Below are 40,635 nucleotides of genomic sequence, written 5' to 3' on the forward strand. Positions count from 1 at the left end.
TGCATTAAGTCAGTTACTTAATGAGACTTGGTGGAATGAGTTGGATTATTTGGTTATTGATATGCCGCCAGGAACAGGCGATATTCAACTTACTCTTTCGCAACAAATTCCAGTTACAGGTGCAGTTGTAGTGACTACGCCACAAGATATCGCATTGCTTGATGCGATTAAAGGGATTTCGATGTTCCAAAAAGTGTCTGTACCAGTGTTGGGAATTATTGAAAATATGAGCGTGCATATTTGCCAAAACTGCGGACATCACGAAGATATTTTCGGTACAGGCGGGGCAGAAAAAATAGCGAAACGCTATGGTACACAAGTGTTAGGACAAATGCCGTTGCATATTCGTTTGCGTCAAGATTTAGATGCTGGAATGCCAACTGTTGAAGCTGATCCAACTCACGAAATTAGCCAAGCTTATATTGAGCTAGCAGGTAAAGTAGCGGCTGAATTATATTGGCAAGGTCAGGTTATTCCGTCTGAAATTATGATTCGTGAAGTGAAATAAGAAAAGATAGTTGAATGTTAGGGCAAATAATTATTTGCCCTAATGCTGTTTTATTTATATTCCTTATGATATTTCTTTCTCATCTCATCAAGCTGTTCAATCATTTCTTTTGCTTCGGCTAAATTGCCTGCTTTGGCTTTTTCGTTGGCTTGATTTACCACATCAATCACTTCTTGCACGCCTGCTTGGTAGCCTTTGAAGCGTTCTTGATCATCTCCTACACTTTTTGGCATTGTATTTTGAGCATCTTTTGAATATTCGATAAATTGCTCGGCAGCAGCTTGGAATTCCTCACTGGTTTGAGATTGGTTAAGAGCGTTAAGTTGTTTTTTCATTTGAATCATCTCTTTCATCACGCCTGCTGAAAGTGCATTCGCAGAAAATGCCAATAATCCCACCGCTAGAGAAGTTTTTAATAGCGTTTGAAGCTTCATTTAAAATCCTTTATTCAAGATAAGTAAAAAGAAATGCCATTTTAATAGAACAATCGCTTGCTACAAAGGGGTATTTCTTAGAAAATAATTGTTCTATGCCTTTCATTCTGAGAGGCACTGACTTGTAATCAGAAGAGAGTAATCATGACTTTAAAATACGCAAAACCTGAATTGTTATCGCCTGCGGGCACGTTAAAAAATATGCGATACGCTTTCGCTTATGGTGCAGATGCCGTTTATGCAGGGCAGCCTCGTTATAGTTTACGTGTGCGTAACAACGAATTTAACCACGCAAACCTTGAAATTGCGATTAAGGAAGCACACGAGCTTGGCAAAAAATTCTATGTGGTAGTGAATATTGCGCCGCATAACTCTAAGCTCAAAACCTTCATTAAAGATTTGCAAGTGGTTGTAGATATGAAACCTGATGCATTGATTATGTCAGACCCTGGCTTGATTATGCTTGTGCGTGAACATTTCCCTGATATGGACATTCACCTTTCCGTGCAAGCCAATGCGGTAAACTGGGCGACGGTAAAATTCTGGAAACAAATGGGCTTAACTCGCGTGATTTTATCGCGTGAACTCTCGCTAGAAGAAATCGAAGAGATCCGCAAACAAGTGCCAGAGATGGAACTTGAAATTTTCGTGCACGGTGCGTTATGTATGGCGTATTCTGGTCGTTGTTTGCTTTCTGGATACATTAACAAACGTGATCCGAACCAAGGCACCTGTACCAATGCTTGCCGTTGGGAATATAAAATGGAAGAGGGTAAGTTGGATGACGTGGGCAATATCGTGCCGAAAGAAGATACGGTGCAAAAATACCAGCCTGAAATTGAAGTGACTAATGTTGTCCCAACGCTTGGCGAAGGTGCGGTAACGGATAAAGTATTCCTTTATACTGAAGCACAACGCCCAGATGAGCAGATGACAGCCTTCGAAGATGAGCACGGTACTTATTTTATGAACTCGAAAGATTTGCGTGCAGTCCAGCATGTAGAGCGTTTAACGCAAATCGGTGTGCATTCTCTGAAAATTGAAGGGCGTACTAAATCGTTCTATTATTGTGCAAGAACAGCTCAAGTTTACCGTAAAGCAATTGATGATGCGGCAGAGGGCAAACCATTTGATAAAAGCTTGCTGGATACGCTTGAAAGCCTAGCTCATCGAGGCTACACCGAAGGTTTCTTGCGTCGTCATACGCATGATGAATATCAAAATTATGAATATGGCTATTCTATTTCTGAACGCCAACACTTCGTAGGCGAATTTACGAGCAAACGCAATGCAGAAGGTATGGCGGAAGTGGCGGTAAAAAATAAATTCCTAGTCGGTGATTCAGTTGAAATGATGACGCCAAAAGGTAATATCGTGTTCAAAATCGACCGCTTGTTAAACCGCAAAAATGAAAGCGTAGAAGCAGGTTTAGGCGATGGACACTTTGTGTTCCTAGATGTGCCTGCGGATATTGATTTAGATTTTGCGTTGTTAATGCGTAATTTAACTGATACCAATACGAGAAATCCGCATAAAGTGTAACCGTAAATTTCCTTCTTCCTCTTTTCTAAGGAGGGTGGTATAAAAAAGCTAACTAGAATATTCCAGTTAGCTTTCTTTTAATTTAACAATCTAGCTCGTCATTATAGGCTTTCTGTGAAAGTACGAGTAATTACATCGCGTTGTTGTTCTGGAGTTAATGAGTTGAAACGAACTGCGTAACCAGAAACACGGATAGTTAATTGTGGGTATTTTTCTGGGTGTTTAACTGCATCTTCTAAAGTTTCACGACGTAAAACGTTTACGTTTAAGTGTTGACCACCTTCAACTTTAATAGTTGGTGCAACGTTTACTGGCACTTCGCGGTATGCGATTTGACCTAATTCGCTGATTGCAACAACTTGGTCTTCTTTGTAAACGTCACCTTTAGCTGCGATGCAACGAGCTTCGTTTTTCTCGTCATCTAATAACCAGAATGAGTTTAATAAGTTGCTGTTTGTTGATTCAGTAATTTGAACACCTTTAATCATTTTAAGACTCCTAGTATAAGAAATTGAAAATAAACTATAAAAAAATTTGAAAGATTCAACTTTTTTTGAGTGGGGGCATTATACCCCTATCGAGATAGAAAGCGATAAAAATTTGAACATTTTTTACAAAAGTAGCGTTAATTGAGTAAAAATAATACAGTTTATGTGTTTATATGCATTAGTTACGTACAAGAGGTTATTATGAAAACGTGGAAAGAGGCCATTGGCGAAGAAAAAGAGAAACCTTATTTTCAACAAATTTTGCAACAAGTACACCAAGCTCGACACGCAGGTATCACCATCTACCCGCCACAAAATGAAGTTTTTAGTGCTTTTTCTCTGACTGAATTTAACCAAGTGAAAGTCGTGATTTTAGGGCAAGATCCTTACCATCGTCCAAATCAAGCCCACGGCTTATCTTTTTCGGTCAAACCGCCAGTTGCGCCACCTCCCTCGCTGCTCAATATTTATAAAGAGTTAGCAACAGATATTGAAGGTTTCGTTGTTCCAAGACACGGGTATTTGGTCGATTGGGCGAAACAAGGCGTATTGTTGCTCAACACCGTGCTTACTGTTGAAGAGGGTAAAGCCAATTCGCACGCTAACTGGGGCTGGGAAACCTTTACTGACAAAGTGATCGCACAACTCAATGCTCATCGTGAAAACATTGTTTTCTTACTTTGGGGAAGTCACGCCCAGAAAAAAGGGGCATTCATCGATCGTAATAAACATTGTGTTTTAACTGCTCCTCACCCATCGCCTTTGGCTGCTCATCGCGGCTTTTTTGGTTGCCACCATTTTTCTAAAGCGAATGAATATTTGAAAGCTCACGGAATGGCAGAGATCAACTGGCAATTACCGCTTGAGGTCTAAAGATGAATCTGAAAGAGCATCTCTCTCAATTTAATATTGAGCAAAACGCCCTGTTTGCATCAGCCGATATCATGGCTCTACTGCATCAACGCAGCGATTTTTATGATCAAATGTTACTTCACCTTTGGCAAGATTTCGGTTTTACTGAACGGCAAGATCTTAGCTTAATTGCTGTTGGTGGGTATGGTCGCCGTGAAATGTTCCCTCTCTCCGATTTGGATATTCTCGTTCTTACCGAAAATCCATTAGACGAGCAAACTCATGCCAAATTAAATGAGCTTTTCAATCTGCTTTGGGATGCCAAATTACAAGTAGGGGCGAGCATTCGTACTTTGCAAGAGTGTTTAGACATTGGTAAGCAAGAGCTTTCGGTTGCAACCAATATGTATGAAGGGCGTTTTTTATACGGTAATACTGAGCTTTGGCATCGTCTTGTTGAAGCTCTTTTTCAAGATGATTTCTGGGCAACGCCCGACTTTTTCCAAGCCAAAATGGCAGAAAAAGAAGAGCGTTACGCCCGTTATCACAATACGAGCTACAATCTCGAACCCGATCTTAAACATAGCCCAGGTGGACTTCGCGATCTGCATTTAGTGCTTTGGATTATGCTACGTCATTATGGTGCACGTAGTTTTGATGCTCTCTTTAACAAAGGCTTACTTTTTCCTGAAGAATATCAAGAGCTTAAACAAGCGGAGAACGTACTTTTCCGAATGCGATTTGCGTTGCATACGCAGCTCAAACGCTATGACAATCGTCTGCGATTTGACCGCCAATTACAACTGAGCGAACTACTGAGCCATCAAGGCAAAGGCAATCAGCCCGTCGAAGCGATGATGCGAACCTTTTTCCAAGCAACACAATCGATTTCGCAACTCAGCCAGCTTTTATTAAATAGCGTGAAACAGCGTGTTTTAGGTTTACAAAATAGTGCAGAAAAACAACCGCTTGATGAACATTTCTATCTACAAAATCAGCAAATATCGGTTGAAAATCATCGGATTTTTGCAAAACAGCCAGAAACGATATTGGATCTCTTTTTGCACCTTACGCAACACCAGACATTGCAAGTTGATCCGATGACACTACGTCATCTTCGCATCGCTCTTCAAAAACGCCAGCAGCCCTTGTGTGAATTGCCAGAAGCTCGAAGTCGTTTTATCCAAATTATTCGGCAGCCACAAATGGTTAAAAATGCGATTGTGCCGATGCATCAATTAGGTGTGCTTTCGGCTTATTTCCCCGCATGGCAAGGTATTACAGGGTTGATGCAGTTTGATATGTTCCACATTTATACGGTCGATGAACACACCGTTCGAGTAATGTTAAAGCTCGAAAGTTTTCTTGATGAACGGACCAAAACTATTCATCCACTTTGTCATCAAATTTTCGCCACTTGCACACATAAGCCGTTGGTTTATTTGGCTGCGTTGTTGCACGATATTGCGAAAGGTCGTGAAGGCGATCACGCAGAGAATGGGGCGGTGGATATGTACGATTTTGCTCGCCTACACGGATTCGATGAGAGCCAATCTAAGCAAATGGCGCGGTTGGTAAAAGAGCATTTGACGATGTCGATCACCGCTCAACGCCGTGATATTCACGATCCTAATGTGGTGCAGACTTTTGCAGAAATTGTGGAAAATCAGACTGCTTTAAGCGATTTGGTTTGCCTCACGGTAGCGGACATTTGTGCTACTAATGAAACCCTTTGGAACGACTGGAAACGCACGCTGCTTTCACAACTTTTCGAGTTCACCACTCAGCAACTGGCTGAGCAATTGGACTACAAAAAAGAGGCAGAAAACAATCGAGCTGAAGCCTTAGAAATTATGAAATTAGCACTGACTCCTCCTCAGCACAAGCGTTTGGCAACCTATTGGGCGAATGGGTCAGAAAGTTATTTTTTACGCAATAAACCCACTCAACTCGTGTGGCACGCCTTGGCATTACTCAAGCAAAATCAACTGCCATTGGTATTAGTTTCCAACGAATACGCTCGTGGAGCGACGGAGATTTTTATTCACTGCGAAGATCAAAAACAACTTTTTGCTCGTATTGCGAATACGTTGAGCAAGAAAAAAATTAGCATTCACGACGCTCAAATTATTACTAGCCAGAATGATCTTGTTTTCGATAGTTTTATCGTTACTGAGCTGAATGGACAGGCTTTAAATGAAATCCGTTGCGAGCAAATTCAACAAGCCTTGCAGAAAGAGCTTACTGAACCGCAGACCAAACCTTTTGTGGTAGTGAAAAAACCGATAAAACATCAAACCTTTAAACGCAAAACGAAAACCCGTTTTTTAGCAAACTCTAACCAAAATCAGACCGCTTTTGAACTTTTCACACTTGACCGTGAAGGTTTATTGGCTCAAGTTAGCCAGATTTTTAATCAATTGGATCTGGTTTTAATTAACGCCAAAATTACTACCATCGGTGAACGCGTGGAGGATTTTTTTGTGGTGAGTACGCAGGAAAATCAAGCATTAAGTGAAGAAGTAAAGAAAACGCTGAAAAAGATTATAACGACTGAGCTAGATTCTTAAAAAGAGTATTTTTTCTTTAATATCAATCTATTTTAGTTATCCCTAAAACGAGGTAATCCGACTAAAATAGTCGGATTTTTATTGCCCAGAAAATGCGAAGTGATAGAATAACGGTAGCTTTATTATTACTTATCATTAAGAAAGGAAATCCTATGGAAAATTTAATCTGCTACAAACAAATGCCCATTTGGAATGTCGATACACTCCCACAAATGTTCCAAGAACAGCATAATACTAAAGTCGGCACTTGGGCAAAATTAACCATTTTGAGCGGTTCATTAAAATATTTTGAATTAACTGAAGACGGTGAAGTTTTGAGCGAAACCGTGTTTGATATCGAACATCAACCGCCTTTTGTTGCACCTCAAGTTTGGCATAAAGTCCAAGCCCTTTCTGATGATTTAACCTGCCAGCTCGCTTTCTACTGCACGCCTGAAGATTTTTATGCGAAAAAATATAACCTAACCACCACACATTCTGAGGTGTTAAACGCAGTTAATTATGTGAAAGGCGGAAAAGCATTGGATTTAGGCTGCGGACGCGGTCGTAATTCACTCTATTTAAACTTACTTGGTTTTGATGTTACCGCGGTCGATCACAACGAAGAGAGCATCGATTTCTTAAACCGTATTATTGAAAAAGAAGAACTCTCAAATATTTCAACAGGCGTTTATGACATCAATGACGCAACGATTGGCTCTCAAGCAAGCGAATTTGATCTGATTATTTCAACGGTAGTAATGATGTTCCTTAATCGTGATCGCATCCCAGCTATTATTGAAAATATGCAGAAAAACACCAAAGTGGGCGGGTATAACTTAATCGTGTGTGCAATGAGCACCGAAGATTATCCTTGCCCAATGCCGTTCTCATTTACCTTCAAAGAGAGTGAATTGGCGAACTATTACCAAGATTGGGAATTAGTGAAATATAACGAAGATTTGGGACATTTACATAAAACTGATAGCGAAGGTAACCGCATTCAGCTTCGTTTTGCAACAATGTTGGCGAAAAAACTGAAATAGCGGTAAGATCGGGATTATTTTCAAACGTTCAAATTTGATGAAAAATTACTCAATAAAAAACATTACGGAAATTTTGGAGAACTCCAGTCTGGTTAAGATTGTCCAACGTGCAAATCAATTGAATGAGCTTAACGAGAAAATTCAATCGCTTTTGCCCGCTCAATTCCGTAAGCTTTATCGCATTGTTAATTTGGTAGAAAATCACTTGATTATTGAAGTGCCGAATGCGACCATTTCGCAAGGTTTGCAGATGCAACAAATGCAACTGCTTTCAATGATCCAAAAAATTTATCCGCAGATTGATGAATGTGTGTTTAAAATCAATCCCGATTTCAAATTGAGTTAATTAAGGAGATTGCCACGATGAAAAAAATTGCATTAGTTTTAACCGCAGGCTTATTAGGTGCGTGTTCAATGCTTCCAAATAAAAATGTTGCAGGTACCTATCAAGGCGAACTACCTTGTTCCGACTGCGACAAAATCCAAGCTGAATTGGTGCTAAACGCAGATAATACCTATCAATACAACACAGTTTATTTCAAAAATGGTAAACAATATCCCTTTGTTGATAAAGGCAAATTTGCTTGGGATAAACAAAAATCTGACGTGATTCGGTTAGAACAAAACTCAGGCAATTTATTGTTAAAAGTAACAGACGGTTATGCTGAGCTGTTAGATGCGGATGGGAATCCTGTTGCGAATACGCAATTAAACTATAGATTAATGAAAAAATAATTAAGTTTTTTTACTCAATTTAGGGCGTGTTATCCACGCCCTAAATATTTATAAAACTATCCTCTTTTCGCTTTCAAATGTGCCACTTTATGAGCACGATAAATCGCATTGATTGCGTGAATTAATGCACGAGCGGAAGATTCTACAATATCTGTCGCTAAACCTACGCCGTGGAATTTACGTCCTTCGTGTTCTACCACAATATCTACTTGTCCTAATGCTTCTGCTCCCTCGCCTTTAGCTGTGAGGTTGTAGTGTGACATTTTAAGATCTAATCCTGTGATATTTAAGATCGCATTGAATACCGCATCCACAGGACCATTACCGCCATTTGATACCTGGCTTAATTTTTCGCCATCAAGCTCAACCTGTACGAAGGCTGAAGCTGGTAGAGTACTGATAGTTTGTGAGGTGATCACATCTAATTTTAAGCGATCTTCATCACCTGAACGCATATCAATAAATGCAAGGGCTTCTAAATCGTAATCGAAAACTTGACCTTTTTTGTCCGCTAATTCAAGGAAGGCAGTATAAAGTTTATCTAAATCGTAATCGCTGTCTTGGTAACCCATTTCTGCCATATGATTTCTCACTGCAGCACGTCCTGAACGAGCGGTTAAATTTAACTTCTCTTTTTTCAAGCCAATGGTTTCTGGCGACATAATTTCGTAAGTGTTTTTGTTTTTCACCATCCCGTCTTGGTGGATGCCTGATGAGTGAGCAAACGCATTGCTACCTACAATCGCTTTATTCGGTTGAATTGGCATATTGCAAAGTTGGCTTACCATTTGGCTTACGCGGTGAATTTCTTGCGTATTAATGCGAGTGTCCAAGCCGTTGAACATATCTTGACGTGTTTTGATTGCCATTACCACTTCTTCAAGTGCAGTATTCCCCGCACGTTCACCGATACCGTTAATAGTACATTCAATTTGGCGAGCACCGTTTAACACTGCGGTTAAAGAGTTTGCGGTTGCCATTCCTAAATCGTTATGGCAGTGCACCGAAATTACAGCTTTGTCGATATTTGGCACGCGGTTTACTACATCGGCGATAATGCTGCCGTATTGGGTTGGTAAGCAATAGCCCACTGTGTCTGGAATATTTACCGTTGTTGCTCCAGCTTTAATTGCAGCTTCAACAATACGGCAGATATTATCAATACCTGTACGTCCCGCATCTTCACACGAAAATTCTACGTCATCGGTATAACCTCTTGCACGTTTTACTGCGTGAATTGCCATTTCAACCACATCATCAAATGAACGTTTGAGTTTCGCTTCAACGTGTAATGCAGAGGTGGCGATAAAGGTATGAATACGAAACGCTTCCGCTACTTTTAATGCTTCTGCAGCGACATCAATATCTTTATCCACTGCACGAGACAGGGCACAAACACGGCTGTTTTTGATGTTTTGTGCAATGGTTTTGACTGACTCGAAATCACCTGCCGAAGAAACAGGAAATCCCACTTCCATGACATCCACGCCTAAACGTTCTAATGCCAATGCGATTTGTAATTTCTCTTTTACAGTTAAACTGGCTTTCAGTGCCTGCTCGCCGTCACGAAGGGTGGTATCGAAAATAATTACATTATTGTTTGCCATAAACATTTCCTTATAAACGTTCGTTTATTGTGTTCAGAATAAAAAAAACCCACATACGAGTATGCGGGCAAAGTTTGGATAGTGAACTGACTTCCTTCAGATAAACCTTAGCCTCGCATGAAATACGATAACAGAGATAATCGGAGTGAAAGTAGTTTTTCCATGTGTGTTGTGTGTGTTTATGTTTGCATTATTATTCAGTTGATGTGCCTTATCATAGCGGTAAAAAAAACTATGTCAATAGCACTTTTCACTTACGCAAACGTTTTTATTGTGATTTTTTAAACTAGGTAAAGCATAAAAAACTAATTATTTGCAATTAAATAGTTTTAAATATAATGAATATTTAAAGCTTGCCATATAAAAGTGAGATAGAATTACAAATAGAGGATTTTTTCGCTTTACAATTAATTTACGAAAAAAATAAATTGCTCTTTGATCTATTTTATAAGAAATAGTTATTTCCTTTGCTGTAGTAAGGGAAATTTGATAGCCTAACGGTCATTATGCTCAAATCCCCAATTGTAAAGGAAAGTAAAGAATGACACTCCCATTTAAAGCGATTATTTCTGATTTAGACGGCACTTTACTTAATGCTGAACATAAAATTGGCGATTTTACTATTCAAATATTAAGCGAACTATCTCAAAAAGGTGTGGATGTTTATATTGCCACAGGTCGAAATTTATCTGATGTGCAGCATATTATTCGTAAAGTTAATGTAGATGAAGCGATGTTAGTAACTTCAAATGGTGCTCGTGCGAATTTTCTTTCTGGCGAATGTGTCTTAAATCATCACTTACCCGAAGAGCTTGCATTCAAGCTAATGAATATTGAATTTGATCCTACGCGTGTATGCGTAAATAGTTATCAAGGGGATGAATGGTTTATCAACATTGATTTAGAATCTTTACGCAAATATCACCAAGATTCTGGCTTTATGTATCAAGTGGTCGATTTTGCTCAGCATCACGGCAGACAAACCGAAAAAGTCTTTTTTATTGGTAGAGAATTAGCAGATTTATTGCCAATTGAACAAAAAATCAGAGAAACCTATGGCGATCAAGTTTATACGGTTTATTCCACACCACAATGTTTGGAAGTAATGAATAATGGCGTATCAAAAGCAAACGCATTGGAAGAACTGGCTGAACGCAGAGGCTACACCTTAAAAGATTGCCTTGTTTTTGGCGATGGGATGAATGATTTTGAAATGCTAAAACAAGCAGGAAAAGGTTGCGTGATGGGCAATGCAGATCCGCGTTTAAAAGAAGCATTACCAAACAATGAAGTGATTGGCTTTAACAAAGATGAAGCGGTAGCACGTTATATTCGTCAGGTGTTTGGGTTATAAGCCAAATTATTTTGTAGGGACGGTGGCATCCCCGCCCTAATTATTACCAAGACAAATAAAGGAACCAATCCGCAAAATTAGAGTCGAAAATGACCGCTTACTCTTAAAAATTTGGAAACACAATGAAATTAAAACCGATTATTCTTGGCTCGCTGATTGCCATTGGCATCGCGGGTTATTTTTATGCCCAAAACACGGAAAATACTGAACAGGTCTATTACATCACCGAACCTGTCGCTCGAATGACATTAGATAAAAGCGTGCTTGCAACAGGTTCCGTTCGTGCCAGCCAACGTACTGAAGTGGGGGCTCAGGTATCAGGTAAAATTATCTCATTAAACGTAAAACTCGGACAAGCGGTCAAAAAAGGCGATTTAATTGCAGAAATTGATGCAAGCAACCAAAGTAATAGCTTAAGCACGGCAGAAGCGAATTTAGCTTCTTATCAAGCGAAATTGAAATCGGCACAAGTAGCACTTGATATCGCACAATCAAATTACAACCGCTTGAGTAAGCTTTACAAAACTAATAGCACTTCACTTTCTGAGTTAGAGACAGCAAAAAATACATTAGCATCCGCTAAAGCGAGTGTTGATGAGGCTAAATCACAAATTAAGTCTGCTCAAATCTCGGTAAGTGATGCTAAAACAAATTTGAATTACACTCAAATTATTTCTCCGATGGATGGAGTGATTGTTTCTGTGCCTGTCTCGGTTGGACAAACGGTAAACTCAAACCAAACATCACCAACGATTGTCCAAGTGGCAGATCTTTCAAAGATGTTGATTAAACTGGAGGTTTCAGAAGGCGATATTGCCCAGGTACAAGCAGGTCAAGCGATCCGCTTTACCACACTTGCCGAGCCAAACCATTCCTATGAAAGTAAGATTGATACGGTTGACCCCGCTTTAACGACATTAACCGACAACAATTACACGGAAGAATCAGGCAATACGGAGGCAGTTTATTATTATGCCAATTCGTTTGTAGATAATGCCGAAAATAGATTACGAATTGGTATGACGGTACAAGGGCAAATCAATATTGCTAAACGTGAGAATGTGCTTGCAGTGCCCACTTCCACGTTAAAAAAACAAGGCGATAAAACAATTGTACAAGTGCTGAAAAATAACAAAGTGGAAGAAAAAACTGTGCAAACAGGCTTAAAAGATAGTCAATATACAGAAATTCTTTCGGGGCTTGAAGAAGGTGAGCAAGTGATTGTGACACAACGCTCAGGGCAAGAAAAAGTTGGTTTTGAACCGAAGAGAAGGATGTTTTAAGTTAAATAGGTAATGTGTAAAAACATTACCTATTCTTTTTATAGTTAAAATAGTGTGATTTAGATCACGTTTTTCAATATTTCTATTACATCTTTTCTTAAAATCCTTTCTATAATCAATTTAACAATTCATAAAAAGGAGTGATTATGAAAACATTAGGCGAATTTATTATTGAGAAACAAGCAGAATACCCACAGGCAAAAGGGGAGTTGAGTGGCATTCTTTCTTCTATCCGCTTGGCGGCAAAATTTATCCACCGAGAAATTAACCATGCGGGCTTAAGTAAAGATATTTTAGGTGTTGCAGGCTCAGAGAATATTCAAGGCGAAGCCCAGATGAAATTGGATGTTTTTGCTAACGAAACAATGAAAAAAGCCCTTATTGCACGTGAAGAAGTGGCTGGATTTGCCTCTGAGGAAGATGACACTTTCATCTCATTTGATACTGAACGCTCTCGTAATGCAAAATATATTTTAATGACTGACCCGCTTGATGGCTCGTCAAATATTGATGTGAATGTATCTGTGGGCACGATCTTCTCTATCTATAAACGTGTTTCACCAATTGGTACACCTGTTACGATGGAAGATTTTTTGCAAGAGGGAAGAAAACAGGTTGCGGCGGGTTATGTTACCTACGGATCATCTACAATGCTTGTTTACACCACAGGTAACGGTGTAAACGGCTTTACTTACGAACCATCACTTGGCTTGTTTATTCTTTCCCATCCAGATATGCAAATGCCTGAAAAAGGGAAATATTACTCTATCAACGAAGGGCAATATGTTACCTTCCCGCAAGGCGTAAAACGCTTTATTAAATACTGCCAAGAGAGTGATGAAGCAACCAAACGTCCATACTCTTCTCGTTATATAGGCTCATTGGTTTCTGACTTCCATCGTAATTTGCTCAAAGGTGGGATTTATATCTACCCAACCTCAACTGTTTATCCGCAAGGTAAATTGCGTTTACTTTATGAAGGTAATCCAATAGCATTCTTAGCTGAACAGGCGGGCGGTTTAGCAACCGATGGCATTAACCCAATTTTAGATATTAAGCCAACTAAACTCCACCAACGTGTGCCGTTCTTTACAGGCTCTAAAGAGATGGTTGAAAAAGCGGTTGAATTTATGCATGAATTTGCAGAATAATATTTATAAAAAAGAGCTGGTATAAACCAGCTCTTATATTTAATAATAGCAATTATTTAGATGCTTTTAACTCTTGGTAATATTTCTCGTAAAGTTCAATTGCATCACCCACATCATCTTGCCATTGTGATTCTTGTAACACTTTTTGTGTTGGATAAATCGCAGGGTCTTGCGTGATCTCTTTCGGTAATACTTCTAATGCTTTCATATTTGAAGTTGGATAACCGATAGCAAGCGTAAGTTGCTCAGAAACTTTCGCACTTAATAAGTAGTTGATTAACTTATGTGCATTCTCTTTATTTTTAGAGTTTGCTGGAATCGCTAAAGTATCAACCCAAAGTACTGGGCCCTCTTTTGGGAACACCATATCAATAGGGGCTTGTTCTTTCTTCGCAATACGCACAGAACCGTTCCATAATTGACCTACAGACACTTCACCAGAGATGAATGAGTTTGCAGGGTTGTCAGAGCTGAATGAAAGTACGTTTGGACGTAGTTTTTTCAATTCTTCATAAGCTGCTTTGATCTCTTCAGGATCTGTGGTATTTGGGTTTTTACCTAATTTCAATAATGCAATATTGAACACTTCACGTGCATCATCTAACAATTGGATTTTGTTCGCAAATTCAGGTTTCCATAAATCCCCCCAAGAGGTGAATTGGTCGCCTTTGTAGTTGTTAGTATTAAATGCAATGCCTGGGGCACCTAAAAGTTGAGGTAATGAATATTTGTTACCTTTATCGTAAGGTTTGTCTAACCAGTCAGGGTTTAATTCTGCGATAACGGGTAATTTGCTGTGATCAAGCTCCGCTAACATCCCTTCTTTTGCCATTTTAGACACAAAGTAATTGGAAGGTGCGATTACATCATAACCGCCATCTTTACCTTGAAGTTTTAACTTCGCATACATTGTTTCGTTAGATTCAAGGCTAGATACCTCAACTTTAATACCAGTCTCTTTTTGAAATTGATCTAACAAACCTTCAGGTACATACTCAGTCCAAGTATATAAGTGAACAGTGCCAGCATCAGCTGGGGCAGTAGCCTCAGTTGTTTTTGCCTTTTCTTCATTACAAGCTGTTAATGCCAATGAAGCCACACCTGCAGCGAATAAACCTGCGAATTTTTTCATTTAGTTTTCTCCGTTAAGAAAAAAGATAAAAGCGGTCGGATTTCTCCGAAGTTTGACGAATCTTCCACACCAATCAATGGCAATGAAATCGAAGGGATTTTAAGCTACCCCCCACATTTTGCAAGCCTTTTTTGCCCTGAAGAAGGATTTATTTTCCTATTCTTCTTGAATTTCGCTAATTTGCTATTATATTAAACCCGATTTTATTTTACTGAATTTAAGAGGATTTTGTATGACTACTCAACAAGAAAAAGCACAAGAGCAAAGCACAGAACAAGAAAATGTAGAACTCCAACAACCTGAAGCGGTTGAAGAGCAAGTACAATCAGAAAATAGAGAAGAGCAACCTGTAGAAGCAGAATTAGCCGCGGCTTACGCTCGTATCAATGAATTAGAAATTTACGTTTCAGAAATTGATGCCCGTGAAAAAGATATTCAATTACGTGCCCAAGCAGAAATTCAAAATATTCGCCGTCGTGTTGAGCAAGATGTGGAAAAAGCCCATAAATTTGCATTAGAAAAATTTTCAAAAGAGTTATTAACAGTGGTAGATAACCTTGAACGTGGCTTAGATGCATTAGATAAAGCAGTTACTGATGAAACAACACAAGCGTTAGTTGATGGCGTAGAAATGACGCATAAAGAATTCATTTCAACCTTAGGCAAATTTGGTGTAGAAGCAGTAGGTGTTGTTGGTGAAGCATTTAATCCTGAACTTCACCAAGCGATTTCAATGCAACCCGCTGAAGGCATTGAGCCGAACCACATAAGTGTCGTGTTACAAAAAGGTTATACACTTCAAGGTCGAGTGTTACGTCCAGCAATGGTTATGGTGGCAAACTAACACGTCTAAATTGTCTCTAATTATATCGTTCAGCCCCGTTTTAATGGGGCTATTTTCATATTTAATCCCTGAAAAATCAGTATGAAACCAACATCTCCCCAATTTTCGCCAAAAAACCCTAAAAAACGACCGCTTGATGACACACAAAAAGCGTTGATTGCTCAGTTAAAAGATCTTACCATCAGCGATTATCGTCGTTTGTGCTCTCGCATTTATGGCTTATCTAACGTGAAAAAGCCAGAAACAAAACAAGCCATTCAAACAGAAATTGAACAAGATATTCTCACAGCACAAGCCCATTTTTCTGCTCGTAAAGCTCATCAAGAAAGCCTTAACATCAACTATCCTGACCTGCCTGTTTCGGCACGCCGTGAGGAAATTCTCAAGCTAATTGCAGAGAACCAAGTCGTAGTGATTGCAGGAGAAACAGGCTCGGGCAAAACCACCCAGTTACCAAAAATGTGCTTGGAGCTAGGGCGTGGCGTGAAAGGCTTGATTGGGCATACCCAACCGCGCCGTATTGCTGCCCGCTCAGTGGCAAACCGTATTGCCGAAGAATTGCAATCAGAGATAGGAGCGACGATCGGTTATAAAGTGCGTTTTAATGATCAAGTGAGCGAAAATACGTTAGTCAAATTGATGACCGACGGGATTCTGCTAGCTGAAATTCAGAACGACCGCTATCTCAATCAATACGACACGCTCATTATTGATGAAGCTCACGAACGCAGCCTTAACAACGATTTTATTCTGGGTTATCTCAAACAGATTCTATACAAACGTCCTGATCTTAAAGTGATCATCACCTCGGCGACCATTGATGTGGAACGCTTTTCACGCCATTTCAATAATGCACCGATTATTGAAGTATCGGGCAGAACCTTCCCTGTGGAAGTACGTTATCGCCCGATTGTGGAAGAAGACGATCAAGACCAACTGCAAGCTATTCTAAATGCGGTAGACGAACTGCAAGCCGAAGGACGAGGCGATATTCTGATCTTTATGAACGGCGAACGTGAAATTCGCGACACTGCGGAAGCGTTACAAAAGCAAAATCTGCGTTTTACTGAAATTCTGCCGCTTTACGCTCGCTTGTCTGCTGAAGAGCAACAACGCATTTTCCGTCCGAGTAGTTTGAACCGTATTATTTTAGCCACCAACGTGGCAGAAACATCGCTTACCATTCCGAATATTAAATATGTGATTGATACAGGAACGGCACGTATTTCACGTTATAGCTATCGTACTAAAGTGCAACGTTTGCCGATTGAGCCGATTTCACAGGCTTCCGCCAATCAACGTAAAGGGCGTTGCGGACGTGTGTCTGAGGGGATTTGTATCCGTTTATATTCAGAGGAGGATTTTAAAAGCCGTCCTGAATTTACCGATCCTGAGATTTTACGCACCAATTTAGCTTCGGTTATTTTGCAGATGGCATCGCTTGGGTTGAGCGATATTACTGCGTTTCCATTTGTGGATTCGCCCGATGTTCGCCAAGTGCAAGACGGGATTCGCTTGCTTGAAGAATTACAGGCATTTCACATTCGCAAAACTAAATTTGGCGAAAAACGTGAACTCACCCCAATCGGTCGCCAATTAGCACAATTACCTATTGATCCTCGTTTAGGACGAATGGTAATTGAAGCAGCGAAAAATGGCAGTTTGCACGAAGTGATGATGATTGTCTCCGCACTGTCGATTCAAGATCCGCGTGAACGCCCGCAGGAAAAACAGCAGGCATCAGATGAAAAACATCGCCGTTTTGCTGACAAAGATTCGGACTTCTTGGCATTTGTGAACCTTTGGCACTACATTCAAACCCAGCAAAAAGAGCTAAGTAAAAACCAGTTCCGCAAGCAGTGCCAGAAAGATTACCTCAACTATTTACGCGTGCGGGAATGGCAGGATATTTATCATCAGCTCCGTTTGTCGGTGCGTGAAATGGGCTTGCCAATTAATACGATTGAAGCAAATTATCAGCAAATTCATACCGCTTTATTGGCGGGCTTGTTATCTCACATTGGCTTAAAAGACAGTGAGAAAATGCACTATCAGGGGGCGAGAAACGCACAGTTTTTCATCTTTCCAACCTCTGCACTTTTCAAAAAACAGCCAAAGTGGATCATCGCTTCCGAGCTGGTTGAAACCACCAAACTCTGGGCAAGAACGGTAGCAAAAATTGAGCCTGAATGGGTTGAACCATTAGCACAACACTTGGTGAAAAGGAGTTATAGCGAGCCGCATTGGGCGAAATCCAAAGGGGCGGTGATGGCGTATGAAAAAGTCGCCCTTTACGGCATTCCGATTGTGGCAAAACGCTTGGTTAATTATGGCAGCATTGACCCAACGGTGAGCCGCGAAATTTTTATTCGCTCGGCAATGGTGGAAGGCGAATGGCTGAATAATTACAAATTCTTCAAAGAAAATAACCGCTTAATCAAGGAAGTAGAAGATCTTGAACACAAATCTCGTCGCCGCGACATTTTGGTGGACGAACAGGTGTTATTCGACTTCTACGACCAGCGTGTCGGCACGGAAGTGGTCTCTAGCCGTCATTTCGATAGCTGGTGGAAAAAGGCAAGCAAAGTCGATCCTGAATTGCTCAATTTTGAAAAGTCGTTCCTGATGAACGAAGGGGCAAACAAGGTTTCTGAGCTAGATTTCCCGAATTTCTGGTATCAAGGCAACCTCAAATTGAAGCTCACTTATCAGTTTGAAATAGGTTCAGAAGCTGATGGAGTGACGGTGCATATTCCTCTGCCATTGCTCAACCAAGTAGAGCCTGAAGGCTTTGACTGGCAAATACCAGGGCTACGCCACGAGTTAGTGGTAAGTTTGATTAAATCATTGCCGAAAGCGGTGCGTCGTAATTTTGTGCCTGCACCGAACTATGCCGATGCTTTTTTAGGGCGTGCCGAACCGTTAGCTAAACCGTTGCTAGAAAGCCTAACTTACGAGCTTCGCAGAATGACAGGCGTAACGGTTGAGACTGAATTGTGGGATTATTCGCAGTTGCCCGCACACTTAAAAATGACTTTCCGCGTGGTAGATGAAAAAGGTAAAAAAATTGCCGAAAGTGGTGATTTAGACGCACTAAAATTCCAGCTCAAAGATCAGGTGCAAAGTACGCTTTCCAACATTGCTGACGATGGCATTGAGCAAAGCGGTTTGCATCTCTGGAGCTTCGCGGATTTACCGCAATGCTACGAGCAGAAAAAACAGCATTTCAGCGTGAAGGCGTACCCAGCGATTGTTGATGAACAAACCGCCGTGGGCGTAAAATTGTTTGAAACTGAAGCGGAACAAACGCAAGCGATGCAAGCGGGTTTACGTCGTTTATTGTTGCTAAATGTGCCTTCGCCGATTAAATACTTACACGAAAAATTGCCGAATAAAGCTAAACTCGGCTTATATTTTGCCCCGTTTGGCAAGGTGTTGGAACTGATTGACGACTGCATCGCTTGTGCGGTGGATAAGCTGATTGATGAGTTCGGCGGTTTTGTCTGGACGGAAGAAAAATTCCGTGAACTGCAAGAGTTTGTGCGTGCCAATCTGAACGACACCACCGCAGAAATCGCCCTACAAGTGGAAAAATGCTTAACTTTAGCATTTGAACTCAACAAGCGAATGAAAGGCAAAATGGACTTCACGATGGCGTTTGCGTTGTCGGATATTAAAGCCCAGTTGGCAGGCTTGGTGTATCCGAATTTCGTGACTCAAACTGGCTATCAACGTCTTGCAGATCTTTACCGATATTTGACCGCTATTGACAAGCGTTTAGACAAACTCGGTACAGATACCAACACTGACCGTGCTAAAATGCTACGTGTTGAGCAGGTTCAAGAAGCCTATAAACAGCTGCTTGCTAAACTGCCAAAATCGAAAGCAATTCCAACAGACGTGTTAGAAATTCGCTATATGATCGAAGAACTCAGGGTAAGTTTATTCGCTCAACAAATTGGTACAAAATATCCGATTTCAGATAAACGCATTTTGAACGTAATTTCGGACATGAAATAATAGTCCAAATTTATTTTAGGAAAAATTATGAAAACAGTTGCAGTTATTACCTCAACAATTGGACGTCCTCATCTTGAAAGAGCCATTTTAAGTGTTCAACAACAAACTTATCCTTGCAAACATTACGTGTTTGTTGATGGAGAACAATTTGCGAAAGATGCAAAACAAATTTTAGATAAATATCCCCATGTTATAGCGATTTATTTGCCGATGAATACAGGAGCAAATGGTTGGACAAATAGCAGTATCAATGCTATCGCCCCCTTTTTAGTAAAAGAAGACGTAATTTGCTACTTGGATGATGATAATTGGTATGAAGCAAATCACGTTGAAAATAGCTCGAAAGTACTTAATGAAACAGGTGCTGATTATGCATTCGCATTGCGTAATTTGTATGATGATCAGGAAGAGTTTGTTTGCCAAGATTTATTGGAGTCGATCGGGAATTACGAAAATAATCTTCCGAATCCTTATCAATTTAAAATTACCATTAATGATAAAACCTATGCTTGCCAAACGGAAGTGCATAAAAAAGATGGGCATATTGATACCAACTGCTATTTAATTAAACGTGATTTAGCCTTACGCGTTTCTCACTTTTGGTATAGTGGGAAAAACAATGATACCAATTTTTACACTATATTAAAAAAAGTAAAAGCGGTTGGGAAATGCTCTAAGGGCTTCACTGTAAACTATGTGATGGAACCTGAAAAATGGGATCCTGGTTTCTTTTCTACTGTACGAACTATGGATCCAAATATGCCAAAACCAGTGATGATAAAGCTTTTTAAAGAAATGTTTAGAATGAAAATGCGTCAAGTGATGGAAATTAATGGTGGTGTTTATCCTTGGAATAGGGATGAATAGTGATTAGGTCTAAGCGGTTAGATTTCTGCAAAATTTTGCAAGAAAGTAACCGCTTATTTTTTGTTGGAAAAAATAATTAAAATTTCTAATGATAAAAATTCTATTCAAAAAACTTCTTTTCTCTTTCTTTATTTACTGAAAAAGTTCTCTTTTAAGATATTTAAAGTTCAAAAAATAATCATTTGAGTATAATTTTTCTAATTTATTGCATTATTTTTTGTAATTTATCTTTTCAAATAAAAAAAGTTTTGATACATTGCAAGCCATTCCAAAACACAGCATTTCTTAAAAATTTAAAATCTTACAGGAGAAAACTATGAGCGACTTAAACGCACTGTTCCAAAAAATCAAACAACGTGATCCTAACCAAGCACCATTCCATCAAGCGGTTGAAGAAGTTTTCGGCTCTTTAGCACCGTTCCTTGCAAAAAATCCACAATACACTAAACACGGTATTTTAGAGCGTATTGTTGAGCCAGAGCGTGTAATTACTTTCCGAGTAACATGGGTGGATGACAAGGGTAATGTACAAGTGAACCGTGGTTATCGCGTACAAATGAACTCTGCGATTGGTCCTTATAAAGGAGGTATCCGTTTCCACCCAACTGTGGATTTAGGCGTATTAAAATTCTTAGCGTTCGAACAAGTTTTCAAAAACGCATTAACGACATTGCCAATGGGTGGCGGTAAAGGTGGTTCAGACTTCGATCCTAAAGGCAAATCTGACGCGGAAGTCATGCGTTTTTGCCAAGCATTTATGACTGAATTATCTCGCCACATCGGTGCAGATACGGACGTACCTGCAGGCGACATTGGTGTAGGCGGCCGTGAAATCGGTTATATGTATGGTCAATACAAAAAATTACGTAACGAATTTGCATCTGTATTAACAGGTAAAGGCTTAACTTGGGGTGGTAGCTTAATTCGTCCTGAAGCAACAGGTTACGGTGCGGTGTACTTTGCCGATGCAATGCTTGCAACTCGCGGTCAAGGCTTTGAAGGCAAACGTGTGGTGATTTCAGGCTCAGGTAACGTAGCACAATATGCAGCTGAAAAAGCAATCCAAAAAGGGGCGAAAGTATTAACGGTTTCAGATTCAAACGGCTATGTGTTATTCCCAGATTCAGGGATGACCGAAAAACAATTAGCGGATTTATTAGTGCTTAAAAATGAACGTCGTGAACGTTTATCTGTGTATGCGGCAGAGCAAGGGATTCAATACTTCGAAGGTCAAAAACCTTGGGGCGTAAAATGTGACATTGCACTTCCTTGTGCAACCCAAAATGAATTAGATGGCGAAGCTGCAAAAGAGTTAGTGAAAAACGGCTGTATCTGTGTAGCAGAAGGTGCGAATATGCCAACCACATTAGAAGGTGTGGAAGTGTTCATCGCAGCGAAAATTCTTTATGCACCAGGTAAAGCGGCAAACGCAGGTGGTGTAGCAACTTCAGGTTTAGAAATGAGCCAAAACGCCATCCGTTTATCTTGGACACGAGAAGAAGTTGATCAACGCTTATTCGGCATTATGAGTGCAATCCACGAAAACTGTGTGGAAAACGGTACAGAAGCAGACGGCTATGTAAACTATGTAAACGGTGCAAACATCGCAGGCTTCAAAAAAGTGGCAACCGCGATGTTAGAGCAAGGCGTTTTATAATGAACTAATCCTTAGGATTGTGATTAAAATAAGCTTGATACCAAGCCGAACTTCGTGTTCGGCTTGTTTTTATTTGATATTTTCCCTCCTCAAAAATCACTTTCACCATACCCACCTTGGATGTATCTAAAATCTGCACGCCATGCTTTTCTAGTCGTTCGACGACATTTTTATTCGGCATTTTCCACGCATTCCAACGACCAACTGAAATCACCGCAATATTAGGTTTTGTTGTTGCTACTAAAATCTCTCCTGTGCTTGTTTTGCTGCCGTGATGCCCGACTTGTAAGAAATCGATTTTTCCACTTATCGGAGAAAATATTCGCTCTTGCTCTACGCCTGCATCGCCCGTAAAAAGCAATTTCAAGCGGTCTATTTCGACTAATAAAATGCAAGAATGTTGGTTTTCTGCTCGCTTTGTTATTTGTTCTGGGAAAATTGCAGTCAGCTTTATGCTGTCAAATTGCCATTCTTTGCCTGCAACACAAGGTTCTGGAATACGCTGAGCATAAGCCGTTTGTCCACTTGAAAAGAGCTGAGCATGAGGGTATGCCTCCAGCAGATCGGCAACGCCCCCTGAGTGATCGTTATCATCGTGACTGATAAAAATCGCTTCAATCTGAATATTATTGCGTTTTAAATAAGGCAGCACCTCTAAATTTGCCATTGAATTGCGTTGCGAACTTTCGCCCCAACTTGCCCCCGTATCGTAAAAAATTGCTTTTTTTTGACCGCTTGCATCTTGGTAAACCAAGGCTTGAGCCAAGCCCTGACCAATATCAAACGTAATCCATTCGATGTGATGATCTTTTTTCAGATAACCAAACCCAGCAAGATAAATTAAAGCTAAAACGGTGCTTAATTTGGCGAAGAAACACCAAGATTTCAGCCAATTTTTCGCATAAATGCCGCTCAGAATCAGTGTATAAAATGCGAGCAAATGCCATTGATTTTGTTGAGATAAGGTTATCCACGAATGAGAAAGTGGTTTAATCAGCCATAAGCTAAATTGTGCTAACCAGTCTGCCAATTGCCAAGTGTAGGTCAGGTTATCTGTTAAGAGAGTAAATAGAATCACCGGCACAAGCACAAGGCTGTAAAGCGGGACGATTAATAAATTGGCTGTAAAACCAAGCGGAGAATAACCTTCAAAAAAGAAAAATTGTACGGGCGAAAAAAGGAAAAAAATGCCCATTTGTAAATGCAATAATGATAACACAGGCTTGAAAAAGGGGCGGTTTAGCCAATTCGGAATGAGCCATTCAAACTGTTTAAGCGGGAAATAGCGATACCATAAAATCAGGCTTGCTACAGCTAAAATTGAAAGCCAAAAGCTGTCAGATAATATCGTAATCGGATCTAAAATCAGCAAGATCGCAACAATACGCCACCAAAATTGGCTAGGCGTGTAATGCTTGCGTGCAAATTGGCAAAGCAAAATCAAACTAATCGCAAAAATCGCTCGAATGGTTGGAATAGCAAAACCAGCCAAATAGCTGTAACTTAAAGCAAAAGCAAAGCCCATTAAGCGAGGAAATAGATAAGAAAATCCCATTCGCTGTACAAAATTATAACGACATTTTGCACGGAGCATAAGCCATTGCCCTAGCTTGGCGAACCAAAAGCCGAAACCAAAGGCAAGCGCGATATGCAGCCCTGAAATGGCAATCAAATGCGCGGTGGTGGTTTGTTGGAAAATTTGCCAATGATCTGATTTCAACCAAGCACGTTCCCCAAAGGCAAGAGCTAGTAATAGCCCTTGGGTTTCAAGCGTTTCGGTTTGTTGATAAGTGCGATTTATCCATCTGGTTCGCAGGGGCAAGTGATTGGCGTGAGCAAATTCTGCCTTGCGAACAGTCGCCAGCCCATCAATATCATTAGCGAAATACCAACGTTGACGGTCGAAATTACCGATATTGCTACGTCCAGAAATCGGGCGAAGATTGAGCTCTGCTTGATAAGTGGCATTTAATTGCAAAGGCGTTTTGGCTTGCCAATTTAGATAAATTTTTTGACCGCTTGTAAGTTGTCCCACAGCAGTTTGGTATTCTTGTTGCTTTAAAATCTTAATGATTTCAATTGGTTGCGTGCTTTTGTAAGCGGTAAAATTTTCTGCCTGATTTACAATTTTTAACACTTGCCCATAACTTAGCAACATTATCAAGCTCAACATAAACGGCAAAAGCTGCTGCTTAAAGCCAAAATAAAGCATCAAGAGTGTAGCGAATAACATCGTAGGCAATAAAGCCTGTTGTGGCAGCCATAAAACAGGCAAAAAAGAGAGACAAAGAAGAATGAAAAAGCGGTCTAATGTCATAGCAATCTGTTTTTGCTAGACAGTATGCCAAGAAAGGGAAAAGTGTGCAGAATTTTCTTTCAAATTTTCGAGCGTGATCGAAAAAATTTAGCAACTGCATCTATCTAAAAAAGAAAAAATACAGCTGCTAAAGGATAAGATTTATGGTTTCCGTCTCATCACTGCCAACGCCACAATCAAAGCACTTAAGCTATAAAGTACCGTATTGCCCCATAAACTAAATGGTGTTTTGCTTATTACGGGAGAAACCCGAGCGGTAAGCACACCTTTCTCAAATTGCGGCAATTGCTGAACCACTTTGCCGTTTGCATCCACTATTGCAGTAATTCCCGTATTGGCAGAGCGAAGAAGTGGCTTGCCAAGTTCTAAAGCTCGCATTCTTGCCATTTGGAAATGTTGCCAAGGGCCAATAGAAGTTCCAAACCATGCATCATTAGTAATAGTTAAGAGATAATCGCTATTGTGGTTTTTTTGGTTTTGTTGCACTTGATCGCCAAAGATAATCTCATAGCAAATCGCTAAATTAAAACGGGTATTTTTCGTCTGTAATGCAGGTTGAACAAATTCCCCTTGCGATAAATTGATTGGCAGAATAAAGACCTCACGCATCCAATCTAACACCGAGCCAAAAGGCACGTATTCGCCAAAAGGCACGAGATGATGCTTTTTATAGCGAGGTGCTTGTTCCGCATCATAAGGTTGTTCATTCAGTAATAACGCACTATTAAAGAGTTGATTTCGATTATCTTGATAAAGCGTGCCGATAATAATATCGCTTTGGCTTTCCGCAGACGCATTTTGCATTGAGCTAAGCAATGGGGAAATCTGATTTTCCAATGCGGGAATTGCCGATTCAGGCAGAATAATCACCTCACTTTTTCCAAGCAATGGACGAATAAGATCCACATAGGTTTGCACCGAATAGTCGAAATGAGCAGGATCCCATTTCATTTTTTGTTCAATATTGCCTTGTACAAGGCTCACGGTAAGCGGTTGTTTTTCAGCATCAATTTGCCAGAAATTGGCAAAACGTGTAGCAAAGGCGACCGCTATGAGCAATGTAAAAGTCGCAAGCGGTTTAATTTTTCGATTTTCTTGTAAAATAAATTGAACAAGATAAGTAGCAATCACAATAATGAAGAAAGTAACACCTTCTACGCCAAAAATCGGGGCGATATGGGCAAAAGGGCTATCAACTTGACTATAACCGAGCTGAAGCCACGGGAAACCAGTAAGAACGATGCCACGGAGATATTCCGTTCCAGTGAAAAGGCTTGCAAGCACAAACGGATTTTTCAGCTTAAATTTATGCACGCCCCAAGTAAAGAGTAGATTGTAGAGTGCGAGGTAGCAAGCAAGTAGCAGAACTGCCAGATAGCTAATCACGACAGGCACACCACCAAATTGGATCATACTCACGTGAATCCAATTTACGCCAATGCCAAAATAACCAATCGACCAGGCAAAAGTTGCCCACAATGCGGTTTTACGTTGTGATAAAGTGGCTGACCAGATTAAGCCAAAGGCGGAAGCAAAGGCAATAATCCAGTAATCAAAAGGCGAAAAGGCGAGTGTGCCGATTGCACCAAAGAGAAAACTGATGATGCAAGCGATTAAACGAGGGGGATTTTTTATAGAATTTAACATAATGAAGAACTCAAATGGGAATGCAAATTGAAAAATGTATGATAATTATACTGCTCTTCACGTAGGGCTGCCCGAAAATCATATATGAAAATAGGCGGGGATAACCCCCGCCCCTACGTTTAAATTAATTGATAGTACTATTCTTCCGATTCTACCTGACGGCTTTCCATTCGTTCTAATTGCTCGTCTGAAACGGTTACACGTAATTGAATCAAACGGCGATTGTCTGCAGAAGTCACTTTCACATTCATCTGTTCAAGCTCAAGCTGCTCACCACGTTGTGGCAAGTGTCCGAAGGCTTGCATGACCAAACCGCCAAAGGTATCTACTTCTTCATCGGTAAATTCGGTAGCGAAAAAAGCATTGAATTTTTCAATATCCGTTAAAGCGGAAACGGCATAAGTGTGGCGAGAAAGTTGGCGGATTGGCTCGATTTCTTCTTCATCAAACTCATCTTCAATATCGCCCACAATTTGCTCTAAAATATCTTCAATGGTGACCAAGCCAGACATCGCACCGAACTCATCGACCACCAATGCCATATGGAAACGCTCTGAGCGGAATTCTTTGAGCATTCTATCCACGCGTTTACTCTCTGGTACAATCACCGCAGGGCGAAGGATAGCCTCCATATTAAATTCTTCCGCATCAGAACGGAGATATTTGAGTAGATCTTTCGCAAGCAAAATGCCTTGAATGCTATCTTTGCCATCATCTAAAATCACAGGGAAACGCGAATGGGCAGATTCAATAATAATATCCACACAGGCTTCAAGTGGCAGTTTTGAATCAATCGAAATAATTTGAGGACGCGGGATCATAATATCACGCACACGAAGTTCGGAAATTTCCATCACCCCTTCAATCATCTCTTTGGTATCGCTATCGATCAACTCATTTTCGACCGAATCACGGATCACTTCAACCAAATCTTCACGGTTTTTAGGTTCTGTTTGGAAGATACCTAAAAACGACTGAATTAAATTCTTTTTCTCTGTTTTTTCTATTGAGCTGAGGCTCTGATGTTCATCACTCATAATCATTCCTGTTAAAAAATTAGCGTGATTTTCCCACAAAAATAACGCCTTGATAATAAAATTATTTCTATTTTGTTTAATTTAGCATAGCATAGACATCACTTTTTTTAAATCTATTGCAATTTAAGGAAATATGATGAAATTAGCAAAATTGATGATGACAACGACCGCTTGTTTGGTAGCAACGTTTGCGACTGCGGGCACATTAAAAACCCCTAACTCAGTGGAAATGTTAGCGTTAGATGGTCAATCCGTAAAACGCTGGGAAAATGTCCAAATTAACGATACTAAAACGCACCAAGTGGTGGTGAGTGTGGGTGATATTGTGGATGGGAAATATTTTTCAATGAATCCAATTGTATTAACTTTTGAGGGAACAAATGAAGAAATGACACTCGTTGTGCCTCAATTCCGCTCATCTCACGATGTCAATAAATTCCAAGCAAATCCAACCTTTAAAATTCAAACCGCATCAGGCAAAGAAATCCCGTTTAAACAAGATATGTTAAAAGGCGAAGGCTTTGCACCAAATAGCCGTATTGAAGACAACCTTGTCAAGTATAACGCTAGTAAAGGCGTGGCGGCTGTTCCTGCATTTGTGAATGCGACTTTTGAAGCAAAAGGGCAAATTGTGGTAGAAACCAAAAATGTAAAAGAAGAGCAATTGCAATTACTCTTCTCTAAAGCAGATAAAGAAACACAACAACGTTTCTTAGAATGGGCAAAAAAGAACGCTAAATAACTTTAGCAAGCAAATAGCTCCCAAAATGCCTTAATAATCGGCTCTTGTAAGCGTTTTTTTTGCACACAAATGCCTAATTCGAAAGGTTCAATGGGCTTTTTTAAGTTAAGGTAAGAAACTTGATTTGCTACGGGGCTATGTTTAATCACTACATCGGGCAATAATGCTACACCACAACCTAATGCCACCATCGGGACTATCGCTTCGTGTCCTGCAACGGTGGCATAAATTTTAGGTTCTTTAATTTTTTGCGATTTAAACCACGCTTCAATACGCTGGCGTGCGGAGCCTTCAAGCGGTAAGATAAACGGCATATTTTGCCAATCAATCGGATCTTGCTGAAGCAATTGTGTTGCAGAGCAAGCCACGCGAGGGATAATCAATGAAAGCGTAATATCGTCAATATGCTGAAATTCGACATTATTTGGCAAATTGTTTGGCTTACCCGCAAGGGAAATGTCAGCTTGTAAGGAATGCACCGCACTGACTGCATGAGCTGGGTCGCCCGTAATCAACTTGATTTCAACCTTTGGATAACGCTGACGAAATTTCTCTAACATTGCAGGCAAATGGCTATAGGCTGCTGTTACTGAACAGAAAAGTTGCAACTCGCCTTCTAATTCTCCTTGATGGGGAGAAAGTGCATTTTTCATCGCTTGCCAATCTGCCCAACTCTGTTTTGCAAATTCCAAGAATTTTTCGCCCGCTTCTGTAAGATGCACTTGGCGGTTATCTCTGACTAAAAGCGGTTGTTCTATCTCCTCTTCCATTCGCTGAATATGGCGTGTAAGAGTTGAAGCACTCATATAGTTTTTTTCCGCAGTGCGGATAAAACTGCGACTTTGGGCGAGGTCAAGAAAGAGTTTTAGGGATTGGAAGTCCATTATTTTAAATTTGCGATAGCTTGCAACAATATTTGAATATGATGAGATAGTCTTGGATCATAATCAATACAGTCTAACGGGGATTGAATTCTATGCTTTTTTTGTTTAGCACTTTCTACAGAATTTTTAATCGCTTGCTCTAAGGTTTCAATATTATTTCTGGAAAATGTATAGCCGAAGTTTTTTTTGAGTACTTCTAAGCAGCCAATATTATCTGCAAATAAAATTGGTGTACCTGATAGAATGGATTCAAGCCCTACTAATCCAAAAGGCTCATATTTTGATGCCATAATAGTATAGTCGCTTGCTTGATATAACTCAGGCATATTTTTACAAAATCCTAATGAGGTAATATTTTTAGACTCAGTTACAGGTGTACCTGCAACAACTAAACGTATTGGTAAATCAGATTTTTCGAAATATTTTTTAAGGATATCAAATCCCTTTCTTGAATGTCCTGTTGATGGAAATAGATAGATGACTTCATTTTCTTTAAATCCTAACTTTTCTCTTAATGATTTTCTTTTATTATCATCAATAATTAAAAATTTACTTGTATCAATTGGAGGGTAAATTACCGCAATTTTTTCTTCATTAGTATTATATAGTTCTACTAACTCTTTTTTCATTAGTTTTGAGTGTGCAACTACCAACTCAGAATGATCTAAGGATTTCTTTTCATTATGAATTTTAAATAAATCTTTTAAATTAGCTCGTAATCCTAATGTTTTCAAATATCCTTTATGATTTCCTCCACAAATAACAATATCTGCATTGGTATAAGACATCGTAATAGATATTTCATTTTGCTCTTTTTGTTTATTCGAAAAATAAGATAGGAAAGGCTGTCTCACTTGCTTTGGAACAAGAGAAAGATTTATTCTAATCGGATTTATGTATTTATATTCATCTAGTTGTGTATCAAATTTAGTTGAATAAACCTTTGGTATAATATTAATTTGGTGGAATCCATTTACCAGATCAACAAGATAACGTTCCATCCCACCACCTTGTTTGAATTTTAGGCTGCTAATTGATATTAAATTTTTTTTATGATAAACCATTTAAATATTTCCTATCTTTATAGTTTTTTCATTATATAAGTGTAATATGTGTTGGGGCTCATATCTTCTTTATATCTTAATTTGTGTATTGAAGATTTTTCTATAATTTTTTTGAAATTACCTTGATCAAAACTATCATTTAACATTGTTTGCAATAAATGAGGTAAAGTATCATCTATTATTTCACATTTAAACTGAATTAACTTATCAGTAATTAGCTCTTCATATAAGATTTGAAAAAAGAAATAATGAGGAACATGATTTTGTGTAGCCCAATAATTTAATAATAGCTCTAAAATTGTATGTATAACAATATTCTTTGGCTTTGATATAATGATACTGTTCAAAACATTTACTTTATGTTTCTTATCCCAATCGAAGTACAAAGGATCATATCTTATCCACATTTCTTTATTAGAAGTAAGATGATCTCTTTGGTACATAAAGTAATCCATGTTTTTGATCTTACTAGGAATAAAATCTGTTAATAGAATTGTTGCATCTAACCAAATTCCACCATATACATCTAAAAGTGCTAAACGAATAAGATCAGAAAAGAAAGCAGGTCTAAATTCTTTATGCTTACGTTTTTCATAAATAAATTCTGGTAAATTTAAATAATCGAATAGATTTGAATCATCAAGTCTTATAACTTGATAATCGTTTTTAAATTCATCTACACTTTTAAAACATTTCGTTACTATATCTGGACACTTATCAATTCCCTGTCCCCAATATTGCCAAATTATCTTTTTATTAACTAATTCTGGTTGGACGGGTGATAGATTAAATTTTGATAATCTTGTGTTGAAATAATATTCAATAAACTCTTTGAACTTGTTTGATGTATAATTTTGTTGTTTTCTATCTACATATACCTCTATACTTTTTCTTGTTTTTCTAGGTACAAAGGTTCTGTATACATTTTTTATTATTGGTTTTTGGGTTAGAGAAAATATTTGTTTAGTTAAACACGATTTAGATATATTTCTTAAGTTATTCATAATAAGGCATAAATAAGTATTACAAATGTTTATTTTTATAAGGTTTAAAAATAAATTTATAATATTTATAACGAGTTATTGGTTATTTAAATGGAATAGTGAATTTGTCTTTGTATTTCTTTCTGTATATCTTTCTTGGTTTGTTGTATAATGATTTTAATAACTCAAATATAGTTCTGTTTTTTCTATTTTTGTGAGAAATATCTCTTTCCTTACTCAGTTGACTAGATAACTTTTTGTGTTCTAATTCAAGCTGGTTTTCTTGAATACATAAAGCTGGGCTCAATTGATATGTGCATCTATTAAATTTGTTAAACATAATTAAATCAATGGCACATAACTCTTCTGAGTTTAATGAGTTTATGAATTTAGTTAAGTTTACTATCGCTTTTGAAGAAATAATGTATCCTGCAGTACCACAATTTTCTACGATTAGTTTTAATATATTTCGATTAAGATAGCTAGGAATTCCAATATCCTTACATTTTGAGTAGTTTAAGAATGTTTCAAATCGTAATATATATTCATCTATTTCATTAAATCTTTCTTCTATCCATTTGTCTTGAGCTAAAAAATGATAGGCATTTTCTCCTAATAAAATATCATCCTCAAAAATGAAAATATAAGGTAAATTTTCATCAACACATTTTTTCCACAATATATAATGGCTCATAAAGCAAGCTTTCTCGCCTTCTGAAAGAGATGCTTGAGATAGATTTGGAAGGTATTTCTGGATTAGCTGATTTAGTTGCTCAGAAGGCATGAGAGCATCATAAAATTCAAAAGAAATATTTTGACGACCAAATTCTTGTTTAATATGTTCGCGTCGCTGTCTAGCTGTAGTTAAACTGATAACGTAATTAGTATGCATATATAAATATTGAGGATTACTTTGTATATTATCTTATTTTAATAGAAAAATATTCTATTTCTCTGAAATATGCCCAACTACCCAACAATTATGAATATGTGGGTTGCGTTCAAAATCTAGCGGAAGCGTTTTTTTCGAGATATTTTCCGCTTTTAAGCCTAACTCTGCTAAGCCTTCCATATCCATTTTAAAGCCACGTTTATTGTTTGAGAAAATAATCGTGCCGTCTTGGGTAAGAATGCGTTTGAGTTGGCTCATTAGTTTGATATGGTCACGTTGCACATCCCAGCTTTCATTCATTCGTTTTGAGTTAGAGAATGTTGGCGGATCAACAAAAATCACTTCAAAACGTTCACGACATTCAGCTAACCATTGCAAGCAATCGGCTTGGAATAAGCGATGATTTCTTAATGGAATTTCGTTAAGTTCTAAATTCTGCTCTGCCCAATTAAGGTAAGTGTTTGACATATCCACCGTTGTGGTTGCTTTTGCCCCTTGTAATGCGGCGTGCACCGTTGCTGATCCTGTGTAAGCAAATAGATTGAGGAAGGTTTTGCCCTTTGCCATTTCACCCACCATTTTACGCGTTAAGCGGTGATCTAAAAACAAACCTGTATCAAGGTAATCGGTAAGATTCACCCACAATTTTGCCCCATATTCATTTACGTAGAAATAGTCGCCTTTATTTGCCAATTTTTCGTATTGGTTCGTGCCTTTCTGTTTTTGACGCACTTTGAGCACCAATTTATTGGTTTCTACACCTGTTACATAAAGCGTTGCGGAAACCGCATCCAACAAGCGTTGACGGGCTTTTTGTTCATCAATATTTTTTGGGGCAGCATATTCTTGCACCACAATGTGATCGCCATATCTGTCCACTGCTAAATTATATTCTGGCAAGTCGGCATCATATAAGCGATAAGCATCTAATCCTTGTTGCTTCGCCCATTTTTCGATTTTCTTGATGTTTTTGGCAAGGCGATTTGCGAAATCTGTCGCTACTTGCTGCTCTGGTTTAAATGCCAGTTCGTTTTGCTCTGTGTTTTCAAGACGTTGCGTGATGGAGTAGTTTTTTTGCACGCAATCAAGCGGTCCATTTTTCGCTTTAAATTGACGAGCTGAACGCAAACGCAAGCAGTTGAGTAATTCAGGTTCGCCGCTGAAAATCGAAGCATTCCAGCCTGTAAATTGCTGTTTTAAACGCTGACCAAACACTGAATAAAGGGCGATTAGTGCAGGTGTTGTACCTAAACGCTCACCATAAGGCGGGTTACAAATCACCGTACCTGTTTGCTCTGGGCAAGGATTCTTGAGGGCTGCAATATCGCCTTGTTGCCAGCGAATTGCCTCGCCAACGCCTGCATTGAGTGCATTTTGTTTAGCTTTTTGTAGCACGCGATGATCGAGATCAAAACCAAAAAATTGACTGCTTGTCAGTACTTTTTCGGCTGATTTCGCGTCATTCCAAACTTCGTTCCAAAGTGCCATATCATGCCCCTTCCAGGCGTGGAAACCCCAATGCTTACGCTGAATCTGCGGAGCAATATTTGCCTGCATTTGAGCCGCCTCAATCAGTAACGTGCCTGAACCACACATCGGATCAACCAATGGCATACCTTGTTGCCAGCCAGAGCGTAATACAATCGCTGCTGCTAAAGTTTCACGCAATGGTGCTTTGCCTGTGTCTGAACGATAACCACGCATATGCAAGGCTTCGCCACTTAAATCAAGCGAAATCACCATATCATCACGGTTTAAATAGACGTGAATACGTATATCTGGAGCTATTTTATCCACAGCAGGGCGTTCAAAGCCTTTGCGTTCGAAGTAGTCTACAATGCCATCTTTCACACGCATCGCACCGAATTGAGTGTTGCGAATTTCACGGTTTGTGCCGTTGAAATCAATGAAAAATGTATCACGAGGATCGAAAAGTTCCGCCCAGTTGTAGCCTACTACGGAAGCATATAAATCTAAACCGCTAAAGATTTTTGTGGTAACTAACGGCAGTAAAATGCGAGAAGCTAAACGGCTATGAAGTAAAGCTTGATACACGCCTTTTTGCGTGGTAGTAAAATGCACGCCGCCTTGAGCGACTTTACAACTTGCACCACAAATTTGTTCTAGCTCAGTTTTGAGCATCTCTTCAAAGCCACGTGCGGCAGTGGCGAAATAGGTTGTTTGAGTGGTCATAAATTCATTCTTTTAATCAAAATTGAGGCTATTATAGCGGAACAAGCGGTTAAAAACTTACAAAGTTTTGCAATTTTTCTTGGTAAGAAGATGGTGATTTTTTTAGCCTAGATCAAAAAGAGTGCAATCTACCCAAAATGGGTAGCTTGTTTTGGGTAGTGAGAGTGAGAAAATAGTCATCTTAATTAGTGTGTAATAAATATGAGGCAAGAAATGACTGAACCTTATAAAATTCTTTTAATTGATGATCACCCTTTAATGCGTAAAGGAATGCGTCAAATTCTTGAGCTCGAAACGGATTTTGTAGTAGTTGGGGAAGCGAGCAATGGCTCAGAGGGTATTGCTAAAGCGTTAGACCTGCATCCAGATTTGATTATTTTGGATCTGAATATGAAAGGCATTTCAGGCTTGGATACTTTGCGTTCATTGCGTGCTCACGATGTAGATGCTCGCGTGGTGGTGCTTACTGTGTCGGACGAGCAATCTGATATTTTAGCATTAATGGATGCGGGCGTGGATGGCTATTTATTGAAAGATAGCGACACCGCAGAGTTGATTGAAAATATCCAAAAAGCTGCACGTGGTGAAATGGCATTAAGCGAAACTGTGCGTCAGCATTTGCTTCGTCAACCAGAAAGCGATCCGCTTGCACAACTTACCGATCGTGAATTGGACGTTTTACAATGGATTGCAACAGGAATGTCTAACAAACAAATTGCCGCTCAGCTTTTTATTTCTGAAGAAACGGTGAAAGTGCATATCCGTAATTTACTTCGGAAATTAAATGTACATTCACGCGTTGCTGCAACAGTGCTTTACTTAGCTCAACAAAAAGGCTAATATTCGCCTCTTTTTTGAACGAGAGGATGGCAGACAATGGCGTTGTTGATTACCGCAAAATGTACCAACTGTGATATGTGTTTACCTGAATGCCCGAATGAGGCAATTTCGGTAGGCGATGAGATTTATGTTATCGATCCGTTGCTTTGTACAGAATGCGTTGGGCATTATGAAAAGCCTACTTGCCAGAAAGTCTGTCCGATTACCAACTGCATTATTACTGATAGCAATCATCAAGAAACCCAAGAAGAGCTTTGGGAGAAGTTTGTGTTGATTCATCATGCAGATCAGCTGTAATTCTCAATCAATTAAACACCGTAAGCAAATGCAAGCGGTGTTTTTTGTTGCTCATTTTCCAATATGTATTGAGCATATTTACGGAGGCAAATTTGAAAAAAAGTATTTACGATACCCCCATCTTTTTTGAACGCTATCATCAGTTACGCCATAACCCTATCAGTATGAATGAAGTCGTTGAAAAACCTACGATGTTTGGAATGTTACCTGAATTGAAAGGCAAAAAGGTTCTTGATCTTGGTTGTGGAATGGGTGAGCACCTTGCTTATTATTTAGAGCAAGGTGCAAGTCAGGTTGTTGGATTAGATTTATCTGAGTTAATGCTTCACAAAGCGAAAGAAACGCTGTCTAAGAATTGGCAAGAAGGGCATAATTTTAATCTCTATTGTTTGCCGATGGAATCTCTCGATCAAATAACTGAAAATCAGTTTGACCTCGTTGTGAGTTCTTTTGCATTTCACTATATCAATGATTTTTCGGATTTACTTGCAAAAATCTCAGCAAAAATGACCGCTTACGGCACACTTCTTTTTTCACAAGAGCACCCTATTGTAACTTGCTATCGAGAGGGGTATCGTTGGGAGAAAAATGAACAAAAACAACAGGTTGCATATCGCCTAAATTATTATCGTGATGAGGGAGAGCGTAGCCGAAACTGGTTTCAACAATCTTTTAAAACTTATCATCGTACAATGGCAACCATCTTTAACCAACTCATTCAAGCTGGCTTTGACATCGCTCAAGTAGAAGAACCTATGCTTACGGATAAACCAGAATGGCATAACGAGTTTAAAGATTTACAACATCGCCCACCACTTTTATTTGTCAAAGCGGTAAAAAATAACATGGTTTCGTAAAATCTGACTAAGGCATCTGTGGCATAATCTCGCTATAATACGTTTATTGATTTTATGCGAAAAAGGCGAGATTATGTCACAACCTCATTCTACTATTCAGTTACCTCTCGAAATTTTGCGTTTCATTCCTAAAAAAGGGGCAATCACTGCCGAGCAGGTTCATCAAAAACTTGCAGAACTCGGAATAAAACGTGAACTTCGCACCATTCAACGCCAAATGAAAAAACTTTGCGAGCAGTTTGACATTGAATGCGATGAACGTGATAGGCCTTATGGATACCGTTGGAAACCAAATGCAAAAGGGATTGATTTACCGATTTTAAACGAGCAGCAATCTCTTGTTTTAATGCTTGCTAAGCAGTATCTCAATGGTATTCTCCCCGCTAGCATTATGAGCTCAATGGAGGGGTTCTTCCAACAAGCGGAATACAATCTGGTTTACGACAGCCACAAAAAATCGGGGGCGGAATGGCTTGATAAAGTCGCCATTGCACCAACCAGCCAACCCCTTTTGCCTGCCAAAATTGAACCGAAGATTTTCACAGAAATTAGCACCGCACTTTATAACAACCGCCTATTAAATGTGCATTATCGCAATCAAACGGGCAAAGAACACAAAGCAGACGTTAAACCGCTCGCCCTTGTGCAGCAAGGGGCGGCACATTATTTAGTGGTGCAATATGAAGATGGCAATATTTTCCATCTTGCCCTGCATCGTTTTCTCAATGCTACTGCAACCACGTTCACTTTTGAACGCCCAAAATTCAACCTAAAACATTATCTTGCTGAACAACATTTTGGCTTTGGTAACGGCAAGAAAATTCGTCTGACTTTCCGCATTGGTAAGCCTTATGGTTTCCATTTAACCGAAACGCCGTTGTCCACAGATCAAGAAATCACAGACGAAGGCGATACTTATTTAGTTCGTGCAATAGTGGTAGAAAGTGAGATGCTGAATTGGTGGATTGCAAAGTTTGGGGAGGAGATTGAGGAAATTAGTCGAGAGTATCTTTAATACGACAGAATTTGTCGGATAGTTAGTTAAGATTTTCTAGGATTTTATTTAGGAGGAAAATATGAAGGAAACTCTCAAAAATAAACTTAAACCATTGTATGAAAAATTATACCAAAAGTTTGGAAATAAATCCTTTGATAGTGAATTATCAGCTTTTTATGTTCATGTAGGTAGCGAATGGAAGCAAAGAAAAGGCATTCTCTTTGTTGGTAAGGCAACGAATGGTTGGAAAAGTGAAAAAGATCAAGATAAATTATTTGCTCATTTTGTGGAAGATAAAGAACCTATAAAATGGGTTGAAGATCAAATTGGTAGCAAAGATAAATACAACACATCTAAATCTGCTTTTTGGCGTGTAATAAGAAAAATTACTTATTTATATTTTTCTGAAAATTGGTATAAAAATATTGCGTGGTCTAATTTATGTAAAGTTGCACCAATGAATGGAGGTAATCCTTGCAATGAGGATTTTTATAAACAACGAGATATTTGCAAAGAAATACTATTAACAGAAATTGATATCTTAAAACCTAAAGCTGTTATTTTATTTACATCAGATTGGAATATATTAGATTTACCTAAAGAATCTAAAATTACTGAAGAGAAATGGGAAAATACATCATCTATTTTATATAAAGTGAACGGAGTTTATTATATTCATAGTGTTCACCCTCAAGGGAAAAAAGAGTTACCGCATAAAGAAGCAATTGAAAAACTGATTTCTATGATTGAAGATATTTAATAGTATTCTAATACGACACAAAATGTCGCTTGCTCCCCTAAAATGCCTTTCGTCAAAAGACGAAAGGTATTTTTTATGGAGCGATAATATGTCAAACGTAAAAACAATGCAAAAAGAGTATAAGTTAAATTCGCCAACGGTATCAAATTACACCGAAAAAATGATGCTAAAAGTGTTATTTGAACATAAAGGATTAGAAACGCTTTTTGAAGAAGCTCGGTGGAAAAGTGATGAGGTGGCGCAAGCATTGGGATTACCCAATAAATTAGAGCAAGAAGAAAAATTACCTGAAATCGTGGCGGAGTTATTAAAACCACGCTACGAAATATTAAAGAAGATGCCTACATTTTCTGATGAAAATGGAAAGCAAGTAGAGGAAAATTTAGCTCAATTAGCCTCATTGTTATCGCTTAATGAGGCTGAAATGAGCGTGCTACGTTTGTCGTTACATTTAAAAATTGAAAGTGATTTTTCCTATATATTTAACTTTTTTTCTCCGAAAAGTTTGCCACAAGCGGTCGAATTTTTAGTGGAATTTCTGAATGTTAGCCGTGATGAACTTCGCTCCGTCTTGAAGAAAAGCAGTAAATTATTCCAATATGGTTTATTACAACGTAGTTATAGCCCAACTGATGTTGATAATTATGTAGAATGGGGCGATACGCTTGATGCGGATGAATTTACCTTATTGCCTTTTGATGAGGAAAAACTACTTAAAAACAGTGTAATTTTAAGTAACCCACCTAAATTAAATTTGACGCAATTTGAATATATTTCTGACACCTATTTAATGATGCAAAATTATTTGCAACAAGCGGTCGAAAAACAACAAAAAGGTGTTAATTTTTTAATTTATGGTAAACCAGGCACAGGCAAAACAGAATTAGCAGGATTGTTGGCGAAAACATTAAATTTAACGGCTTACAATATTGCTTATATGGATGAGGATGGCGATGTTATTCGGGCAGAAAACCGTTTAAATCATTGCCGTATGGCACAAACGTTATTAGGTAGAAGTAGCAAAAGTCTATTAATTTTTGATGAAATTGAAGATGTATTTGCACGTTCATTCTTCGAACGTTCGATTGCTCAGAGAAATAAAGCGTGGCTTAATCAATTACTTGAAAATAATAGTGTGCCGATGATTTGGATTTCTAATTCAGTAAGCGGCATTGATGAGGCATTCTTACGCCGTTTTGATTTTATTTTAGAAATGCCTGATTTGCCGAGTAAGAATAAAGCGGATCTTATTCGAAATTTAGCAAGCGATAAATTATCGGCAGAATATATCCAGCATTTTGCTAAAGAGCAGTCATTAACGCCTGCGATTTTGGATCGAGCGATTAAAGTGGCAAATCAAGTTAATTTGCAAAATAAAACCTTTGCGGAAGTGCTTTTGAGTTTGTTTAATCAAACATTACAATCGCAAGGAAAAGCGAAAATTCAACCGCTTATTAAGGGCAAAATGGCATATGATTTAGATTGGGTTTCTTGCAAGGATGATATTCATCGGCTCAGTGAAGGATTAAAACGCACCAAAAAAGGGCGGATTTGTTGCTATGGTCCACCGGGAACAGGCAAAACGGCTTGGGCTTCGTGGCTTGCTGAGCAGTTGGATATGCCTTTGTTGCTTAAACAAGGCTCAGATTTACTTGATCCTTATGTGGGCGGGACAGAGCAAAAAATTGCAGCGGCTTTTGAGCAAGCAAAATCGGAAAATGGTGTGTTAGTGTTAGATGAAGTCGATAGTTTCCTGTTCTCACGTGATAATGCACAACGGAGCTGGGAGCGTTCGCAGGTGAATGAAATGCTCACCCAAATTGAGCGGTTTGAGGGTTTATTGATTGTTTCTACAAACTTAATGGATATTCTTGATCCTGCCGCATTACGCCGTTTTGATCTTAAATTGAAATTTGATTATCTTAGTGCAACTCAGCGACAAGATTTCGCCAAAAATCAGGCAAAATATTTAGGCTTGGGAGAGCTAAATGAAGGAGATTTACATTTTATCGAGCGGCTGAATTTGCTTACACCAGGAGATTTTGCGGCGGTTGCTCGCCGTCATCAATTTGTGCCATTTGAAGAGCCAAAAAGTTGGCTCAATGCACTACAAGAAGAGTGCGAAATCAAACCGCAGTATAATCAGACAAGAAGAATTGGGTTTTAGACAGCTTATCACGAACTAAAACCAATTAGAAAACGAGTAATAAAAACGGAGAAAACTATGACAAAACCAATTTGCGTCGTGTTAACTGGTGCAGGAATTAGTGCCGAAAGTGGAATTCCGACTTTCCGTGCGGAAGATGGATTGTGGGCAGGGCATAAAATCGAGGAAGTTTGCACGCCTGAAGCCTTGAAGAAAAACCGTGCGAAAGTGTTGGAATTTTATAACGAACGCCGCCGTAATGCACAAGCCGCACAGCCGAATGCAGCACATTTGGCGTTGGTGGAGCTGGAAAAAGCTTACGAAGTGCATATCATCACACAAAACGTGGACGATTTGCACGAGCGGGCAGGAAGCACCAATGTGTTGCATTTGCACGGCGAATTGAACAAAGCTCGTAGCAGCTTCAATACCGATTACATCGTGCCATGTTTAGGCAATCAGCAACTGGACGACAAAGATAATCACGGGCATCCAATGCGCCCGTATATCGTCTTTTTCGGCGAAAACGTACTAATGCTACCGAAAGCGGAAAAATTGGTGAAAAAGGCAGATATTGTGATCGTAATTGGCACATCGTTGCAGGTTTATCCCGCCAATGGTTTAGTAAATGAAGCCCCTTATGGCTCGCTAGTTTATCTAGTTGATCCGAATCCCAATACGGGTTTTGTTCGCCGTTGGGTGACTGCCATTAAAGAAAAAGCAGGGGAGGGCGTGCCGAAGGTGGTTAAGGTGTTGTTGGATAGGGCAATGCCTAAAAACGAATAAGAGCGGTAAAAAATAAATTCAATTTACAAATAGCGACAGAGATGTCGCTATTTTTTTATTTGAAATTATAGCGACGTGATTTGTCGCATTATTCTCAATAATATCTGTAGATACTGTCTCCCAA

34 protein-coding genes (1 of these 34 cut by a window edge) are annotated in these 40,635 nt (G+C 39.1%); 22 read left to right on the forward strand and 12 right to left on the reverse strand.

The features are described 5' to 3' along the window. Nucleotides 1-508, forward strand: partial view of an iron-sulfur cluster carrier protein ApbC gene (apbC, locus tag B0185_RS06355; protein ID WP_005707508.1) — the final stretch only. Its footprint begins 590 nt before the window's first position; only the last 508 of its 1,098 coding nucleotides appear in the window; its start codon lies beyond the left edge, outside the window; its stop codon occupies nt 506-508. A 50-nt stretch (nt 509-558) separates the two neighbouring features. On the opposite strand, the gene B0185_RS06360 is transcribed toward apbC, so the two are convergent. Continuing rightward, nucleotides 559-942: a cytochrome b562 gene (locus tag B0185_RS06360; protein WP_005707535.1), complete on the reverse strand. Its 384-nt coding sequence runs from the start codon at nt 940-942 to the stop codon at nt 559-561. 144 nt (nt 943-1,086) lie between these two features. Here B0185_RS06360 and trhP point away from each other — a divergent pair, with 144 nt between their 5' ends. After that, nucleotides 1,087-2,484 carry a prephenate-dependent tRNA uridine(34) hydroxylase TrhP gene (gene trhP / locus B0185_RS06365; RefSeq protein ID WP_005707543.1) on the forward strand — a complete coding sequence of 466 codons (1,398 nt, stop codon included), beginning with the start codon at nt 1,087-1,089 and terminating at the stop codon, nt 2,482-2,484. Nucleotides 2,485-2,585: 101 nt separating this feature from the next. On the opposite strand, the gene grcA is transcribed toward trhP, so the two are convergent. Beyond that, complete coding sequence (gene grcA, locus B0185_RS06370; RefSeq protein WP_005707564.1) at nt 2,586-2,972, reverse strand: autonomous glycyl radical cofactor GrcA; 387 nt, start codon at nt 2,970-2,972, stop codon at nt 2,586-2,588. 177 nt (nt 2,973-3,149) lie between these two features. On the opposite strand from grcA, the gene ung reads away from it, so the two are divergent. The 5 genes from ung (at nt 3,150) to B0185_RS06395 (ending at nt 8,154) form a co-directional block, all read left to right on the forward strand. After that, on the forward strand, nt 3,150-3,845 hold the full coding sequence (gene ung, locus B0185_RS06375) for a uracil-DNA glycosylase (protein ID WP_256595175.1): 696 nt from the start codon (nt 3,150-3,152) through the stop codon (nt 3,843-3,845). A 2-nt stretch (nt 3,846-3,847) separates the two neighbouring features. Then, nucleotides 3,848-6,394, forward strand: a complete 2,547-nt coding sequence (glnD, locus tag B0185_RS06380; protein ID WP_005707573.1) for a bifunctional uridylyltransferase/uridylyl-removing protein GlnD — start codon at nt 3,848-3,850, stop codon at nt 6,392-6,394. 152 nt (nt 6,395-6,546) lie between these two features. Beyond that, nucleotides 6,547-7,419: an SAM-dependent methyltransferase TehB gene (tehB, locus tag B0185_RS06385; RefSeq protein ID WP_005707500.1), complete on the forward strand. Its 873-nt coding sequence runs from the start codon at nt 6,547-6,549 to the stop codon at nt 7,417-7,419. Nucleotides 7,420-7,456: 37 nt separating this feature from the next. Then, a complete protein-coding gene (locus B0185_RS06390; protein WP_005707590.1) occupies nt 7,457-7,765 on the forward strand; it encodes a DciA family protein in 309 nt (102 codons plus the stop codon). 17 nt (nt 7,766-7,782) lie between these two features. Then, complete coding sequence (locus B0185_RS06395; protein ID WP_005707559.1) at nt 7,783-8,154, forward strand: copper resistance protein NlpE; 372 nt, start codon at nt 7,783-7,785, stop codon at nt 8,152-8,154. Between the two features lie 56 nt (nt 8,155-8,210). Here B0185_RS06395 and leuA read toward each other — a convergent pair whose 3' ends face one another. Continuing rightward, entirely contained in the window at nt 8,211-9,761 is a 1,551-nt protein-coding gene (gene leuA, locus B0185_RS06400) for a 2-isopropylmalate synthase (RefSeq protein ID WP_005707550.1), read from the reverse strand. A 541-nt stretch (nt 9,762-10,302) separates the two neighbouring features. Here leuA and B0185_RS06405 point away from each other — a divergent pair. From B0185_RS06405 to fbp, 3 genes are all read left to right on the forward strand, one after another. Then, entirely contained in the window at nt 10,303-11,115 is an 813-nt protein-coding gene (locus tag B0185_RS06405) for a Cof-type HAD-IIB family hydrolase (RefSeq protein WP_005707577.1), read from the forward strand. Between the two features lie 122 nt (nt 11,116-11,237). Then, complete coding sequence (locus tag B0185_RS06410) at nt 11,238-12,398, forward strand: efflux RND transporter periplasmic adaptor subunit (protein ID WP_005707571.1); 1,161 nt, start codon at nt 11,238-11,240, stop codon at nt 12,396-12,398. 146 nt (nt 12,399-12,544) lie between these two features. Beyond that, nucleotides 12,545-13,549, forward strand: a complete 1,005-nt coding sequence (fbp, locus tag B0185_RS06415; protein ID WP_005707546.1) for a class 1 fructose-bisphosphatase — start codon at nt 12,545-12,547, stop codon at nt 13,547-13,549. Nucleotides 13,550-13,601: 52 nt separating this feature from the next. On the opposite strand, the gene B0185_RS06420 is transcribed toward fbp, so the two are convergent. Further along, nucleotides 13,602-14,681 (reverse strand): extracellular solute-binding protein, encoded by a 1,080-nt coding sequence (locus B0185_RS06420; protein WP_005707509.1) that lies wholly within the window; start codon nt 14,679-14,681, stop codon nt 13,602-13,604. Between the two features lie 232 nt (nt 14,682-14,913). Here B0185_RS06420 and grpE point away from each other — a divergent pair, with 232 nt between their 5' ends. The 4 genes from grpE to gdhA all read left to right on the forward strand — a co-directional run bounded on the left by grpE (nt 14,914) and on the right by gdhA (nt 22,069). Next, nucleotides 14,914-15,525 carry a nucleotide exchange factor GrpE gene (gene grpE, locus B0185_RS06425; RefSeq protein WP_005707517.1) on the forward strand — a complete coding sequence of 204 codons (612 nt, stop codon included), beginning with the start codon at nt 14,914-14,916 and terminating at the stop codon, nt 15,523-15,525. An 81-nt stretch (nt 15,526-15,606) separates the two neighbouring features. Continuing rightward, the gene (gene hrpA, locus B0185_RS06430; RefSeq protein ID WP_005707529.1) at nt 15,607-19,545 is read left to right on the forward strand and encodes an ATP-dependent RNA helicase HrpA; all 3,939 of its coding nucleotides are present in this window, start codon (nt 15,607-15,609) and stop codon (nt 19,543-19,545) included. Nucleotides 19,546-19,572: 27 nt separating this feature from the next. Beyond that, nucleotides 19,573-20,412 carry a glycosyltransferase family A protein gene (locus tag B0185_RS06435; protein ID WP_005707593.1) on the forward strand — a complete coding sequence of 280 codons (840 nt, stop codon included), beginning with the start codon at nt 19,573-19,575 and terminating at the stop codon, nt 20,410-20,412. 316 nt (nt 20,413-20,728) lie between these two features. Continuing rightward, on the forward strand, nt 20,729-22,069 hold the full coding sequence (gdhA, locus tag B0185_RS06440) for an NADP-specific glutamate dehydrogenase (protein WP_005707531.1): 1,341 nt from the start codon (nt 20,729-20,731) through the stop codon (nt 22,067-22,069). A gap of 4 nt (nt 22,070-22,073) precedes the next feature. Here gdhA and B0185_RS06445 read toward each other — a convergent pair whose 3' ends face one another. The 3 genes from B0185_RS06445 to corC all read right to left on the reverse strand — a co-directional run bounded on the left by B0185_RS06445 (nt 22,074) and on the right by corC (nt 27,070). Beyond that, nucleotides 22,074-24,386 carry a DNA internalization-related competence protein ComEC/Rec2 gene (locus tag B0185_RS06445; protein WP_005707592.1) on the reverse strand — a complete coding sequence of 771 codons (2,313 nt, stop codon included), beginning with the start codon at nt 24,384-24,386 and terminating at the stop codon, nt 22,074-22,076. A 141-nt stretch (nt 24,387-24,527) separates the two neighbouring features. Then, nucleotides 24,528-26,033 (reverse strand): apolipoprotein N-acyltransferase, encoded by a 1,506-nt coding sequence (gene lnt / locus B0185_RS06450; protein ID WP_005707595.1) that lies wholly within the window; start codon nt 26,031-26,033, stop codon nt 24,528-24,530. A 137-nt stretch (nt 26,034-26,170) separates the two neighbouring features. Beyond that, nucleotides 26,171-27,070 carry a CNNM family magnesium/cobalt transport protein CorC gene (corC, locus tag B0185_RS06455; protein WP_039863428.1) on the reverse strand — a complete coding sequence of 300 codons (900 nt, stop codon included), beginning with the start codon at nt 27,068-27,070 and terminating at the stop codon, nt 26,171-26,173. A gap of 136 nt (nt 27,071-27,206) precedes the next feature. On the opposite strand from corC, the gene B0185_RS06460 reads away from it, so the two are divergent. Then, the gene (locus B0185_RS06460) at nt 27,207-27,812 is read left to right on the forward strand and encodes a DUF2057 family protein (RefSeq protein ID WP_005707585.1); all 606 of its coding nucleotides are present in this window, start codon (nt 27,207-27,209) and stop codon (nt 27,810-27,812) included. Nucleotides 27,813-27,814: 2 nt separating this feature from the next. On the opposite strand, the gene ilvY is transcribed toward B0185_RS06460, so the two are convergent. The 5 genes from ilvY to rlmKL all read right to left on the reverse strand — a co-directional run bounded on the left by ilvY (nt 27,815) and on the right by rlmKL (nt 33,828). Then, nucleotides 27,815-28,696: an HTH-type transcriptional activator IlvY gene (gene ilvY / locus B0185_RS06465; protein WP_039863427.1), complete on the reverse strand. Its 882-nt coding sequence runs from the start codon at nt 28,694-28,696 to the stop codon at nt 27,815-27,817. Next, a complete protein-coding gene (locus B0185_RS06470; protein ID WP_005707566.1) occupies nt 28,696-29,760 on the reverse strand; it encodes a glycosyltransferase family 4 protein in 1,065 nt (354 codons plus the stop codon). Before B0185_RS06470 ends, ilvY begins: the two co-directional genes overlap by 1 nt. A gap of 17 nt (nt 29,761-29,777) precedes the next feature. Then, on the reverse strand, nt 29,778-30,764 hold the full coding sequence (locus B0185_RS06475; RefSeq protein WP_005707521.1) for a capsular polysaccharide synthesis protein: 987 nt from the start codon (nt 30,762-30,764) through the stop codon (nt 29,778-29,780). An 82-nt stretch (nt 30,765-30,846) separates the two neighbouring features. Further along, entirely contained in the window at nt 30,847-31,635 is a 789-nt protein-coding gene (locus B0185_RS06480; protein ID WP_005707541.1) for a glycosyltransferase family 25 protein, read from the reverse strand. A 54-nt stretch (nt 31,636-31,689) separates the two neighbouring features. Further along, nucleotides 31,690-33,828, reverse strand: coding sequence for a bifunctional 23S rRNA (guanine(2069)-N(7))-methyltransferase RlmK/23S rRNA (guanine(2445)-N(2))-methyltransferase RlmL (gene rlmKL, locus B0185_RS06485; RefSeq protein WP_005707567.1), 2,139 nt, complete (start codon nt 33,826-33,828; stop codon nt 31,690-31,692). A gap of 213 nt (nt 33,829-34,041) precedes the next feature. Between rlmKL and B0185_RS06490 the strand changes: the two genes are divergently transcribed. The 7 genes from B0185_RS06490 to B0185_RS06520 all read left to right on the forward strand — a co-directional run bounded on the left by B0185_RS06490 (nt 34,042) and on the right by B0185_RS06520 (nt 40,511). Further along, nucleotides 34,042-34,668, forward strand: coding sequence for a response regulator (locus tag B0185_RS06490; RefSeq protein ID WP_005707570.1), 627 nt, complete (start codon nt 34,042-34,044; stop codon nt 34,666-34,668). Between the two features lie 36 nt (nt 34,669-34,704). Next, nucleotides 34,705-34,965 (forward strand): YfhL family 4Fe-4S dicluster ferredoxin, encoded by a 261-nt coding sequence (locus B0185_RS06495; protein ID WP_005707554.1) that lies wholly within the window; start codon nt 34,705-34,707, stop codon nt 34,963-34,965. Nucleotides 34,966-35,057: 92 nt separating this feature from the next. Then, on the forward strand, nt 35,058-35,822 hold the full coding sequence (locus B0185_RS06500; protein WP_005707515.1) for a class I SAM-dependent methyltransferase: 765 nt from the start codon (nt 35,058-35,060) through the stop codon (nt 35,820-35,822). 73 nt (nt 35,823-35,895) lie between these two features. Beyond that, complete coding sequence (locus B0185_RS06505; protein ID WP_005707527.1) at nt 35,896-36,837, forward strand: helix-turn-helix transcriptional regulator; 942 nt, start codon at nt 35,896-35,898, stop codon at nt 36,835-36,837. A gap of 61 nt (nt 36,838-36,898) precedes the next feature. Further along, nucleotides 36,899-37,579 (forward strand): uracil-DNA glycosylase family protein, encoded by a 681-nt coding sequence (locus tag B0185_RS06510; protein WP_005707552.1) that lies wholly within the window; start codon nt 36,899-36,901, stop codon nt 37,577-37,579. An 88-nt stretch (nt 37,580-37,667) separates the two neighbouring features. Beyond that, a complete protein-coding gene (locus tag B0185_RS06515) occupies nt 37,668-39,746 on the forward strand; it encodes an AAA family ATPase (protein WP_005707532.1) in 2,079 nt (692 codons plus the stop codon). A 57-nt stretch (nt 39,747-39,803) separates the two neighbouring features. Continuing rightward, complete coding sequence (locus B0185_RS06520; protein WP_005707534.1) at nt 39,804-40,511, forward strand: Sir2 family NAD-dependent protein deacetylase; 708 nt, start codon at nt 39,804-39,806, stop codon at nt 40,509-40,511. The last annotated feature ends 124 nt before the right edge of the window (nt 40,512-40,635 follow it).

This window comes from Haemophilus parahaemolyticus, from assembly GCF_002015035.1.
GTDB lineage: Bacteria > Pseudomonadota > Gammaproteobacteria > Enterobacterales > Pasteurellaceae > Haemophilus_A > Haemophilus_A parahaemolyticus.

Bases quoted from the DNA above. Each gene is read 5' to 3' on its own strand.
- B0185_RS06360 (WP_005707535.1), bottom strand. From the start codon at position 942: ATGAAGCTTCAAACGCTATTAAAAACTTCTCTAGCGGTGGGATTATTG.
- trhP (WP_005707543.1), top strand. From the start codon at position 1,087: ATGACTTTAAAATACGCAAAACCTGAATTGTTATCGCCTGCGGGCACG.
- grcA (WP_005707564.1), bottom strand. From the start codon at position 2,972: ATGATTAAAGGTGTTCAAATTACTGAATCAACAAACAGCAACTTATTA.
- glnD (WP_005707573.1), top strand. From the start codon at position 3,848: ATGAATCTGAAAGAGCATCTCTCTCAATTTAATATTGAGCAAAACGCC.
- tehB (WP_005707500.1), top strand. From the start codon at position 6,547: ATGGAAAATTTAATCTGCTACAAACAAATGCCCATTTGGAATGTCGAT.
- B0185_RS06390 (WP_005707590.1), top strand. From the start codon at position 7,457: ATGAAAAATTACTCAATAAAAAACATTACGGAAATTTTGGAGAACTCC.
- B0185_RS06395 (WP_005707559.1), top strand. From the start codon at position 7,783: ATGAAAAAAATTGCATTAGTTTTAACCGCAGGCTTATTAGGTGCGTGT.
- leuA (WP_005707550.1), bottom strand. From the start codon at position 9,761: ATGGCAAACAATAATGTAATTATTTTCGATACCACCCTTCGTGACGGC.
- B0185_RS06405 (WP_005707577.1), top strand. From the start codon at position 10,303: ATGACACTCCCATTTAAAGCGATTATTTCTGATTTAGACGGCACTTTA.
- B0185_RS06410 (WP_005707571.1), top strand. From the start codon at position 11,238: ATGAAATTAAAACCGATTATTCTTGGCTCGCTGATTGCCATTGGCATC.
- fbp (WP_005707546.1), top strand. From the start codon at position 12,545: ATGAAAACATTAGGCGAATTTATTATTGAGAAACAAGCAGAATACCCA.
- B0185_RS06420 (WP_005707509.1), bottom strand. From the start codon at position 14,681: ATGAAAAAATTCGCAGGTTTATTCGCTGCAGGTGTGGCTTCATTGGCA.
- grpE (WP_005707517.1), top strand. From the start codon at position 14,914: ATGACTACTCAACAAGAAAAAGCACAAGAGCAAAGCACAGAACAAGAA.
- hrpA (WP_005707529.1), top strand. From the start codon at position 15,607: ATGAAACCAACATCTCCCCAATTTTCGCCAAAAAACCCTAAAAAACGA.
- B0185_RS06435 (WP_005707593.1), top strand. From the start codon at position 19,573: ATGAAAACAGTTGCAGTTATTACCTCAACAATTGGACGTCCTCATCTT.
- gdhA (WP_005707531.1), top strand. From the start codon at position 20,729: ATGAGCGACTTAAACGCACTGTTCCAAAAAATCAAACAACGTGATCCT.
- B0185_RS06445 (WP_005707592.1), bottom strand. From the start codon at position 24,386: ATGACATTAGACCGCTTTTTCATTCTTCTTTGTCTCTCTTTTTTGCCT.
- lnt (WP_005707595.1), bottom strand. From the start codon at position 26,033: ATGTTAAATTCTATAAAAAATCCCCCTCGTTTAATCGCTTGCATCATC.
- corC (WP_039863428.1), bottom strand. From the start codon at position 27,070: ATGAGTGATGAACATCAGAGCCTCAGCTCAATAGAAAAAACAGAGAAA.
- B0185_RS06460 (WP_005707585.1), top strand. From the start codon at position 27,207: ATGAAATTAGCAAAATTGATGATGACAACGACCGCTTGTTTGGTAGCA.
- ilvY (WP_039863427.1), bottom strand. From the start codon at position 28,696: ATGGACTTCCAATCCCTAAAACTCTTTCTTGACCTCGCCCAAAGTCGC.
- B0185_RS06470 (WP_005707566.1), bottom strand. From the start codon at position 29,760: ATGGTTTATCATAAAAAAAATTTAATATCAATTAGCAGCCTAAAATTC.
- B0185_RS06475 (WP_005707521.1), bottom strand. From the start codon at position 30,764: ATGAATAACTTAAGAAATATATCTAAATCGTGTTTAACTAAACAAATA.
- B0185_RS06480 (WP_005707541.1), bottom strand. From the start codon at position 31,635: ATGCATACTAATTACGTTATCAGTTTAACTACAGCTAGACAGCGACGC.
- rlmKL (WP_005707567.1), bottom strand. From the start codon at position 33,828: ATGACCACTCAAACAACCTATTTCGCCACTGCCGCACGTGGCTTTGAA.
- B0185_RS06490 (WP_005707570.1), top strand. From the start codon at position 34,042: ATGACTGAACCTTATAAAATTCTTTTAATTGATGATCACCCTTTAATG.
- B0185_RS06495 (WP_005707554.1), top strand. From the start codon at position 34,705: ATGGCGTTGTTGATTACCGCAAAATGTACCAACTGTGATATGTGTTTA.
- B0185_RS06505 (WP_005707527.1), top strand. From the start codon at position 35,896: ATGTCACAACCTCATTCTACTATTCAGTTACCTCTCGAAATTTTGCGT.
- B0185_RS06510 (WP_005707552.1), top strand. From the start codon at position 36,899: ATGAAGGAAACTCTCAAAAATAAACTTAAACCATTGTATGAAAAATTA.
- B0185_RS06515 (WP_005707532.1), top strand. From the start codon at position 37,668: ATGTCAAACGTAAAAACAATGCAAAAAGAGTATAAGTTAAATTCGCCA.
- B0185_RS06520 (WP_005707534.1), top strand. From the start codon at position 39,804: ATGACAAAACCAATTTGCGTCGTGTTAACTGGTGCAGGAATTAGTGCC.